This is a genomic window from Klebsiella sp. Lac1, assembly GCF_009825425.1.
Taxonomy (GTDB): Bacteria; Pseudomonadota; Gammaproteobacteria; order Enterobacterales; family Enterobacteriaceae; genus Klebsiella; species Klebsiella electrica.
On sequence record NZ_VJZJ01000004.1, the window covers coordinates 398,604 to 456,274 of the forward strand.

General features: G+C 55.7%; 52 protein-coding genes, 1 pseudogene and 1 other annotated feature (1 of these 54 only partly in view). Of the genes and pseudogenes, 21 read left to right on the forward strand and 32 right to left on the reverse strand.

Annotated elements, in window-relative coordinates; all coding sequences use genetic code 11:
- The 7 genes from uhpT to rbsK form a co-directional block, all read right to left on the reverse strand.
- A protein-coding gene (uhpT, locus tag FNY10_RS24335; protein ID WP_160704162.1) for a hexose-6-phosphate:phosphate antiporter crosses the window boundary here: on the reverse strand, positions 1-943 show its 5' portion. 449 nt of this gene lie to the left of the window's left edge; 943 of the gene's 1,392 nt are visible here — the first part of the coding sequence; its start codon is at positions 941-943; the stop codon falls past the left edge of the window.
- Positions 944-1,084: 141 nt separating this feature from the next.
- The gene (locus FNY10_RS24340) at positions 1,085-2,413 is read right to left on the reverse strand and encodes an MFS transporter (protein WP_160704463.1); all 1,329 of its coding nucleotides are present in this window, start codon (positions 2,411-2,413) and stop codon (positions 1,085-1,087) included.
- A gap of 9 nt (positions 2,414-2,422) precedes the next feature.
- Positions 2,423-3,904: a signal transduction histidine-protein kinase/phosphatase UhpB gene (gene uhpB / locus FNY10_RS24345; protein ID WP_160704461.1), complete on the reverse strand. Its 1,482-nt coding sequence runs from the start codon at positions 3,902-3,904 to the stop codon at positions 2,423-2,425.
- 17 nt (positions 3,905-3,921) lie between these two features.
- Positions 3,922-4,515 (reverse strand): transcriptional regulator UhpA, encoded by a 594-nt coding sequence (gene uhpA, locus FNY10_RS24350; RefSeq protein WP_141962957.1) that lies wholly within the window; start codon positions 4,513-4,515, stop codon positions 3,922-3,924.
- Between the two features lie 82 nt (positions 4,516-4,597).
- Positions 4,598-5,611: an aldose 1-epimerase family protein gene (locus FNY10_RS24355; protein WP_004869102.1), complete on the reverse strand. Its 1,014-nt coding sequence runs from the start codon at positions 5,609-5,611 to the stop codon at positions 4,598-4,600.
- Positions 5,612-5,622: 11 nt separating this feature from the next.
- Positions 5,623-6,939 carry an L-fucose:H+ symporter permease gene (gene fucP, locus FNY10_RS24360; protein WP_141962953.1) on the reverse strand — a complete coding sequence of 439 codons (1,317 nt, stop codon included), beginning with the start codon at positions 6,937-6,939 and terminating at the stop codon, positions 5,623-5,625.
- Between the two features lie 27 nt (positions 6,940-6,966).
- Entirely contained in the window at positions 6,967-7,887 is a 921-nt protein-coding gene (gene rbsK, locus FNY10_RS24365; protein WP_100684616.1) for a ribokinase, read from the reverse strand.
- Between the two features lie 335 nt (positions 7,888-8,222).
- Between rbsK and FNY10_RS24370 the strand changes: the two genes are divergently transcribed.
- Positions 8,223-9,014, forward strand: a complete 792-nt coding sequence (locus FNY10_RS24370; RefSeq protein ID WP_131050161.1) for a DeoR family transcriptional regulator — start codon at positions 8,223-8,225, stop codon at positions 9,012-9,014.
- 146 nt (positions 9,015-9,160) lie between these two features.
- Here the strand turns inward: FNY10_RS24370 and ilvN are convergent, their stop codons facing one another.
- From ilvN to ivbL, 3 genes are all read right to left on the reverse strand, one after another.
- Positions 9,161-9,451 (reverse strand): acetolactate synthase small subunit, encoded by a 291-nt coding sequence (gene ilvN, locus FNY10_RS24375; RefSeq protein WP_004869110.1) that lies wholly within the window; start codon positions 9,449-9,451, stop codon positions 9,161-9,163.
- Positions 9,452-9,454: 3 nt separating this feature from the next.
- On the reverse strand, positions 9,455-11,143 hold the full coding sequence (ilvB, locus tag FNY10_RS24380; RefSeq protein ID WP_160704160.1) for an acetolactate synthase large subunit: 1,689 nt from the start codon (positions 11,141-11,143) through the stop codon (positions 9,455-9,457).
- A gap of 101 nt (positions 11,144-11,244) precedes the next feature.
- Positions 11,245-11,340 carry an ilvB operon leader peptide IvbL gene (gene ivbL, locus FNY10_RS24385; protein ID WP_100684613.1) on the reverse strand — a complete coding sequence of 32 codons (96 nt, stop codon included), beginning with the start codon at positions 11,338-11,340 and terminating at the stop codon, positions 11,245-11,247.
- A 547-nt stretch (positions 11,341-11,887) separates the two neighbouring features.
- Between ivbL and tisB the strand changes: the two are divergent.
- The 4 genes and pseudogenes from tisB to emrD form a co-directional block, all read left to right on the forward strand.
- Positions 11,888-12,002, forward strand: a pseudogene (gene tisB, locus FNY10_RS24390) (type I toxin-antitoxin system toxin TisB); the annotation flags it as partial.
- A 90-nt stretch (positions 12,003-12,092) separates the two neighbouring features.
- Positions 12,093-12,539: a GNAT family N-acetyltransferase gene (locus tag FNY10_RS24395; RefSeq protein WP_160704158.1), complete on the forward strand. Its 447-nt coding sequence runs from the start codon at positions 12,093-12,095 to the stop codon at positions 12,537-12,539.
- Positions 12,540-12,608: 69 nt separating this feature from the next.
- Positions 12,609-13,442: a DMT family transporter gene (locus FNY10_RS24400; RefSeq protein WP_100684611.1), complete on the forward strand. Its 834-nt coding sequence runs from the start codon at positions 12,609-12,611 to the stop codon at positions 13,440-13,442.
- 175 nt (positions 13,443-13,617) lie between these two features.
- The gene (gene emrD / locus FNY10_RS24405; protein ID WP_160704156.1) at positions 13,618-14,802 is read left to right on the forward strand and encodes a multidrug efflux MFS transporter EmrD; all 1,185 of its coding nucleotides are present in this window, start codon (positions 13,618-13,620) and stop codon (positions 14,800-14,802) included.
- A gap of 86 nt (positions 14,803-14,888) precedes the next feature.
- Here the strand turns inward: emrD and dsdC are convergent, their stop codons facing one another.
- Positions 14,889-15,815, reverse strand: coding sequence for a DNA-binding transcriptional regulator DsdC (dsdC, locus tag FNY10_RS24410; protein ID WP_100684609.1), 927 nt, complete (start codon positions 15,813-15,815; stop codon positions 14,889-14,891).
- 225 nt (positions 15,816-16,040) lie between these two features.
- Between dsdC and dsdX the strand changes: the two genes are divergently transcribed.
- Positions 16,041-17,378 (forward strand): D-serine transporter DsdX, encoded by a 1,338-nt coding sequence (gene dsdX / locus FNY10_RS24415; protein ID WP_131050159.1) that lies wholly within the window; start codon positions 16,041-16,043, stop codon positions 17,376-17,378.
- A 17-nt stretch (positions 17,379-17,395) separates the two neighbouring features.
- Positions 17,396-18,724, forward strand: coding sequence for a D-serine ammonia-lyase (dsdA, locus tag FNY10_RS24420; protein ID WP_160704154.1), 1,329 nt, complete (start codon positions 17,396-17,398; stop codon positions 18,722-18,724).
- A 47-nt stretch (positions 18,725-18,771) separates the two neighbouring features.
- On the opposite strand, the gene FNY10_RS24425 is transcribed toward dsdA, so the two are convergent.
- The 4 genes from FNY10_RS24425 to FNY10_RS24440 form a co-directional block, all read right to left on the reverse strand.
- Positions 18,772-19,134, reverse strand: a complete 363-nt coding sequence (locus FNY10_RS24425) for a DUF202 domain-containing protein (protein WP_131050157.1) — start codon at positions 19,132-19,134, stop codon at positions 18,772-18,774.
- Entirely contained in the window at positions 19,124-19,471 is a 348-nt protein-coding gene (locus FNY10_RS24430; protein ID WP_131050156.1) for a YidH family protein, read from the reverse strand. The genes FNY10_RS24425 and FNY10_RS24430 overlap by 11 nt, the downstream gene beginning before the upstream one ends.
- A 108-nt stretch (positions 19,472-19,579) precedes the next feature.
- Positions 19,580-20,902, reverse strand: coding sequence for a 6-phospho-alpha-glucosidase (locus FNY10_RS24435; protein ID WP_131050155.1), 1,323 nt, complete (start codon positions 20,900-20,902; stop codon positions 19,580-19,582).
- Entirely contained in the window at positions 20,899-22,521 is a 1,623-nt protein-coding gene (locus tag FNY10_RS24440; protein WP_131050154.1) for an alpha-glucoside-specific PTS transporter subunit IIBC, read from the reverse strand. The genes FNY10_RS24435 and FNY10_RS24440 overlap by 4 nt, the downstream gene beginning before the upstream one ends.
- Positions 22,522-22,819: 298 nt before the next feature.
- Between FNY10_RS24440 and FNY10_RS24445 the strand changes: the two genes are divergently transcribed.
- Entirely contained in the window at positions 22,820-23,566 is a 747-nt protein-coding gene (locus tag FNY10_RS24445) for a GntR family transcriptional regulator (RefSeq protein WP_100684602.1), read from the forward strand.
- Here FNY10_RS24445 and FNY10_RS24450 read toward each other — a convergent pair.
- The 3 genes from FNY10_RS24450 to ibpA form a co-directional block, all read right to left on the reverse strand.
- A complete protein-coding gene (locus FNY10_RS24450) occupies positions 23,534-25,195 on the reverse strand; it encodes a putative transporter (RefSeq protein WP_160704152.1) in 1,662 nt (553 codons plus the stop codon). The two genes, FNY10_RS24445 and FNY10_RS24450, sit on opposite strands and share 33 nt — an antisense overlap.
- A gap of 177 nt (positions 25,196-25,372) precedes the next feature.
- On the reverse strand, positions 25,373-25,801 hold the full coding sequence (ibpB, locus tag FNY10_RS24455; protein WP_141962940.1) for a small heat shock chaperone IbpB: 429 nt from the start codon (positions 25,799-25,801) through the stop codon (positions 25,373-25,375).
- A gap of 113 nt (positions 25,802-25,914) precedes the next feature.
- On the reverse strand, positions 25,915-26,328 hold the full coding sequence (gene ibpA / locus FNY10_RS24460; protein WP_131050152.1) for a small heat shock chaperone IbpA: 414 nt from the start codon (positions 26,326-26,328) through the stop codon (positions 25,915-25,917).
- Positions 26,322-26,395, reverse strand: a sequence feature (ROSE (Repression Of Heat Shock gene Expression) occurs in the 5'-region of heat shock genes and acts as an RNA thermometer to modulate expression.). (Overlaps the previous gene by 7 nt.)
- 241 nt (positions 26,396-26,636) lie before the next feature.
- Here ibpA and FNY10_RS24465 point away from each other — a divergent pair.
- Positions 26,637-26,969, forward strand: a complete 333-nt coding sequence (locus tag FNY10_RS24465) for a YceK/YidQ family lipoprotein (RefSeq protein ID WP_131050170.1) — start codon at positions 26,637-26,639, stop codon at positions 26,967-26,969.
- A gap of 1 nt (position 26,970) precedes the next feature.
- Here the strand turns inward: FNY10_RS24465 and FNY10_RS24470 are convergent, their stop codons facing one another.
- The 6 genes from FNY10_RS24470 to dnaA all read right to left on the reverse strand — a co-directional run bounded on the left by FNY10_RS24470 (position 26,971) and on the right by dnaA (position 35,636).
- Entirely contained in the window at positions 26,971-28,197 is a 1,227-nt protein-coding gene (locus tag FNY10_RS24470) for a DUF3748 domain-containing protein (RefSeq protein ID WP_160704150.1), read from the reverse strand.
- A 240-nt stretch (positions 28,198-28,437) separates the two neighbouring features.
- Positions 28,438-29,250: a sugar-phosphatase gene (gene yidA / locus FNY10_RS24475; protein ID WP_160704148.1), complete on the reverse strand. Its 813-nt coding sequence runs from the start codon at positions 29,248-29,250 to the stop codon at positions 28,438-28,440.
- Positions 29,251-29,463: 213 nt separating this feature from the next.
- On the reverse strand, positions 29,464-31,878 hold the full coding sequence (gene gyrB / locus FNY10_RS24480; RefSeq protein ID WP_100684596.1) for a DNA topoisomerase (ATP-hydrolyzing) subunit B: 2,415 nt from the start codon (positions 31,876-31,878) through the stop codon (positions 29,464-29,466).
- A 28-nt stretch (positions 31,879-31,906) separates the two neighbouring features.
- Positions 31,907-32,980 carry a DNA replication/repair protein RecF gene (gene recF, locus FNY10_RS24485; protein ID WP_160704146.1) on the reverse strand — a complete coding sequence of 358 codons (1,074 nt, stop codon included), beginning with the start codon at positions 32,978-32,980 and terminating at the stop codon, positions 31,907-31,909.
- A gap of 144 nt (positions 32,981-33,124) precedes the next feature.
- A complete protein-coding gene (gene dnaN / locus FNY10_RS24490; RefSeq protein WP_100684593.1) occupies positions 33,125-34,225 on the reverse strand; it encodes a DNA polymerase III subunit beta in 1,101 nt (366 codons plus the stop codon).
- A 4-nt stretch (positions 34,226-34,229) separates the two neighbouring features.
- Positions 34,230-35,636: a chromosomal replication initiator protein DnaA gene (dnaA, locus tag FNY10_RS24495; RefSeq protein WP_100684592.1), complete on the reverse strand. Its 1,407-nt coding sequence runs from the start codon at positions 35,634-35,636 to the stop codon at positions 34,230-34,232.
- A 621-nt stretch (positions 35,637-36,257) separates the two neighbouring features.
- Here dnaA and rpmH point away from each other — a divergent pair.
- The 10 genes from rpmH to FNY10_RS24545 all read left to right on the forward strand — a co-directional run bounded on the left by rpmH (position 36,258) and on the right by FNY10_RS24545 (position 44,406).
- Positions 36,258-36,398, forward strand: a complete 141-nt coding sequence (gene rpmH, locus FNY10_RS24500; protein ID WP_004871828.1) for a 50S ribosomal protein L34 — start codon at positions 36,258-36,260, stop codon at positions 36,396-36,398.
- Between the two features lie 15 nt (positions 36,399-36,413).
- Positions 36,414-36,773 carry a ribonuclease P protein component gene (rnpA, locus tag FNY10_RS24505; RefSeq protein WP_049264554.1) on the forward strand — a complete coding sequence of 120 codons (360 nt, stop codon included), beginning with the start codon at positions 36,414-36,416 and terminating at the stop codon, positions 36,771-36,773.
- Positions 36,737-36,994, forward strand: coding sequence for a membrane protein insertion efficiency factor YidD (yidD, locus tag FNY10_RS24510; protein ID WP_100684591.1), 258 nt, complete (start codon positions 36,737-36,739; stop codon positions 36,992-36,994). Before rnpA ends, yidD begins: the two co-directional genes overlap by 37 nt.
- 2 nt (positions 36,995-36,996) lie before the next feature.
- On the forward strand, positions 36,997-38,643 hold the full coding sequence (gene yidC / locus FNY10_RS24515) for a membrane protein insertase YidC (protein WP_100684590.1): 1,647 nt from the start codon (positions 36,997-36,999) through the stop codon (positions 38,641-38,643).
- 83 nt (positions 38,644-38,726) lie between these two features.
- Positions 38,727-40,091 (forward strand): tRNA uridine-5-carboxymethylaminomethyl(34) synthesis GTPase MnmE, encoded by a 1,365-nt coding sequence (gene mnmE, locus FNY10_RS24520; RefSeq protein WP_160704144.1) that lies wholly within the window; start codon positions 38,727-38,729, stop codon positions 40,089-40,091.
- Between the two features lie 180 nt (positions 40,092-40,271).
- On the forward strand, positions 40,272-40,676 hold the full coding sequence (locus FNY10_RS24525) for a GNAT family N-acetyltransferase (protein WP_131050147.1): 405 nt from the start codon (positions 40,272-40,274) through the stop codon (positions 40,674-40,676).
- 118 nt (positions 40,677-40,794) lie between these two features.
- The gene (locus tag FNY10_RS24530; RefSeq protein ID WP_160704142.1) at positions 40,795-41,979 is read left to right on the forward strand and encodes an MFS transporter; all 1,185 of its coding nucleotides are present in this window, start codon (positions 40,795-40,797) and stop codon (positions 41,977-41,979) included.
- On the forward strand, positions 41,948-42,907 hold the full coding sequence (gene yidZ, locus FNY10_RS24535; RefSeq protein WP_131050145.1) for an HTH-type transcriptional regulator YidZ: 960 nt from the start codon (positions 41,948-41,950) through the stop codon (positions 42,905-42,907). The genes FNY10_RS24530 and yidZ overlap by 32 nt, the downstream gene beginning before the upstream one ends.
- A 157-nt stretch (positions 42,908-43,064) precedes the next feature.
- Complete coding sequence (locus tag FNY10_RS24540; protein WP_131050144.1) at positions 43,065-43,802, forward strand: 4'-phosphopantetheinyl transferase family protein; 738 nt, start codon at positions 43,065-43,067, stop codon at positions 43,800-43,802.
- Positions 43,803-43,839: 37 nt separating this feature from the next.
- On the forward strand, positions 43,840-44,406 hold the full coding sequence (locus tag FNY10_RS24545) for an NADPH-dependent FMN reductase (protein WP_131050143.1): 567 nt from the start codon (positions 43,840-43,842) through the stop codon (positions 44,404-44,406).
- Between the two features lie 51 nt (positions 44,407-44,457).
- Here the strand turns inward: FNY10_RS24545 and FNY10_RS24550 are convergent, their stop codons facing one another.
- A complete protein-coding gene (locus FNY10_RS24550) occupies positions 44,458-45,795 on the reverse strand; it encodes an NCS2 family permease (protein WP_100684584.1) in 1,338 nt (445 codons plus the stop codon).
- Positions 45,796-45,963: 168 nt separating this feature from the next.
- On the opposite strand from FNY10_RS24550, the gene yieH reads away from it, so the two are divergent.
- On the forward strand, positions 45,964-46,629 hold the full coding sequence (yieH, locus tag FNY10_RS24555) for a 6-phosphogluconate phosphatase (RefSeq protein WP_100684583.1): 666 nt from the start codon (positions 45,964-45,966) through the stop codon (positions 46,627-46,629).
- 76 nt (positions 46,630-46,705) lie between these two features.
- Here yieH and phoU read toward each other — a convergent pair whose 3' ends face one another.
- The 7 genes from phoU to glmU all read right to left on the reverse strand — a co-directional run bounded on the left by phoU (position 46,706) and on the right by glmU (position 55,092).
- Positions 46,706-47,431 carry a phosphate signaling complex protein PhoU gene (gene phoU, locus FNY10_RS24560; protein ID WP_131050141.1) on the reverse strand — a complete coding sequence of 242 codons (726 nt, stop codon included), beginning with the start codon at positions 47,429-47,431 and terminating at the stop codon, positions 46,706-46,708.
- A 51-nt stretch (positions 47,432-47,482) separates the two neighbouring features.
- The gene (gene pstB / locus FNY10_RS24565; protein WP_004869200.1) at positions 47,483-48,256 is read right to left on the reverse strand and encodes a phosphate ABC transporter ATP-binding protein PstB; all 774 of its coding nucleotides are present in this window, start codon (positions 48,254-48,256) and stop codon (positions 47,483-47,485) included.
- A gap of 45 nt (positions 48,257-48,301) precedes the next feature.
- Positions 48,302-49,192 (reverse strand): phosphate ABC transporter permease PstA, encoded by an 891-nt coding sequence (pstA, locus tag FNY10_RS24570; RefSeq protein ID WP_100684582.1) that lies wholly within the window; start codon positions 49,190-49,192, stop codon positions 48,302-48,304.
- Positions 49,192-50,151 carry a phosphate ABC transporter permease PstC gene (gene pstC, locus FNY10_RS24575; protein WP_100684581.1) on the reverse strand — a complete coding sequence of 320 codons (960 nt, stop codon included), beginning with the start codon at positions 50,149-50,151 and terminating at the stop codon, positions 49,192-49,194. The genes pstA and pstC overlap by 1 nt, the downstream gene beginning before the upstream one ends.
- 184 nt (positions 50,152-50,335) lie before the next feature.
- On the reverse strand, positions 50,336-51,376 hold the full coding sequence (pstS, locus tag FNY10_RS24580) for a phosphate ABC transporter substrate-binding protein PstS (protein WP_131050140.1): 1,041 nt from the start codon (positions 51,374-51,376) through the stop codon (positions 50,336-50,338).
- Positions 51,377-51,704: 328 nt separating this feature from the next.
- Positions 51,705-53,534, reverse strand: a complete 1,830-nt coding sequence (gene glmS / locus FNY10_RS24585) for a glutamine--fructose-6-phosphate transaminase (isomerizing) (RefSeq protein ID WP_100684579.1) — start codon at positions 53,532-53,534, stop codon at positions 51,705-51,707.
- A 187-nt stretch (positions 53,535-53,721) separates the two neighbouring features.
- Positions 53,722-55,092, reverse strand: a complete 1,371-nt coding sequence (glmU, locus tag FNY10_RS24590; RefSeq protein ID WP_160704140.1) for a bifunctional UDP-N-acetylglucosamine diphosphorylase/glucosamine-1-phosphate N-acetyltransferase GlmU — start codon at positions 55,090-55,092, stop codon at positions 53,722-53,724.
- 345 nt (positions 55,093-55,437) lie between these two features.
- Between glmU and FNY10_RS24595 the strand changes: the two genes are divergently transcribed.
- Complete coding sequence (locus tag FNY10_RS24595; protein WP_160704138.1) at positions 55,438-57,609, forward strand: right-handed parallel beta-helix repeat-containing protein; 2,172 nt, start codon at positions 55,438-55,440, stop codon at positions 57,607-57,609.
- Positions 57,610-57,671: the final 62 nt, after the last annotated feature.

Below are 57,671 nucleotides of genomic sequence, written 5' to 3' on the forward strand. Positions count from 1 at the left end.
ACAGCAGCGTTCCGACCAGCGCGCCTACTTCAAACAGGGTAAAGCCCTGAATCGCCACCTCTTTGGAGAGCTTCAGCTCCTGGAAGGCATAGACCGTCGACCACTGATCGATACCGATGCGCACCACATAGAGGAAGATGTTGGAGAAGCACAGCAGCCAGATGACTTTGTTTTTCAGCACATACTCGACGAAAATCTGCCATTTGGTCATGGCGTTCTCTTCGGTTTCTTTGTCTTCTTCGCTGATCTCTTCGCCGAACAGCTCTTCCGCGTTGCCGAGGCCGTAGGATTCCGGCGAGTCGCTACCAAAACGCAGACCGATAAAGCCGACAATCAGCGCAATAATCGACGGGAAGATGAACATGCCGATGACGTGGCCGTCGAACAAATAGTTCGCGCCGAACAGCGCCACGCCCGCCGCGCCCGCGCCGCCGAGGTTGTGAGAGATATTCCAGAAACCGAGGAAGGTGCCGCGCTTACGACGTGGCGTCCATTTGGTAATGGTTGAATAGCTACACGAACCGCCGGTGCTCTGGAAGAAACCGCTCAGCGCATAGAAGGCGATCATCAGGAACAGACTGGTTGAGCCGGCCCCCATACTGGCGCTGAAGCCGAGCATACAGATGGCGGAAAGAATCAGCATAAACGGCAGGAACTGCTTGGTGTTTTTACCGTCCGCATAGTAGGAGACCAGCGTTTTACCCACGCCGTAGGTGATCGAGAAGCCAAGGCCAATCATCCCCAGTTGGGTCATGCTCAACCCGTAGGTGGAGATCATGTCGTTCTGGGCGATGTTAAAGTTTTTGCGGATCAGATACATCGTCAGGTAGCCGATGAAGACCACCAGATAGGACTGCATGAACGGTTTGAACCACATTTTACGCCGCACGTCGAGCGGCAGATCCAGGGTCGGCTTGCGCACCTGGTTTAGAAAAGCCAGCATAGGACACTCCGGGCTAATTTTTATACCTGCGAATGGCAGGCATTGTAAAAAGCCGCGGCGCGGCTGGCCTGAGACAGCGTCCAGGTGGAACCGGGAAAATTTCTTAGTTTTGTCCCAATCAGAGTAAAAAGGAGAGACAGGTCACGCTTCGTGAGCGGTTCTCGGCGCCTGAGCGTTTAAAAACGGCAGCAGCAGCAGCGCGGAAATCCCGGCGGCAATAGCGATGACCACGAAAAAACCGCTCCAGTGCCAGATTTCCATGACCTGCGCCAGCGGCCAGCCGGAAAGCGACGCCCCGAGATAGGCAAACAGCCCGACAAATCCGGTTGCCGCCCCCGCCGCTTCTTTGTGGGAACACTCCGCTGCCGCCATACCAATCAGCATCTGAGGGCCAAACACAAAGAAACCGGTGGTAAAGAAGCAGGCGGTCTGCATCACATAGCTGGCGAAAGGCATCAGCCATAAACTGCCAACCGAGAGCAAAATACCGGCGGCGAAAATCAGGTTCATCGGCCCTCGGTTGCCGTTGAACAGCTTATCCGCCCCCCAGCCTGCCACCAGCGCGCCAATAAAACCGCCCAGCTCGAACATCGTCACCGCCGAATTGGCGGTCACCAGGTCGACGCCCAGCGTCTCCGACATATACAGGTTGCCCCAGTCGTTAATCGCCGCCCGCACCACGTAGACCAGCACGTAGCATAGCGACAGCAGCCAGATATAGGGGTTCAGCAGCACGTATTTGGTGAGGATCTCTTTGCGCGTCAGCCCTGCCCCTTCCTGCTGCTGGGCAATCTCCAGCTCGTCATGCCGCCAGTCGCCCACCGCGGGCAGCCCAACAACCTGCGGCCGGTCGCGCAGTCGCCAGCAGAGGAACAGCCCGGCGAGAATCGCCAGCGTCCCGGCAATCATCATCCCGGTTCGCCAGCCGTAGTGCAGCGCCGCCGCGCCGACCACCATCGGAATCAGCGCCCCGCCGACGTTATGCGCGGTATTCCACAGCGCCCACCAGCCGCCGCGCTCGGTACGCGAATACCAGGCCGTCAGCAGACGGGCGCACACCGGCGATCCCCAGCCCTGGAAAAAGGCGTTCAGCGCCCACAGCAGCGCAAACGCCCATAGCGAAGTGGAAAAGCCGAACAGAATATTCACTATCCCGGTAGCAATGAGTCCAAGGCCCATAAAATAGCGGGCGTTGGAGCGGTCGCTGACGATGCCGGAGAAAAACTTCGACAGCCCGTAGGTGATGTAAAACAGCGTCGCCAGCAGGCCAATATCGCTGCGGGTCAGGACGTTGCTGGCGAGAATTTCCGGCACCGCGGCGTTAAAGCTTTTGCGCGTGAAATAAAACAGGGCATAGCCCAGCCAGATGGTCAGCAGAATATGGCGCCGCCAGTAGCGGTAGCGTTCATCCAGCGCCTGCTTATCGGCGATCGGCGCCGCATCGGGCGGGGATTTCAGAAAGCTCAGCATCATCACTCCTCAAACATAACGGCGCGGCAGGCTGACGCAGACCCGGGTGCCGTGCGTACAGGAGATAGTGAGCGTGCCGCCCAGCGCCGTCACCCGTTCGCGCATACCGGTCAGGCCAAAGCCCTGCTGCCCGGTCCCCGGCGGCAGCCCGCAGCCATCATCCTCAAGTACCAGCATCAGCCGCTCATCCTGCTGCCAGCCTTGCAGTGTCACCGCGCTGGCGCTGGCATGCTTAACGATGTTATTCAGCCCTTCCTGGCAGACGCGAAACAGCGTCACGCGCTGGTTTTCGCTTAAGGCGGCCTCATCGATGCGCCAGTCGAGATGGCTGATCATCCCGCTCTCTTCCAGCTCCATTTCGCGCATCAGCGAACGTACCGCCTGTTCAAGGGGCAGGTCGTCGAGCTGACGCGGACGCAGGCGGCCCAGCAGGCGACGAACCGAGTCGTAAACTCCGAGCGAAAGCTGTTCAATAAGCTGGCCGCTCTGTTTCACGCCGCCGTTTTCCGGAGCCAGACGCTGCACAATCCCGGCCTGAGTGCGAATCGCGGTAATGGTCTGGCCGATGTCATCATGCAGTTCGCGCGCCACGTCCCGGCGCACGCTCTCTTCGGTTTCCAGTAGCCGCTCCGCCAGCCGCTGGTTGCGCGCCAGTTCATTTTGCAGCGACTGGTTCAGTTCACGCAGACGCTGAATCCCGGCGCCCAACAGCAGCCCGGTCAGGCTCTGCGCCAGCAGCGAGAGCAGCAAATCCACCGGATGATCGTGCCAGGTCTGGCTGGCGATTAACGCGATAGCGTTCATCAGCGCGGCGATCAGCGCCCCCTGCCAGCCATAATGCCAGGCGAGTGCGATGATCGGCAGCGCCAGGCAGAAAGGGGTAAAACGCGACAGTTCGGCGGGCAGTCCCAGCTGGAGCCAGAGGCTGACGCTAAACAGCAGCAGATACCAGATCAGATGCCGCCCTCGCCAGTTGATCGGCTGTGAAACCAGCGATGGCCCCAGCGGTCGCCAGACGGTACTGGTGAGATAGTGCCAGATAACCAGACAGGTCGGAGCCAGCGTCAGGCCGCCGGTTAACGTCAGCAACAGCGCGTTCAGTCCGTCGCTCCCTTCGCTCATCCACGGCAGCGATTGCAGCAGCGCGGCGGCAATCAGCGCGGCACCCTGCCGCAGCAATGTGAGCCAGTCGCGCTGGTGACGATAGCGCGAAATGAGCGCCACCGGCAGCAGCGCCAGCACGCTACCGATCATCAATATTATCGGATGCGCCAGCGCCACTTCCTGCGCCAGCCAGAAGATCAGCAGCCATTCAGCGCCCAGCAACACCGGCCAGTAGCCGCGCGGGCACTGAAGCATCAGACCCAGCCGCAGACCAAAGGGGAACAGCAGAACGGCAAGATCCGCCCGTTCGACCAGATGCAGGCTGATGCTCCACAGGCAGAACCACGCGGCGGAGAAAATGCAGAAGCAGCCGGCCACCGAAAGCAGCCGGGAGAGTAACGGTCTCATTGCCAGCTATCGAACATACGCCGCGCCAGCTCAACATCGTTGCTGACGCCCAGCTTTTCCAGCAAATTCGCGCGATGCACATGCACGGTTTTTGGCGACAATGCCAGCTCAGCGGCGATCTCTTTCACCGCCATCCCCTGCGCCAGCTTTTCCGCGACCTGCCGCTCGCGGCGGGTGAGCGGGTCCTGGCGGCCTGCCGCCAGCTTCATGGCGATATCCGGCGTCAGGTAACAGCCGCCGGCCGCCACCGTTCTGACCGCGGCGATCAGCTCATCCGGGCTACAGCGTTTGGAGAGAAAACCGCGGGCGCCAGCATTCAGCGCCTGTTCCACCAGCGCCGGGCTATCGTGGACGGAGAGCATGACGGTCGCCATGCCTTTCGGCAGTTGGCTGAGCAGCTCAAGCCCTGACATATCCGGCATCGAGATATCACAAATACAGACCTGTACACCGCGCCCAGGCAGTCCGCTCAACGCTTCACGGGCGGAACCGAATTCGGCAACCACCTGGAAATCGGCTTCCAGCCCCAGCAGCTGCGCAAATCCGGAGCGGACGATAAGATGATCGTCAATAAGGGCAATGGTGGTCATGGCGTGTCCTGGCGGGTTAAAAAACGCGCTTACCTTAACGATAAGCACGTTGTTGTTCAAGCCTTGCGCAGGATTATCCGCCTCAGGCGATACCGGTGGTCACCGTGAAGCTCCGGGTTTGCTGCGGCGCCAGCGAAATCAGACTGCCATTACGCTGAGCCGCGAGGAATCCCTCAGGCCGACAGGTGGCGGGCAGCGCGAAGGCGGCAACCTGCTGATCGCCGTTATAGAGGATCCAGCGGGTAACATAATTGAACTCAGTGCTGGAGAAGCGCGTAACAAACGTGGTGCCATCCGGCGCTATCATGCGAAATTCCGGGCTATCGGTGTAGCGATCCAGCTTATCGGCAAAAAAGACGATTTCCGGATCGTAATATTGCGGCTCACATAACGTGGTCAGCGAGGCCTCGCCTTGCAGGAGACGCTGATTGAACGCCAGCCACGATTCCGTCGGCTGTACATGGGCCGGTACCGACTCGCGCAGCGAGAGCGCTTCATCCGGGATATTCTGGCTGAAGGTCGCCTGGGCTACGTAGGCATAGTTCATATGGCACATGTACTGCAGCGGCATGGCGACAGAGGCGAGATTGGTCACCGTCATCTGGATATCAAACAGCGCGCTGGCTCGCCGTAAGGCCACCGTCGGCCGCGCCTCATAGTGATGACCAAAGCCCATCACGTATTCGTAGCGCCCCGCCACGCGCAGGCAGTCGGCCTCCAGTTCAAGCCAGGCTTCATCCATGGCCGCACAGGCCATTTCACCATGCAGCGGGTGGGTATCCTGCGGCGACGGGCAACCGTTCGCCAGCAGACCTGAGTGGAAAGCGAAGCAGCCGTAGGTAGCCACCACCTCCGCCGCCGGCTTCGGCTCGCTGAACATATTGCGCATGGTCAGATCGTGGCCGTCAAACTCCGCATCCCAGATCATTTGCCCCAGCCATGGCAAAATCACCAGATAGCCGCGCGCATTTTCCACCCGCAGCCCCTCTACGCCGCTGGCATAGCGAAAAGCCGTTACCGTGAAGTCATCATTCGCCAGCAGCGTGCGCGGTTGCTCGCTAAAGAGCTGGCGCCATAAAGGTAAGCGTGTCGTCATCAGCATTCTCCTCAGGATACCGTCGCTTCAGTCAGCGCACGGCGGACTTTGCATTCACGCCAGAAATAGATGCCGACGTAGATGAAGCACAGCATCGGCACCAGGAAAGAGACCTGCAGCGAGTGGAACATATCGGCCACAAAGCCCTGAATCGCAGGGACGACGGCAGCGCCAATAATCGCCATCACAATCACCGCACCGGCCATTTCGGTGTGTTCGTTATCCACCGTATCAAGCGTACCGGCATAGATAGTTGCCCAGCATGGTCCGAACAGCACGCTCACCAGCACCGCCACGTAGACCGCGCTAAAGCTCGGCGCCAGCGCCACGTACGCAAGGAACAGTGCGCCGATAACCGAGTAGAGAATCAGCACTTTTTCCGGCGTGAAGCGGGTCATTAAAATATTGGCGATAAACTTACCGATAAAGAAGCAGGCAAAGCTGTAGACCATAAACGTTGAGGCATCGCGCTCATTGATATCACCCAGCTCCAGCGCAAGGCGAATGGTGAACGACCAGACGGTGACCTGCATACCGACATACAAGAACTGAGCGACAATTCCGCGACGAAAACGTGCGTTGCTGGCCAGGTAGCGCAGCGTGTCGGCCGCCGACGGGCGTTTATGGTTCGCCGTCTGCGCAACTTTACAGGTCGGGAAGCGCGTCAGCAGGAACAGCACCATGACCACCACCAGTACCATGATCATGTACTTGTAAGGCTCAAGGGTGTTTTCCAGCATCAGAACTTTAAAATTATGAATCTGCTCGGCATTCATCCCGGCCATCTGTTTTTCCAGACTTTCGCCATCGGAAAAGACCAGATATTTGCCCAGCAAAATACCGGCTGCCGCGCCAATCGGATAAAAGGTCTGGCTGATGTTCAGGCGCAGCGTGGCATGGCTTTTCGGGCCGATCATCGAACTGTAGGTGTTCGCTGCCGTCTCGAGAAAGCTCAGGCCGATGGCGATCGCGAAAATCGCGGCCAGGAACATGGTGTAGGTTGCCATGTGCGATGCCGGGAAAAAGAGCGTGCAACCGACGATATACAGCGTCAGCCCCGTGAGAATAGCGACCTTATAGCTGGTGTTTTTAATCACTAACGACGCCGGAATCGCAATTAAAAAATAACCGCCATAAAATGCACTCTGGACCAGTGCGGAGGCAAAGTTACTTAATGCAAATACGCTTTTAAACTGCGTAATTAAAATATCATTTAAGGCCGCAGCACATCCCCATAACGGGAATAAGCATGATAACAAAATAAACTGGAACAGAGGGGTTTTGTTCAGATAGCCGTCAGGCATCTGAATGATGTTTTTATCGTTCATAGTGCTACCTTTTACAGTGCAGGGTGATTATTCGTTTAACGACAGATATTCATTAAACTGCTCAATACTGGGATAAGATGATTGCGTGCCTTTCCCGGTGACGCTAAAGGCGGCAAAGAGCACGGCTTTTTTCATGGCGGATTCAACATCTCCGCTCTGGACGTAATAATGAGCAAAACAACCGATAAAGGCATCGCCTGCGCCGCTGGTATCTACCGCGCTGACTTTAAAGGCCGGGACATGCACTTCCTGAGTGCGCGTCATCCACAGCGCGCCTTTCTCACCCATGGTCACAATAATATTGTTGAGGCCCTTTTCCACGAGGCTGCGGGCGGCGATACGAATATTATCGTAAGTATCTACAGGCAGGCCGGTTAATATCTCCAGCTCGGTCTCATTGGGGACAAAGAAATCACATTTGCAGGCATAAGACATATCTAATTCACGCAGAGCTGGCGCCGGATTTAATAACACTTCAATACCGTGCTTTTTACCAAATTCGATCGCGTGGTAAACCGTCTCCAGTTGCACCTCAAGCTGCAAAATAATCAGCTGGCATTTTTTTAAATCCTCGGCGGCACGATCGATATCTTCAGGAGAGAGGAATTTGTTGGCACCCTTAATAATAAGAATGCTGTTGCTGGAGTTAGCATTCACGAAGATCGGCGCTACGCCGCTGCTGGTGCAGGGGACTTTCTCAACATAGGTGGTATTGATGCCCCAGGACTCAAGATTGCGAATTGTGTTATCCGCAAAGATATCATCTCCCACCTTGGTCAACATCAGCACTTTCGAATTGAGCTTAGCGGCCGCCACGGCCTGGTTGGCCCCTTTCCCGCCGCAGCCAATTTTGAACGCCGGTGCCTCAAGGGTTTCCCCCTCTTTCGGCATCTGGTTGGTGTAGGTGATGAGGTCCACCATGTTGGAGCCAATAACCGCGATATCCATTTTACTACCTCTCAGAAACAATCACATAACAATGATATTATCGTAACATTATCATGTTACTTTAGTACCATTTGTGACCATGATCGCGATTGCAGTATCATTTAATGTTTATTTATCAACCAGAGAAATGTGAAGAATCGTGAGATGAAGAAAAACAAACATTGAAAATAACAACACAACAAACTGAAAATAAAGAATTTATTTTAACAAAAACGAGATCAATCAGGCTTTTAATTCTGCAGTGGCCGCAGTATAGTAATGTGAATGCATAATGTTTCAGCAGGGACAAAATGTTACCAAAAGAACATTTGCCACATGAATTACGGAGAGTGTGAATGGAGACCAAGCAAAAAGAACGTATACGTCGCCTGATGGAACTGCTGAAGAAAACCGACCGCATCCATCTTAAAGACGCCGCGCGTATGCTGGAGGTCTCTGTGATGACCATTCGCCGGGATCTCAGCCAGGAAAACGACGAACCGCTGCCGCTTACGCTGCTGGGCGGCTATGTGGTGATGGTCAACAAACCCTCATCGCCTTCCGTCACGCCAGCACTGGCGACAAAAGCAGCCCATCATCGCGACGATCTGCCGATTGCCATCCTCGCCGCCGGCCTGGTCAGCGAAAACGACCTGGTCTTTTTTGATAACGGCAGCGAAATGCCGCTGGTCATTAATATGATCCCCGATGACATTATCTTTACCGGTATTTGCTATTCACATCGGGTGTTTATGGCCTTAAATGAAAAGCCCAACGCCACCGCCATCTTATGCGGCGGCACCTATCGGGCGAAGAGCGATGCCTTCTACGATACCAGTAACCCTTCAGCGCTGGATTCGCTCAATCCGCGTAAAGTGTTTATCTCCGCCAGCGGCGTTCACGAACATTTTGGCGTCAGCTGGTTTAATCCCGACGACCTCGCCACCAAACGTCAAGCGATGGATCGCGGCCTGCGGAAAATCCTGCTCGCCCGCTACGCGCTGTTCGACGATGTTGCGCCTGCCAGTATTGCGCCGCTGCCAGCCTTTGATGTGCTGATAAGCGATCGCCCGTTACCGGCAGACTATGCCGCGCACTGCCGGAACGGGTCGGTAAAAGTCATCACCCCGGACTCTGAAAGCGAATAACTTAGCGCCATCCCGCCAGACGTAGATTGTTGGAGCCCGTCTGGACATGGGCAGCGCAAAAACCGCCACGTACACGCAGTACGTGAGGATTTGGAGCACTGCCCAGAGCCAGGATGGCAAATCAAATCGCCTGACGGGACAGGCTCTTACTCAAAGAAGACGGCAATTTTATTAAACATGGAAGGATCGGACTGGTTACGCGCCACCTTCTCCACGTCTTCCAGTTTTTCAATCTGGCTGATCATCTGCCCCAGCCGCTGGTCATCGTTCACCAGGAGCCAGATGCGGCTGTGGTTGCTGTTCTGAATCGGCAAGCAAAGAATGCCTTCGACGTTAAACGCGCGGCGGGCAAACAGGCCACAGACGTGGGTCATCACCCCCGGATGGTTGCGGACGGTGAGTTCCAGAATAACGTTGTCATGAGTCTGCTGTTGCATGGTTTATTCCCCCACCATTTCTGTATTTGCCGCTCCCGGCGGAACCATCGGATAGACTTTCTCTTCCGCATCAATGCGCACATGAATCAGCGCCGGACCGGGACGATCGATGATCGCCTGCAGCGCTGCCTGCGGATCGGCTTCGTGATTTAAATCGCAGGTTTGCAGGCCAAAGCCGGCGGCAATCTGCATAAAGTTAATCATTCCGGGATAGGTCGCGGCAAATACCCCCTGCTGATAAAACAGGCTCTGCTGCTGATAGACCAGCCCCAGCGCTTCGTTATTCATCAGGATGATTTTCACATCCAGCTGGTTTTCCGCCGCGGTGGCCATCTCCTGGATGTTCATCATCAGGCTGCCGTCGCCGGAAAAGCAGATGACTTTACGTTGTGGATTAGCCAACGCCGCTCCGACCGCTGCCGGCAGACCGAACCCCATGGTCCCCAGCCCGCCGGAAGTCAGCCATTGACGCGGGCGATTCAGCGGATAAGCCTGGGCGACCCACATCTGATGTTGACCGACGTCAGTGGTGACGATCGCCTCATCGTTAACGCAGGCGGCAACGGCGTTGATCAGGCCATAATGGGTGAGCGGGTCGCTCTCCTGCGGAATCGGGGAAGGGAACTCGCGCTGCAGATCCGCCACCAGCTGGCGCCACTCGTCGCGCGGCTGGGCGGCGACCTGCGGCGTCAGCTGCGCCAGAACATCGGCCACATCCCCTTGAATCGCCACGTGCGGCTGCTTAATTTTACCCAGCTCGGAACGGTCGATATCGACGTGAATAATTTTCGCATTCGGGCAGAACTGCTCGGTTTTGCCAATCGCCCGGTCATCAAAACGCGCGCCTAAAACAATCAGTAAATCCGCTTCCTGCAGAATAAAGTTGGTGCTACGCGCGCCGTGCATCCCCAGCATGCCCAGCGACAGCGGGTGCGCCTTCGGCAGCATCCCCAGCGCCATCAGGGTCATGGTGGTAGGCAGGTTCGCTTTTTCCGCCAGCGCACGCACCTGCTCAGGAGCATTAATCACCCCGCCGCCCAGATAAAGTACCGGGCGTTTAGCCGCATTGATCATCGCCGCCGCATCGTGGACGCTGGCGCGGTCAAATGTCGGCGGCGCGGTGCGCGTGCCCGGCTCCGGTAACACCTCCAGCTCGATGGTCGCCGCCTGCACATCCTTAGGAATATCTATCCACACCGGGCCCGGGCGGCCGGACTGAGCAATGCGGAAAGCGTCGCTCATCACCTGCGGCAGTTCGGCAATATCGCGGACCAGGTAGTTATGTTTAGTGATGGGGATAGAGATACCGTAGGTGTCGACTTCCTGGAACGCGTCGGTCCCGATCATGGATGCCGGAACCTGGCCGGTAATGCACACCAGCGGAATCGAGTCCAGACGCGCATCGGCGATGGCGGTGATCAGGTTGGTGGCACCCGGGCCGCTACAGGCCATACAGACCGCCGGTTTGCCCTCAGTACGCGCCATCCCCTGAGCGATAAAACCCGCCCCCTGCTCGTGACGCGCCAGAACGTGGCGAATCTGCGTGCTTTGGCTTAATGCGTCATAGATGGGAAGGATTGAGCCGCCCGGGATGCCCGCAACGGTGGTGATCCCCTGGCGTTCCAGTAAATGAATAACTAACTGCGCGCCGGTAAAGCGCATTTTTTCTGCTGTTGTGCCCGAACTTGCCATGCTCCAGTCCTTTTATTTTGAGCCGACTTACCGGGCGAGTGTCGAAAAAAAACCCCGCCCGGTTTGCGCCGGCGGGGTTTGGAATCGTGTTGTTCCGGACCCTACGGCGCGTTGCCGACGACGACCACCACAGACACGACGACCACCGCGGCAGGCGCGGTTTTTAGTAGGGTCGAAGTCAGAGTGGCAGCGTTCATTAGGGACCTGTTGTGTCGAAAATTTAACTGAATTTATACAAACACAGCTGCCGCGATTAAACAACGGATTTATTTTCATCCACGAGGATTTGTGTGAAGGATCACAATTTCTGAGCGGTCGAAAAAACAAAAAACCCCGCCGGAGCGAGGTTTTTCTCAGCATTTTACGGCTGGTAACCGCAAGTACACTGTATTACGTCAACGCTGAAAGTATACGCGCGCGCGGGCGTTCACGCAATTTTCACCCCGGTTTTTGCCAAAGTAGAGTATGGATGGCGAGCGCCATTTTGTCGAGAAAATACTGTTTATATATACAGTATTTGTTTATACTGAAAACGTACGCATTGTGTCATTCGGGGCCGCATGTATCACCGGCGCAATAAAGTCCTGGCTGAAACGGGTGGTGCCGTCAGCGCCTTAACCCCGAGAGAGCACACTGTGTTACGTCAACAAATACGCTAATGCCTGTCAGCCACGGCAACGTGTCCCGGCAGGCGGCGTATATCCTGGCTGGCAACAGGCGGCGGAAAGGTACGCCAGCCGGTCGTGCTCCTGTACCAGAGGAGACGCGTATGGGTGCCGTGGATATTGTTGTTCTTATCCTGAAACTCATGGTTGCCGTGTTGCAACTGCTTGATGCCGTCCTGAAACAGCTACGCTGATTCAGGTTCAAGTCGCACCTGGGAGGGGCGGGAAACCGCCCCTCTACAGGCGGTTCCCATTAACCTTGTGCTGACTTACTGGAGAAAATCATGCCACCGCTGTTGATTGCCGCCACCACGCCCGACGACCCCGGGTTTATTGCTTTGCGCAGTGAAAGTCTCGCCCAACATTTCAATATGCTGCGCCGCCTGGCGGAGAACTGGCAAAGCGGCAAAAACCACTTTAGCGCGCCTGGGGAAAAACTGCTGGGCGCCTTTGTCGCCGGGCAGCTGGTGGGGGTTTGCGGGCTGAATATTGACCCCTTCAGCCCGCAGCTGCGAGCCGGGCGCATCCGCCATTTATATATCAGCGACGCCTTCCGGCGGCAGAATATCGGCCAGCAACTGCTGGTGGCGGTCATCACCCACTCCGGCACCTGGTTTGATTTTCTCAACACGCACGCGCCGCCGTCGGCGTGGCCGTTTTATGAATCGCTTGGGTTTCGCCCGGTTTATGATGAGCCGCGGGTCACTCATCGCCTGTTCTGCTCGCTTTAAGCGCGGCTGGTCGGGTGAAAACCCCCGTGTTACAGTGCCAGGACCCGCTCACTCACCCGCACACCTGCCATGACGATAACCGTTTTCTGCGTTCTGCTGTTCGCCGCCCTGCTGCATGCCAGCTGGAATGCTATCGTCAAAGCAAGTGGAGATAAGCTGTACGCGGCGATTGGCGTGAGCGGCTCTGCCGCGCTTATCGCCCTCGCGGCCTTGCCTTTCGCACCGCAGCCCTCCCTGGCCAGCGTGCCATATCTGGCGCTTTCCAGCGCATTGCAGGTGGTATACACCGTTCTGGTCGCCAAAACCTACCAGGTCTCCGACATGAGCCAGACCTATCCATTGATGCGCGGCACCGCGCCGCTGCTGGTGGCGGTGATTAGCGTCGCGTTCCTCGGCGACACGCTGTCGCCGCTGGCATGGACGGGGATTGGCGTAATCTGTCTGGCGATCCTCGCCATGGCCTGCAACGGCCGGACTCGCTCCGGCTACGGCATCACCCTCGCACTGATCAACGCCTGTTTTATCGCCGGCTATACGTTGGTTGATGGTACCGGCGTGCGGTTGTCGGATACGGCGCTGGGCTACACGCTGTGGTCCTTTTTGATGAACGGCTGCTGCCTGCTGAGCTGGTCGATGGTCGCTCGTCGCCAGCAAGCCAGCCGCTACCTGCGTCAGCACTGGAAAAAAGGCGCGATCGGCGGCCTGAGTACCATGGGATCATACGGTCTGGCACTGTGGGCGATGACCCAGGCGCCGCTGGCGGTGGTGGCCGCGCTGCGAGAAACCTCGATTTTATTCGGCGCCGTCATCGCGTTCGTGCTGCTCAAAGAGAAGCTTATCGCCCTGCGAATCGTCGCCGCCTGCGGCATTGCGGCGGGGGCTATCCTGCTGCGTCTGTCCTGACGCAGAATGGCAACATTTGTTGCCGATTATTGTTTACAAAACCTGCCTGAAATTCCTCTCCAGTCATCGCCATATAGTTGTGCTGTCATTTTTATGTGGTAGATTCCTCCATCGTTTACGGGATGTGCCAGTCACATATTCTTTATTTATATCTACTCACGAAGTATTCATCGACATGAAACGGCATAAGAACTTCACTTTGTTGTTGATGCTGGTACTGCTGGTGGCCGTCGGCCAGATGGCGCAGACCATTTATATCCCGGCGATCGCCGATATGGCTATTTCGCTAAACGCCCGCGAAGGGGCCGTGCAGAGCGTCATGGCGGCTTATTTGCTGACCTATGGCGTCTCTCAGCTCTTTTATGGCCCGCTGTCCGACCGCACCGGAAGACGGCCGGTGATCCTCATCGGGATGTCTATCTTTATGCTGGCGACGCTGGTGGCTATCACCACCCACAGCCTGGCGGTGCTGATTATCGCCAGCGCCATCCAGGGCATGGGAACCGGCGTCGGCGGAGTCATGGCGCGCACGCTGCCGCGCGATCTGTATGAAGGCTCCCAACTCAGACATGCCAACAGCCTGTTAAATATGGGCATTTTGGTCAGCCCGCTGCTGGCGCCGCTGCTTGGCGGTATCCTCAATACGCTGTGGAGCTGGCGAGCATGCTACGCCTTCCTGCTGATTTTGTGCGCGGGCGTAACCTTTAGTATGGTGCGCTGGATGCCAGAAACCCGTCCGGCTGGCGCACCGCGCTCCCGGCTGGCGACCAGTTACAAAACGCTTTTCGGCAATACCGCGTTCAACTGCTATCTGCTGATGCTGATTGGCGGCCTCGCCGGAATCGCCGTATTCGAAGCCTGTTCCGGCGTGCTGATGGGCGCCGTGCTGGATCTAAGCAGCATGGCGGTGAGTATTCTGTTTATTCTGCCCATCCCGGCGGCTTTTTTCGGTGCCTGGTTTGCCGGACGCCCGCATAAACGCTTCTCAACCCTGATGTGGCAATCGGTGATTTGCTGCCTGCTGGCGGGCATCATGATGTGGATCCCAGGCCTGATGGGCGTGATAACCGTCTGGACGCTGCTGGTGCCCGCGGCACTGTTTTTCTTTGGCGCCGGCATGCTGTTCCCGCTGGCGACCAGCGGCGCGATGGAACCCTTCCCGTTCCTTGCCGGCACGGCAGGCGCGCTGGTGGGCGGCCTGCAAAACATCGGCTCCGGCGTCCTGGCCTGGCTCTCGGCGCTGATGCCGCAGACCGGTCAAAGCAGCCTCGGGTTATTGATGATGCTCATGGGCCTGCTGATTCTGCTGTGCTGGCTGCCGCTGGCTTCGCGTTTCAGCCGCCACCAGCAACCGGTTTAGCGCCCGGCGTCTTCCCCGGATGGCGGCATATCTGCCTTACCGGGCTACCGTCCGTAGCCCCGGTTAGCGTAGCGCAACCGGGGGTCTCAGCGCACCAGGCTTTGCAGCCAGTGAATAAACGCGTCGATTTTCGGCCACTGGCGCCCCGCTAACGTCGTCACATAGTAGTGCTGGTGGCATTTCAACGTCATCTCGCCAAAGGGCGCAATCAGTTCTCCGCTCGCCAGGCGCTTTTGTACCAGCCGTTTACGCCCCATCGCCACGCCAACATGGTTCATCGCGGCAATCACCGCCAAATCTGAACGATCGAAGCCAATGCCCGACGATTGCGGCAAATTAACCCCAAAGTGCTGCGCCCAGCTAAACCATTCGTCGGTGCCGGAATCATTGCTCCAGGCCTGGCGATCGTGCAGCAGGGTGCAATGCTGCAGATTATCGGGGTTTTGCTGGAGCTGATGCTGCCGGGCATAGTCCGCCGTGCAAACCGGTACGATCGCTTCATCCATCAGATAATGGTGGGTTAATTGTGATGAAGGCAGATCGTCGAAATAGAGCGCCAGATCGATGCCCGCCCGCTGCATATTCACATTATCGTTGCCGGTGAGGACGGTAAGCGATATCGACGGATAGCGGCGGGTAAAGTCGCCGAGCGCCGGTACCAGCCAGCACTGGGCTATCGACGGGCGTGAGTAGACGGTCAGCGTGCCTGACAGTTCCTGATTTTTGATATCCAGAATCTCCTGGTTCAGACTGTCCAGCGAAGATTTCAGCGCCCAGAACACCCGCCGCCCCTCATGGGTTAACTCCACTTTCCGATGAGAGCGCACAAAGAGCTGAATACCCAGCTCTTCCTCCAGCTGATTCATCCGGTGGCTCACTGCGCTGGGAGTCAGCGATAGCTCTTCCGCCGCCAGGGCGAAAGATTCATGGCGCGCAGCGACCTCAAAAGTATACAGCTTTGACAGTTGCCAGCCGTTGAGCAGCCGGTTACCTATCTCTTTAGCGACATCCATCGTTCGATTCCCCTGATTGTTTAGCGCTGATTGTAAGAAAAATGGTTACCCTGCATGGGTTTAAAGATGAAAAAAAGTGACTCATGGCGCAAATAAAAGACAATTTTAGACATTAATCACCACTTTGATTCAATCTAATTCACCTGAAGCGCTATTTATATCGTTTGTCAGCCGGTGCCGTTTTTCTGTTCAATGACCCCATCTAATTCACGGGTGAGGTGGGGTATGGAGTCTCAGATTTGGGTTGTGAGCACGTTATTAATCAGCATTGTGTTGATTGTTTTGACTATCGTAAAACTGAAATTTCACCCCTTTCTGGCGCTACTGTTAGCCAGTTTCTTCGTCGGCGCCATGATGGGGATGAGCCCGCTGGACATGGTCAACGCCATTGAAAATGGCATCGGGGGAACCCTCGGTTTCCTGGCGGCGGTGATCGGCCTCGGCACCATTCTTGGCAAAATGATGGAGATCTCAGGCGCCGCCGAACGTATCGGCCTGACGCTTCAGCGCTGCCGCTGGCTGTCGGTCGATGTGATCATGGTGCTGGTTGGCCTGATTTGCGGGATTACGCTGTTTGTCGAAGTCGGCGTCGTGCTGCTGATCCCGCTGGCCTTTTCCATCGCTAAAAAGACCCATACCTCCCTGCTGAAGCTGGCGATTCCGCTGTGCACCGCGTTAATGGCCGTGCACTGCGTCGTCCCGCCGCACCCGGCCGCGCTGTTCGTCGCCAATAAGCTGGGCGCCGATATCGGTAGCGTGATTGTCTACGGTTTGCTGGTTGGGTTGATGGCCTCGCTGGTTGGCGGCCCGCTGTTCCTGAAGCTGCTGGGCAACCGCCTGCCGTTCAAAGCGGTTCCTGTTGAGTTTGCCAATCTGGAAGTTCGTCAAGAAGAGACACTGCCGTCGCTCGGCGCTACGCTACTGACCATTTTGCTGCCGATCGCGCTGATGCTGGTAAAAACCGTTGCCGAGCTGAATATGGCTAAAACCGGCACGCTGTATATGTTGCTGGAGTTTATCGGCAACCCGATTACCGCCATGTTTATCGCCGTCTTCGTGGCCTACTACGTCCTCGGCATCCGGCAGAATATGGGGATGGCTACGCTGCTGAGCCATACCGAAAAGGGCTTTGGCTCCATTGCCAATATCCTGCTGATTATCGGCGCAGGCGGCGCGTTCAACGCGGTCCTGAAAACCAGCGGCCTGGCCGATTCACTGGCGGTGATTCTGTCCGGCATGCATATGCACCCGATTCTGCTGGCCTGGCTGGTGGCGCTGATTCTGCATGCGGCGGTCGGTTCTGCCACCGTCGCCATGATGGGGGCTACGGCCATCGTGGCGCCGATGCTGCCGCTCTACCCTGGCGTTAGCCCGGAGATCATCGCCATTGCCATTGGTTCCGGCGCAATTGGCTGCACGATCGTTACCGATTCCCTGTTCTGGCTGGTTAAACAATACTGCGGTGCGAGCCTGAGCGAGACGTTCAAATACTATACAACGGCTACATTTATCGCATCCTTACTTGCACTAGCCTGCACGTTCCTGCTTTCTTTCATCATCTGAGCGCAAAGAGACGTAATATGAAAAACGCTGACATGACCACTTTACTTGCCCGGTTCCCTCTGCTGAAGGATCTGGTTGCCCTGAAAGAAACCACCTGGTTTAACCCGGCAACCACTTCGCTGGCGGAAGGTTTACCCTACGTTGGCCTGACGGCTGACGATGTTCAGGAGGCCCGCGCCCGCCTTGAGCGTTTTGCGCCGTATCTGGCGCAGGCATTCCCGGAAACCGCCGCCACCGGGGGGATTATTGAATCCGGGCTGGTCGCTATCCCGGCAATGAAAGCACGGCTGGAGCAGGCTTTTATCCAGCCCATTTACGGCGATCTGCTGCTGAAAAAAGACAGTCATCTGCCGATTTCCGGCTCCATCAAGGCCCGCGGCGGTATTTACGAGGTGCTGACCCACGCCGAAAAGCTGGCGCTGGAAGCGGGGTTACTTGCCACCGAAGATGACTATGGCAAGCTGCTGACCCCGGAATTTAAGCAGTTCTTTAGCCAGTACAGCATCGCCGTCGGTTCCACCGGCAACCTGGGGATGTCGATTGGCATCATGAGCGCATGTATCGGTTTTAACGTCACCGTGCATATGTCTGCCGATGCCCGGGCATGGAAAAAAGCGAAGCTGCGCAGCCACGGCGTAACGGTGGTTGAATACGAACAGGATTACGGCGTCGCGGTCGAACAGGGGCGTAAAGCCGCCGAAGCGGACCTCAACTGCTTCTTTATCGATGATGAGAACTCACGCACGCTGTTCCTCGGCTACGCCGTCGCAGGCGAGCGCCTGAAAGCGCAGTTTGCCCACCAGGGACGCGTGGTCGATGCCGACCATCCGCTGTTTGTCTATCTGCCGTGCGGCGTCGGCGGCGGTCCTGGCGGGGTCGCGTTTGGTCTGAAGCTGGCTTTCGGCGACCATGTACACTGTTTCTTCGCTGAACCCACGCACTCTCCTTGCATGTTGCTCGGCGTCCATACCGGCCTGCATGATGAAATTTCGGTCCAGGATCTGGGTATTGATAATCTCACTGCCGCCGACGGCCTGGCCGTTGGTCGCGCTTCCGGGTTTGTCGGCAGGGCTATGGCGCGTCTGCTGGATGGTTTCTATACCCTCAGCGACCAGACGATGTACGACATGCTGGGCTGGCTGGCGCAAGCGGAAAATATCCGCCTGGAGCCGTCCGCGCTGGCCGGGATGGCCGGACCGCAGCGCGTTTGCGCCAGCGAGACATATCAGCAGATGCACGGCTTCACAACCCGCCAGATGGACAACGCCACGCATCTGGTCTGGGCGACCGGCGGCGGCATGGTGCCGGAAGAAGAGATGGCGCAGTACCTGGCGAAAGGGCGTTAATACCACGGGCTCAGGGGCGGGGGATACGCCGCTGGGCCCACTTTCCGTTATGTCACACTCTGCAGAAATAACGCTATCTGCCGCAGGTGCGTGGCCGCAAACATCAGCGACAGCGAAAGGACGGCGACGGCAATGAAAAACTTGTCACGTATCGCCTGCGGCTGAACAAAATCACTCTCGTCCACATCCATCAGCTTACGGCGCCGCGTGTAGCCCCAGAGCACAATAGCCACTATCGCCAGGACGCCAATCGATAGCCAGAACAGCGCCCCCGCGCGATGCCAGTTATGTTTAATCGCCAGCGCCATCAGTGCCGCATAGCCCAGCAACGTGCGAAACCAGGCCAGCGATGTCCGTTCCGGCTGCAATCCCGGATCGCTTTCCCGCCGCGCCCGGCGCTTATCCGCCATACAGAACCAGGCCTATCACCACCACCACCACCATCATCAGCAACAGACTGATCGCCAGCAGCGTTCTGGTGTAGGGCAGATCCTGCTTCAGGCGCATCGCTTTTTCGTTACTCAGCCAGCGCAGGTAGCCATAAATCGCCAGGCCGCCGGCAAACAAACACAGCAGCAGCGCCAGCACTTCGCGAATCAGCGGCGTGGCAAAATCCGGCGCCAGCTGATCTAAGCCGACCCCGGCGGCAAGAAAGCCTAATGCCGTGCGGATCCACGCCAGAAAAGTGCGTTCGTTGGCCAGCGAGAAGCGGTAATCCGGCGCTTCGCCGACGCGGGAAATTTTCATCAGGGTTCCTTGTTCGTAGCGCGGACAGGCTTCAGCATAGCGTAATTTGTGACGAACAGGGGAGCAGCGAAAGAACCGGCACCCGATGGATGCCGGCTAAGGTGAGGATTAATGCAGTTCCGGCCAGTACTCTTTGTTGGCCTCAATCAGGTCGTCGAGAATCGCTTTCGCGACGGATGCGCTGGGCACGGTTTTCGACAGCGTAATCGCCTGCCACAGCTTGTGATAAGAACGGTGTTCCCAGGCATCGACCACCAGTTTCTCCACCGCTACCTGCTGGCTCATCATCCCTTTCTGGAAGTTAGGAATATCGCCAACCGTCAGCGGTTCCGGCCCGTTGTGGCCCACCAGGCACGGAATTTCCACCATCGCATCGGCATCAAAATTATGGATAGCGCCATTATTCGGTACGATCAGCAGCATGCGCTCCTGGGTGTTGAAGGCAATGGCGGTCGCCAGATCCACGATGTATGAGGCGTGCTCATCAATTTCCAGATCGCCGGCGGAAGATTGACCCGCGGCAATAATTGCCCGACAGGCGCTAAAGACATTTTTCTCGCGGTGATCCATCACCTCGTTAGCGCGGGTACGCGCCGGGTTAGAGTGCTCGACGACGTAATCCGGGAACAGGTAATACTTCAGGTAGGTATTCGGCATGGTATCCGGATCCAGCGCCTGCACATCTTTCGCTTTGGCGAAGGTATCGTTCCAGCTGGCCTCGGTATGCGGATCGTTGGAAGGCGGCACATAACCATATTTCGCCACATGTTCGCGCAGTTTCGGCATCAGATCGTTGCCCTGCAGATCTTCAATCGACGTCCACCAGCCGAAGTGGTTCAGCCCGTAATAGCGCACCCGCATCTGTTTACGATCTTTGAGGCCGACAATTTGCGCCATGCGCCCTTCAATGCCGATCGGCATATCGCAGATATTGAGGATTTTCGCATTCGGACGCAGGCGACGCGTAGCTTCCGCGACGATGGCCGCCGGGTTGGAGTAGTTCAGCATCCAGGCGTTCGGCGAATATTTTTCCATATAGTCCACCAGCTCGAGCACGCCGCCGATAGAGCGCATGCCGTAGGCGATCCCGCCAGGCCCGCAGGTTTCCTGGCCCAGCACGCCGTGGCGCAGCGGGATTTTTTCATCTTTTTCGCGCATCGGATATTTGCCAACGCGGATATGCGCCATCACAAAATCCACATCGGTAAAGGCCGCCTGCGGGTCGGTGGTATAGCTGAACTCAATTTCCGGCGCCTGCTCTTTAAGAATCACTTTACACGCTTCGGCGATGATCTCCTGACGCGCGCCGTCGTTGTCATAAAATTTCAGTGCCCGCAGCGGGAAACGGTCCTGGTTTGCTAACAACATCAATACGATACCTGGTGTGAATGTACTGCCGCCGCCTGCGATAACAACTGAGAATTTTTTCATGATACTGCCTCCGTCATGGTGGTTTGTTCGGTCTGTAGAGAATTTTTCATCAGGGATTCCAGCTGGTCGCGAACCTGGGGAACATGCAGGCCGACGATGACCTGAATCCCGTTGCCGCGGCGCACCACCCCGTGAGCGCCCAGCGCTTTAAAGACGTCGTCGCTTTGTGTTTTCGCCATATCGATTAGCGTGATACGAAGTCGGGTGGCGCAGTTGTTGACGCATTCGATATTGCTTGCGCCGCCCAGCGCCTGCAGAAAGCCCGCGGCCTGACCCGAGTTGGATACCGCGGCGCCCGCCGCACTTGTCTTACCACGCGCGGCCTGGTAATCCGCCTTGCTGTAGAGTTTGATTTCACTCGCTTCGCGGCCCGGCGTCTTCAGATTGAAATGCACTATCAGGGCGCGGAAGATAACGAAGTAGATAGCGGTGAAGCACACCCCGATGCCTATCTGGATGAACATCATCGAGGCATGGTTGTGAAACATCGGGATCCAGTTTTGCGGCAGGAACTGGTCAAGCAGACCACCGCCGAAGTTGCCGACGACCCCGCACATATACATCACCGTCGCCATCGTCGCCGCCAGCACCGCATGGACGGCAAACAGCAGCGGCGAGATAAACAGGAAGGTGAATTCCAGCGGTTCGGTAATCCCCACCAGCATGGCGGTCAGCGTCGCCGGAATCAGCAATCCGGCCACTTTGACGCGGTTTTCCGGCGCGGCGGTGAAATAGAGCGCCAGCGCAATCCCGACCGAGCCAAAGACCTTGGAGTTGCCGTGCAGGGCGAAACCGCCTTCCGGGAACAGGGCTTTCAGCGGTTCGGTACTCTGGCTGAACTCCTGCAGATGCTGTGCCCAGTAGACCTGGAGACCGCCTTCCACCACCGCCGGGCCAAAAATAAACGGTCCGTAGACAAAGTGATGCAGGCCGGTGGGAATCAGAATGCGCTCAAGGAAAATATAGACCCAGACCCCTAACGCCCCGGCAGAGCGTAAAAAAGCCTGCAGCGATTCAATGCCCATCTGCACCTTTGGCCACCCCAGCAGCGTTAACCAGGCACAGGGGATCATCACCAGGAAGGCAACGATAACGACAAATGAAGAGCCCTGGAAAATACCGAGGAACACCGGCAGCGGTTTATCAAAATAGCGGTTATGCAGGGCGGTGACGATCCCGGAAATCACGATCGCGCCGATGATACTGGTATCCAGCGTTTTAATGCCGGCAATCATCGTCAGGCCGCTGCCGGCCGTGGGGTCGGCAGAAAAATCGACGCCGAAAAAATGGCCCCAGGTCATCCCCATGGCGTTGATGAAGTAGTTCCACGTCAGGAAACTCACCAGCACGGCAAGGCAAGCTCGCCCCTGCGCCTGCTTCGCGAGGCCAATCGGTAAGCCGACGGCGAAAATCAGCGGCATGTTACGAAATACCGTCCAGCCGCCTTCTTCAATAATGTGAACAATCTGAGCAAATAAGCTATCGGGTGCAGTGAGCGCTTCGCCGACAAACATCGGGTTGCGCAGCATAATGGCAATACCCACCACGATCCCGGCGAAAGGAAACAGTAAAACCGGGGTAAACATGGCGCCGCCAAAGCGTTGTATTTGACTGAGCATTTTAAAATCCTCATTTAACAACCAGTAGGGTAAGAGGCCTTATTTGTCATGAGTATCGGCCTACAGCGAGAATAGGAATTTACCCGCCCGACAACATGCGATGGCGTTGCGATCCGTGATCGCTTTCATGGTTTTAATTCCGCCAATGTTGTCTACTTTTTTAATTAAAAATAGACATCATGAATGACGCGGATTAAAACATCAGAATGAATAAATCATACCTTTATGTATTTAATCGTTTTATTTGCAATATACATCGTTAACCGTCCCGTTTAAAAAATGAAACAGAGGTCTACTGGTGATCTATAAATCTATCGCGGACAGATTGCGCCTGCGGCTGAATTCTTCCGATTTCAATATCGGTAGCCCGCTGCCGGGAGAGAAAAAGCTGGCAGAAGAGTTTGGCGTGGCGCGGATGACAATCCGCAAAGCTATCGAGCTGCTGATTAGCTGGGGGCTGGTGGTTCGCCGCCACGGATCCGGCACCTTTGTCGCCCGCAAAGATGTGCATCATGAGACCACTAACCTCACCGGTCTGGCGGAAGTGTTACGCAAGCAGGGTAAAGAGGTGGTGAGCGAGGTGCTGGTATTCGAAGTCATGCCGGCGCCGCCGGCCATCGCCAGCCAGCTACGGATACAGATCAATGAACGGATCTACTTCTCGCGCCGGGTGCGTTACGTGGACGGCAAACCCCTGATGCTGGAAGACAGCTATATGCCGGTCAAACTGTTCCGTAACCTGTCGCTGGCGCATATGGAAGGGTCAAAATTCGATTACATTGAGAAAGAGTGCGGGATAACCATTAGCGGTAACTATGAAAGCCTGACGCCGGTACTGGCGGACAAGCAGCTGGCCCGGTCGATGAATGTCCCGGAACAGACGCCGCTGCTGCGGATTACCTCGCTTTCCTACAGCGACAGCGGTGAGTTTCTGAACTATTCGGTGATGTTCCGCAACGCCAGTGAATACCAGGTGGACTACCATCTGCGGCGCGTCCACCTGGAGACGCCGTTAACTCATTCCCCAGAACAACACGGCCAGTAGCTGCGGCGTAATGATGCGCAAAAACATCACCAGCGGATAAACCGTGGCATACGAGAGCGCCGCGGCTCCGCTGGTGGCATGCAGGTTGTTGGCGAAAGCCAGCGCCGGAGGGTCGGTCATCGACCCGGCCAGCATGCCGCACAGGGTCAGGTAGTTCATCTTCATCAGCAGCCGCGCCAGAATGCCCGCCGTTAGCAGCGGAATCGCGGTAATAAAAATGCCGTAGGCAATCCAGCTCAGCCCGTCGCCTGCGGTCAGCGTGACGACAAAATCACCGCCGGACTTCAGCCCGACGACCGCCAGGAAGAGCACAATCCCCAGCTCACGGAGCGCAAGGTTGGCGCTCGGCGGCATAAACCAGTAGAGCTTGCCGATACTGCCGATTCGCCCGAGGATCAGCGCCATAATCAGCGGCCCACCGGCGAGCCCCAGCTTTAACGCCACCGGGAAACCGGGAACAAACAGCGGAATGGAGCCCAGTAAAACCCCGAGGCCAATGCCGATAAATACCGGCAGCATCTGTACCTGCTGCAATTTTTGCTGGGCGTTACCCAGTTCGGCGGCCACCGCATCAATGGCTTCCGGGCGGCCAACCAGGTTAAGAATATCGCCGAACTGCAGGCTGGCATGGCTGCTGGCCACCAGCTCAACCCCGGCGCGATTAAGCCGCGAGATAACCACGTCATAGCGCTGTTTAAAATGCAGGTCGCGGATCCGCTTACCCAGCACCTTCTCATTGGTGACCACCACCCGCTCAACTTTCAAATCCGTGCCGCGGGTTGAAAGCGAAGTAGCAACTTCCTTGCCGATAACCAGCTGCGCGTTGTGCAAATCCTCCGGACGCCCGACCAGGTGCAGGAGATCGCCGGTTTGAATTAAGGTCCCCGGTGCCGGCACCATCAGCAGATCGTCACGTTTGAGACGGGAGCAAATCAGCTTATCGCTGTTGAGCATCGGCACGTCCTGAATCGCCATATTGTTCAGGTTCGGGTTTTCAACCCGGACGTTAATCGTTTGCAGAACCGCGTGCCCGTTCCCGCTGCTCTCATCAAACTGCTGGGCCTCTTTTTCGACGCTAACGCGAAAGAACAGACGCATCAGCCACATGGTCAGCAAGATGCCGCAAATACCAAACGGATAGGCCATGGCATAGCTCATCCCCATCTGATCGACCACGTCAAACGGTACGCCGAGATCGCGCAGGATTTGCTGCCCGGCCCCCAGCGCCGGCGTATTCGTGACTGCGCCGGAGAAAATACCGAGCACCACCGGCAGCGGGATATCAAAGAGCTTATGCAGCACGGCGGTCACCAGCCCCCCAAGGATGACAATCAGGATGGCAAAGAGATTGAGCCGTAGCCCGGAGACGCGTAGGGAGGCGAAGAACCCTGGTCCCACCTGGATGCCGATGGTATAAACAAAGAGAATCAGGCCAAATTCCTGAATGAAATGCAGCATCGGGCTGCTAAGAGCGATACCCGCCTGGTCCACAAAGTGGCCAACAATAATGCCGCCAAACAGCACGCCGCCAATGCCAAACCCGACACCGCGAATTTTGACATTGCCGATCCACAATCCGACTACCGCCACCAGCGCCAGAACGCTGACGGTCAATGCTATATCACTCATCGTCTGTTCCCTGTGAATAACATTATCAACATCATGGATTATGGCTTAAGCCTCCGGGCCTGTATGCAGCCTGGCGCACAATAATCGGCGGGTCATCGGAATGACGTATCGACCATGAGACCAGGTTTTCAGGTAAAAAAAAGCCCCGAAAATCGGGGCCTTGTATGCGAAGTCAGCTTAGCTGTCGAGCGCAGGACGCTCGCTGATGGCGATACGCTGCGGGATAACCGCTTCCGGCTCGTTGCGGGTTAAATCAATGTGCAGCAACCCGTTATTGAATGTGGCACCGGAGACTTCCATATTTTCTGCCAGGGTAAAGCTCAGGCTAAAGGCCTGGCTGACTAACCCCTGGTGCAGCCATTTCGTTTCTTTGTCAGCCTGCTGCGGCGTACCCTTCACGCTCAGGCGCGTCCCTTCCAGCTGAATATCCAGATCTTCCTGACGGAAACCGGCCAGCGCAAGGGTAATGCGATAGTGGTTATCGTCGCTTTTTTCAATGTTATACGGCGGGAAGCTCTGGCTTTCGCTGGTGGTTTGCAGTGCATTGGCCAGTTTGTCAAAACCGATCCATTGACGCAGCAGTGGGGATAAATCGTCGTTACGCATAATGTATTTCTCCTTCTATGAAGCGAGTTGATCTCTGCAAATCCGGTGGATTCGCATCTGCTCCCTGACGGCAAGCAAGTTTGCAAGCGGGCCGCGTGGCGACCCGGATAAAATTAGTTAATTTCGATACGGCGCGGTTTGTCCGCTTGCGGAATCACGCGTTCCAGATCGATATACAGCAGGCCGTTGACCAGGTTTGCGCCGCGGATATGGATATTTTCCGCCAACTGGAATTTGCGCTCAAAGTTGCGTTCCGCAATGCCCTGATAGAGATAGGTACGTTCTTTCTGCTCGGCTGCATGGGCGCCTTTGACGACCAGCAAATTATCCTGCGCGGTGATCTCCAGTTCGCTCTCGGCAAAACCGGCCACGGCAATAGCGATGCGGTAATGGTTTTCATCTACCAGCTCGACGTTATACGGAGGGTAGCCGCCATTACTCTGGCTCTGATTGTTTTCTAACAGATTAAAAAGGCGGTCAAAACCAATTGCAGAACGATACAGCGGAGAAAGATCGAAATTACGCATAATAAAAAGCTCCTGAAGTCAGCGAGAATTTATGACCTTCCATCATGGACAGGTCGTTATTACCCGGAATACCCCGCAGGCGTATCCTCATCGGGTCACATTACTAAAATGTGGCTCATTCCGTCATTTTCAAGCGCGAAAAACCTTTTTTTTTGCAGTTTCCTGCCGATAGCTTAGACTGGGTGGAAAGCACAAAAAGCAAAATACGATGCCTGCCACAGTGCAGTGCAATAACGCCAGGCATTCATGGAATGGCTCGATATAACCGATATGAAGGTTATCTCAATGCCAGAAACGACGATGGAAAAATGATGAAAAGCGGTCTGTTAAAGCTAATCCTGTTCAGCGGGATGGTAAGTTTGGGCGGTTGCTCCAGCGTGATGTCACATACCGGCGGAAAGGAAGGAACCTATCCGGGAACTCGCGCCAGCGCGGAAATGCTGGGTAACAGTGATGCCAACTGGGGAACAAAATCCCTGGTCGCACTCGATATGCCCTTCACCGCGGTGATGGACACGCTGCTGCTGCCGTGGGATATGTTCCGTACCGACAGCTCGATAAAATCGCGCGTCGAGAAAAGTGAGAAAAGCTCGCTGGCGACCAACGCCGTGATTCCACCGGCGGCCATGCCAGCGCCCTGATTTAAACCCCGACGCCGGTTATCCACAGCTGGCGATAGCCATTCACATCTTGCATCCAGGCAAGGTGTTTCCCGTCCGGAGAAAACACCACAGCATCCGCCGAAGGCGGGTTTTCATGATCGGCAGTCAAAAATGTAATTTCACCGCTCCGGGCATGACAGATAGCCATGCGGTTATCCAGCACAAATCCCAGCCACTCCCCTGACGGGTGCCAGTTAAACGCCGATTGAATATCGTTAACATTGTGAGTCAGCTGCCGCAGATCGCGCCCCTGGGGGGAAATCAGCCATAGCTGCACCACACCCGCCTCGTCGCGCATCAGGAAGGCAATCTGCGTCGCCTGCGGGTTGGCCCGTACCCAGTGCCGCGGCGTATTGACCAGCCCCGGATAGCGTCGATGGTGAGTGAATGTTAAACGCCGCTGCATGACTCCGGCCGGCGGTGCTGGCATGGTGGTCTCCGTACCGGCCAGCGGCGTCTCGCCCTGTTGCTTCCAGCCCTGCTCGCTCTGCGGCAACACCACAATAAACAGCTCAGGGATTCTGGTGCCATTGCTCGACAGCGTATCGCCGATAAATGCCAGCGCATGGTTCCCCACCCAACCCTCTTCGTATGCGCGGTTTATCTCATCGCTGCCCGGCACCGGCGTCGGCGTTGTCCGGCTGACCAGAACGCTCCAGTGGCTGCCGCCATATTCACGCGGATGCTGCCCGTCCGGCGTGACCGGGCCATAAGGGGTCGCAACGCCGACGTTTCGCAGGTCAAGGGAGGCCGCGCGTTGGTGCAGGACATGATCGTTATAGGTAAAGCTGACGAACTGCCCGTTTGGGCTATAAACATGAACATGACTGCCGCCGCGCAGCGCGCCCGGCGTATACGGCGCGGTGATATCCATCGCATCAAGGTTGTGCGCCACACCCTGGTATGTCACCACGCCGCGACGATGGTGGAAATCATACTGCCAGTTTTCATCCGGGTGTTCCGGACCGTGTATAAAGACATATTTATCCATCGCAGGATGAACGGTCACCACGCCGACATGAGCCCCGTGTTGCGCAGCATAGAGAGTTTCGACGGCCCCGGTTTGCACATTGACCCGTTCAATCGTCTTCCCGGTAAAGGAGGCGCCCGACGGACGGACGTCAAAGGCCAGCCACTGGCTGTCCGCAGTCCAGGTTTGCGTATTGGTTAGCTGATGATGGCGGGGAGCAAAGGTGACTTGTTTCATAGAGATACCCTGATGCGCAACGTTCGCATCAGGGTATAGCATCGGACAGAATTAACCTACACGTTTAACATCACCCACCGGCAGGATACAGGACAGCGCGCCCGGCAATGCGACCGCGGCGATAAAGGGAAAACGGATGTGCGGATCGGCGTGCGATGAGGCAAAACACGGCCTGAGGGGTTCATGTTATGCATCATCAAGGCGGAGTCAGGCCCGAGAACACCGGGCCTGAAGAGCAGGTCAGGATAAAACGTACTTCTCAATCGCCCAGGCCACACCATCTTCAAGGTTCGATTTGGTAATAAAGTTAGCGGCTTCCTTCACCGTCGGAATCGCGTTATCCATCGCCACGCCAACGCCGGCAAACTCAATCATCGCAATGTCGTTTTCCTGATCGCCAATCGCCATGATCTCGTCCTGCCTGATATTCAGCGCATCGGCCAGGGACTTCACGCCGGTCCCTTTATTGACGCGTTTATCGAGGATTTCGAGGAAGTACGGCGCACTTTTCAGCACGGTGTACTTCTCTTTGACTTCCGCTGGAATACGGGCGATAGCCTGGTCAAGGATGACCGGCTCATCGATCATCATCACCTTCAGCAGCTGGATATTCGGGTCCATATTTTCGGCTTCGCAGAAAACCAGCGGAATCGTCGCCACGTAGGACTCATGCACCGTGTAGTAGCTCACATCGCGGTTAGCGGTATACAGCGTATTACGATCGAGAGCATGGAAGTGAGAGCCGACATCGCGGGAAAGCTGTTCGAGATAGCGGTAGTCATCATAGCTCAGCGCGGTTTGCGCCACGGTGCTGCCGTCGCTTGCTTTCTGCACTAATGCGCCGTTGTAGGTGATGCAGTAGTCTCCCGGCTGCTCCATGCGCAGCTCTTTCAGATAGCTGTGCACACCGGCATACGGACGGCCGGTGGTGAGCACGACGTTTACGCCGCGCGCGCGCGCCGCAGCAATCGCGGTTTTAACCGCAGGAGAGATGGTATGGTCCGGCAGCAGCAGCGTACCGTCCATATCAATTGCAATCAGTTTAATAGCCATGAGATCCCCAGGTAAGATGAGTCCTGGGCCATGCTAACGCGATTCCGCTCAAAAAACAGCAACAGAAGCAGGGGAAAACGAGGATAGGATCGCAATAAGGGATTCCTCTTTTAGACCCGAGGAATCCCCGCATAGTGACGCCAGACGCCCTGTCCGGGCAACATATTCCGCAGCCCCGGCCAGCATCGCGCCACCGGGGAGCAGCGGATGAGCTTAGATATCGATATTCGCCGCTTTCAGGGCGTTTTCTTCGATAAAGGCGCGGCGCGGTTCTACGGCATCGCCCATCAGGGTGGTGAACAGCTGATCGGCAGCAATCGCATCCTTCACCGTCACGCGCAGCATACGACGGCTATCCGGATCCATGGTGGTTTCCCACAGCTGATCCGGGTTCATCTCGCCCAGCCCTTTATAGCGCTGGATAGCGAGGCCACGACGGGACTCTTTCACCAGCCAGTCCAGCGCCTGCTCGAAGCTGGCTACCGGCTGACGGCGTTCGCCACGTTCGATAAACGCGTCATCTTCGATAAGCCCACGCAGTTTCTCGCCCAGCGTGCAAATACGACGATACTCGCCGCCGGTGACAAACTCGTGATCCAGCGGATAGTCGGTGTCCACGCCGTGGGTACGCACGCGGATAACCGGTTCGAACAGATGCAGCCCGGCATTTTCGTGAACATCGAATTTCCACAGGCTGCCGTGCTGCTCTTTCTCATTGAGATCGGTCACCAGCGCATTCACCCAGCGGGTTACGGTCTGCTCATCAGACAGATCGGCTTCGTTCAACGTAGGTTGGTAAACCAGCTCTTTCAGCAGCGCTTTCGGGAAGCGACGTTCCATGCGAACAATCATTTTCTGCGTCGCATTGAACTCAGCAACCAGTTTCTCTAACGATTCGCCCGCCAGGGCCGGAGCGCTGGCGTTGGTGTGCAGCGTTGCGCCATCCAGGGCTATCGAGATCTGGTATTGATCCATCGCTTCATCGTCTTTGATGTACTGTTCCTGCTTGCCTTTCTTCACTTTGTACAGCGGCGGCTGTGCAATGTAGACATGGCCACGTTCAACAATTTCCGGCATCTGACGGTAGAAGAAGGTCAACAGCAGGGTACGAATGTGCGAGCCGTCGACATCCGCATCGGTCATGATGATGATGCTGTGATAACGCAGTTTATCCGGGTTGTACTCGTCGCGCCCGATGCCGCAGCCAAGCGCGGTAATCAGCGTCGCCACTTCCTGAGAAGAGAGCATTTTATCGAAACGGGCTTTCTCGACGTTGAGGATTTTACCCTTCAGCGGCAGGATTGCCTGGTTCTTACGGTTACGGCCCTGTTTCGCAGAACCGCCCGCCGAGTCCCCTTCCACGAGGTACAGTTCGGAGAGCGCCGGGTCGCGTTCCTGGCAGTCTGCCAGTTTGCCCGGCAGGCCAGCCAGGTCCAGCGCGCCTTTACGGCGGGTCATTTCACGCGCGCGACGCGCGGCTTCACGCGCACGGGCCGCATCAATGATTTTACCGACCACGATTTTGGCGTCAGACGGGTTTTCCAGCAGATATTCATTCAGCAGTTCGTTCATCTGCTGCTCTACCGCCGATTTCACCTCAGAAGAGACCAGCTTGTCTTTGGTCTGTGAGGAGAACTTGGGATCCGGAACCTTCACGGAAACTACGGCAATCAGACCTTCACGCGCATCGTCACCGGTAGCGCTGACCTTCGCTTTTTTGCTGTAGCCTTCTTTATCCATGTAGGCGTTCAGGGTACGGGTCATCGCGGCACGGAAACCGGCCAGGTGCGTACCGCCGTCGCGCTGGGGAATGTTGTTGGTAAAGCAGTAGATGTTTTCCTGGAAACCATCGTTCCACTGCAGTGCGACTTCCACGCCAATACCGTCTTTTTCGGTGGAGAAGTAGAAGATATTCGGGTGGATCGGCGTTTTGTTCTTGTTGAGATACTCAACGAACGCCTTGATGCCGCCTTCGTAGTGGAAATGGTCTTCTTTGCCGTCACGCTTGTCGCGCAGGCGGATAGACACCCCGGAGTTGAGGAATGACAGCTCACGCAGGCGTTTTGCCAGGATTTCGTATTCGAATTCGATGACGTTAGTGAAGGTTTCATAGCTCGGCCAGAAACGCACCATGGTACCGGTTTTTTCGGTATCACCGGTTACGGCCAGCGGCGCCTGCGGTACGCCGTGGGCGTAGAGCTGGCGGTGAATCTTGTTGTCGCGCTGAATCACCAGCTCCAGTTTCTGTGACAGGGCGTTAACCACCGAGACGCCCACGCCGTGCAGACCACCGGAGACTTTATAGGAGTTATCATCAAATTTACCGCCTGCGTGCAGCACGGTCATGATGACTTCCGCTGCCGATACGCCCTCTTCCGGGTGAATGCCGGTCGGAATACCGCGGCCATCGTCCTGTACGGAGACGGAGTTATCGCTATGGATAGTGACAACGATGTCTTTACAGTAACCTGCGAGCGCTTCGTCGATAGCGTTATCCACAACCTCGAATACCATGTGGTGCAGACCGGTGCCGTCATCCGTGTCGCCGATATACATACCCGGGCGCTTACGCACCGCATCCAGCCCTTTCAGGACTTTGATACTGGAGGAGTCATAAGAATTCGACATCAACGTTTCTCGCTCATTTAAACTTAAGTTAATCCGTTATTTTACCCTTTTCCACGGTGAACATCTTCGAATTTTTGTCCGACATGTCCATTACGTGCTCAGCGCTGATTGCGCTGACGAAAACCTGCGACTGCGTGGCTTTTAAGCGGCTGGCAAGCAGCCCACGCCGCGCGTCATCAAGTTCCGAGGCAAAATCATCTATCAGATACAGACAGCGTCTCCCGCTTTCGCGGGTTAAAAACTCCCCCTGCGCCAGTCGTAGCGCGCACATCAGGAGTTTAAGCTGCCCGCGTGACAAAGTATCTTCGACCGGCGCGCCATCGGCACGAATGCGGAAATCCGCTTTGTGCGGGCCGTGGGCGGTGTAGGTCAGCATGCGGTCACGCTCGAAGTTTCTCTCCAGCACTTCGGAATAATCCGTTTCTTTCTCCCAGCCGCGCTGGAAGGAGAAGGTCAGAGAGAACTCAGGTAAAAACTGTTTACAGGTATCCGCCATGTCTTCGACGATAGCGGCGCTATATTCGGCACGCCAGCGGCTGATTTGTTCCGCCAGCGGAATCAGTTCCAGATCCCAGGGGCGTATCTGCGCATAGCGGCTGACCTGGCGCAGCGCGGCATTACGCTGCTTCAACAGGCGCTTCAGATTGCTCCAGGCGGTAAAGAATCCGGCTTCATTGTGAAAGCATCCCCAGTCGAGGAACGCTCTCCTGTATTTGGGGCCGCCGTTGAGTAATGTAAACCCCTCCGGTGTAATCAGCTGCATCGGCATCAGGTGCGCCAGCTCCGCCACTTTGTGGCCATCGGTGCCGTCAATACGCACCTTGCTGTCGCCCTGCTTATCTTTGGTCAGGCCGATGGCGGTCTCACGCTCTTCGCCCTGCAGACGCCCGTGCAGCACAAACGACTCCTGCTCGTGGCGAATCACCCGGCCAATTTGCAGGCTGCGAAACGCCCGACCGTGGCCGAGCGTATAAATGGCCTCCAGCACGCTGGTTTTGCCGCTGCCGTTAGCGCCAACCAGGAAATTAAAGCCGGGGGATAAAGCGAGATCCGCATTCTCAATGTTGCGGAAGTCTTTGATTAGCAGGCGCGTTAGTGACATATCCGGGGTTCTTCAGACCAGGGCGTAATCGGCGCAGCCAGCTTCAACGCGGACTGCGCACAGACCCTGGAGCGTACACGAAGTACGTGACAGGGGCGAGCACAGCCCAGGTTGAAAATGGCAAGTAAGATAGCCCGATATTCTTTACAAGCGCATAGGCATGACAACGTAGGCGGCCGATTGTGACGCCGCATCCTCAATCTGCACGCTCGACACCGAATCGGTCAGCAAAATACGCACATTTTCGCACTTCAGCGCATTAAGCACATCCAGCACGTAGCTGACGTTAAAGCCGATTTCCATCTCGCTGCCGGAGTAAGAAACGTCGAGAATCTCTTCCGCTTCTTCCTGTTCCGGATTATTGGCGGTGATTTTCAGCTGATTTTCGCTGACGTACAGACGCACGCCGCGGAATTTTTCGTTCGACAGAATCGCCGCGCGGGCAAAGGCCTGCTTGAGAATATCGCAGCCCGCATCCAGATGCTTATCCGGATTCTTCGGCAATACCCGGCGATAATCAGGAAAACGACCGTCAACCAGCTTCGATGTGAAGATAAAATCACCGACATGGGCGCGAATATTGTTGCTGCCAATCTGCACGCGCAGCGGCGTATCGCCGCCATCAAGCATGCGCATCAGCTCAATCACCCCTTTACGCGGCACGATCACCGAATGGTTCGGCAATGATTCACCCAGCGGCATTGAACAGACCGCCAGACGGTGGCCATCGGTAGCCACGGTACGCAGTTCGTCACCTTCGGTTTCAAACAGCATGCCGTTTAAGTAATAACGCACATCCTGATGGGCCATCGAAAACTGGGTGGCTTCAATCAGGCGCTTCATGGTCGCCTGCGGCAGGGTCAATTCGACTTCACTCTGCCAGTCATCAAGATTCGGGAAATCGGCAGCGGGCAGGGTCGACAGCGAAAAACGGCTGCGCCCGGAACGCACCAGCATCCGATCGCCTTCCAGCTGAACGGCAATCTCCGCGCCTTCGGGCAGGCCGCGGCAAATATCAAAGAATTTTCGCGCCGGAACGGTCGTTGCACCCGCCTCATGCGGATGAATCAGCGCAACGCGCGCCACCATTTCCATTTCGAGGTCCGTACCGGTCAGCGACAGCGCGCCATCCGAGACCTGAAGCAGCAGGTTACCGAGAATGGGCAGCGTCGGACGACCCCCTAAGGGACCGCTCACCTGTTGCAGCGGCTTTAATAAATGTTCACGTTCTACGGTAAATTTCATAGCGTCACGAGGATAATGTTCTGATTAAATTGGAAAAGTCTTCTTTAATATCGTGGCTTTCTTCACGCAACTGCTCAATTTTACGACAGGCGTGCAGCACGGTGGTATGGTCGCGACCGCCAAACGCATCGCCGATTTCCGGCAAACTGTGGTTGGTCAGCTCTTTCGCCAGCGCCATCGCCATCTGGCGTGGACGCGCCACCGAACGGGAGCGGCGTTTCGACAACAGGTCCGCTACCTTAATCTTGTAATACTCCGCCACCGTCTTCTGAATATTGTCGATGGTGACCAGTTTTTCCTGCAGCGCCAGCAGATCGCGCAGCGCTTCGCGCACGAAATCGATGGTGATCGCCCGGCCGGTAAAGTTGGCATTAGCGATAACGCGGTTCAGCGCCCCTTCCAGCTCACGTACGTTAGAGCGTAGACGCTTGGCGATAAAGAACGCCACTTCTCCCGGCAGACGAATGTCGTTTTCATCGGCTTTTTTCATCAGGATCGCCACGCGGGTTTCCAGCTCAGGCGGCTCGATCGCCACCGTCAGCCCCCAGCCAAAGCGGGATTTCAGACGATCCTCAACACCATTGATCTCTTTCGGATAGCGATCCGAGGTGAGAATGATCTGCTGATTACCTTCCAGCAGGGCATTAAAGGTGTGGAAAAACTCTTCCTGCGAGCGCTCTTTATTGGCAAAGAACTGAATATCATCGATCAGCAGGGCGTCGACGGAGCGGTAGTAGCGTTTAAACTCTTCAATGGCGTTGTTCTGTAAGGCTTTAACCATATCCTGAACAAAACGCTCCGAGTGCATATAGACCACTTTGGCGTTGGGTTTGCGCGCCACAATGCCGTTACCGACCGCGTGCAATAAGTGGGTTTTACCCAGACCGGTACCGCCATAAAGGAATAAAGGGTTATAGGCGCCGCCTGGATTATCGGCAACCTGACGCGCCGCCGCGCGAGCCAGCTGGTTAGATTTACCTTCAACGAAATTGTCGAAGGTGTGCTTAACGTTAACGTTAGAGCGGTAGGTCGGCTCCGCCGGCGCCGGGACGTTATCCCAGCCGGGACGCACGATCGTTGGCGCGACGCGCGCCGTCTGAACCTGCGCTGCCGGTGTGGCGGTCGCAACATGCGTATTTATCGCGCCGCGTTGCGCCTGCACTGCCGGGCGGGTCCCGACTTCAAATCGCAGCTGTGGGGCATCAGCACCGCAAAAATCATTGAGGAGTCCATTGATATTATTGAGGTATTTATCCCTTACCCAATCGAGCACAAAACGGTTTGGCGCATACAGTGCCAACGTGTTATCGCTCAATTCCGCCTGCAACGGGCGTATCCACATACTAAATTCTGTGGCTGGTAACTCATCCTGCAATCGGGCAAGACACTGCTGCCAAAGCGAAAGTGACACGGCGGACTCCACTCGAACATAAAATCGATATAAAGAAAAAAAGAAACAATCGTGATTGTTGGCACACGTCGACAAGACCCGGCATTGGCCGAAAAGCCCCTGCACAAAAGGGGTGACGCGCGAACCGCTATCTGCGGTATTTATCCGATGCGGATCGGTGGATCGCGATCGGGACCGGGGATCATAGCCTAAACTGAGAAAGATATCTTGTATTTCTCAACAGATTCTTCCCTGTTTATCCACAGGAAGGATCGAAGACGGGTAAGTGTAATCGATCCGCAGAGCGGTGAGGCACGATTTCGCCCACATATTGGAAAATTTAATGAGATCGGTTGGTTTAGGGCCTAAACGATCTAACAAAGATCCTTTGCGATCCTTGCGCTTTACCCGTCAGGCCGTATAATCCCCCACCCGGCGCGTAATGCCCGTTTTCCGTCGCCTGTCGCAGGTCATTTTTTGTGCGACAAGATGCGAGAAATAAGGAAAGAGAATTGACTCCGGAGTGTACAATTATTACAATCCGGCCTCTTTAATCACCATCGCTGCCGCGTAAGTCGTTCGAAGTTTGTTCGGGTCTACGCAAAAGTCAGTGAAATTATTCAAGTTTAGGTAGAAACCGCCATGAAACGCACTTTTCAACCGTCTGTACTGAAGCGCAACCGTTCTCACGGCTTCCGTGCACGTATGGCTACTAAAAATGGTCGTCAGGTTCTGGCACGTCGTCGTGCTAAAAGCCGTGCTCGTCTGACCGTTTCCAAGTAATAAAGCTAACCCTGCGTGGTTAAGCTCGCATTTCCCAGGGAGTTACGTTTGTTAACTCCCAGTCATTTCACTTTCGTCTTCCAGCAGCCACAACGGGCTGGCACGCCGCAAATCACCATCCTCGGCCGCCTGAATTCGCTGGGGCATCCCCGCATCGGTCTTACCGTCGCCAAGAAAAACGTCAAACGCGCACATGAACGCAATCGGATTAAACGTCTGACGCGTGAAAGTTTTCGTTTGCGTCAACATGAACTCCCGCCAATGGATTTCGTGGTGGTGGCAAAGAAAGGGGTTGCAGACCTCGATAACCGTGCTCTCTCGGAAGCGTTGGAAAAATTATGGCGCCGCCATTGTCGCCTGGCTCCCGGCTCCTGATAGGCCTTATTCGGGTCTATCAGCGCCTGATTAGTCCGCTACTCGGGCCGCATTGTCGTTTCACGCCAACCTGTTCAAGCTACGGAATTGAGGCATTGCGCAGATTTGGAGTGATAAAAGGCAGTTGGTTGACAATGAAACGCGTATTAAAATGCCACCCTTTACACCCTGGTGGTGACGATCCCGTCCCGCCTGGACCATTTGATACCAGAGAACACTAACGATGGATTCGCAACGCAATCTTCTTATCATCGCTTTGTTGTTCGTGTCTTTCATGATCTGGCAAGCCTGGGAGCAGGATAACAATCCTCAGGCTCAGCAACAGACCACGCAGACTACGACCACAGCAGCGGGTAGCGCCGCCGACCAGGGCGTACCGGCCAGTGGCCAGGGGAAACTGATTACGGTAAAAACCGATGTGCTTGAGCTGACCATCAACACCCGCGGTGGTGATGTGGAGCAAGCGCTGCTTCCGGCGTACCCGAAAGCACTGAAGTCGACTGAACCGTTCCAGTTACTGGAAACCACGCCACAGTTTATCTATCAGGCTCAAAGCGGCTTAACCGGTCGTGATGGCCCGGATAACCCGGCTAATGGAGCCCGCCCGCTGTATAACGTCGATAAAGATGCGTTTGTGCTGGCGGAAGGCCAGGACGAAATCGTCATTCCGCTGACGTATACCGATAAAGCTGGCAACGTCTTCACCAAAACCTTCACGCTGAAACGCGGTGATTATGCGGTGAACGTGGGTTATAGCGTGCACAACGCTGGCGAAAAACCGCTGGAGATTTCTACCTTCGGTCAGCTGAAACAGACGGCCAACCTGCCAACCGCCCGCGATACGCAAACCGGTGGTCTGTCTACGATGCACACCTTCCGTGGTGCCGCGTATTCAACGTCTGAGTCGAAATACGAAAAATATAAATTCGATACCATCATCGATAACGAAAACCTGAACGTCAGCACCAAAGACGGTTGGGTAGCGATGCTGCAGCAGTATTTCACCACCGCATGGGTGCCGAGTAACAACGGCATCAACAGCTTCTACACCGCCAACCTCGGCAACGGCGTTGTCGCCATCGGCTACAAATCGCAGCCGGTGCTGGTACAGCCGGGTCAAACCGACAAGCTGGAAAGCGTGCTGTGGGTCGGCCCGGCCATTCAGGACAAAATGGCTGCCGTCGCGCCGCACCTCGATCTGACCGTCGACTACGGCTGGCTGTGGTTCATCTCCCAACCGCTGTTTAAGCTGCTGAAATTCATCCACAGCTTCCTCGGTAACTGGGGCTTCTCGATTATCGTCATCACCTTCATCGTTCGTGGCATCATGTACCCGCTGACCAAAGCGCAGTACACCTCGATGGCGAAGATGCGCATGCTGCAGCCGAAGATTCAGGCAATGCGTGAGCGTCTGGGCGATGACAAACAGCGTCAAAGCCAGGAAATGATGGCCTTGTATAAAGCAGAAAAGGTCAACCCGCTGGGTGGCTGCTTCCCGCTGATTATTCAGATGCCGATCTTCCTTGCGCTGTATTACATGCTGAGCGCCTCGGTTGAACTGCGTCATGCGCCGTTTATCCTGTGGATCCACGACCTGTCAGCGCAAGACCCGTACTACATCCTGCCGATCATCATGGGCGCGACGATGTTCTTCATTCAGAAGATGTCGCCAACGACCGTGACCGACCCGATGCAGCAGAAGATCATGACCTTCATGCCGGTCATCTTTACGGTGTTCTTCCTGTGGTTCCCGTCAGGTCTGGTGGTTTACTATATCGTCAGCAACCTGGTGACCATTATTCAGCAGCAGCTGATTTACCGTGGTCTCGAGAAGCGTGGTCTGCATAGCCGCGAGAAGAAAAAGAGCTGATACTCTGCTTAAGCCGCAGTAGAATCAATGCCAGAGAAGGCGGTCAATAGACCGCCTTTTTTACATTTACATAGAGAGTCATCATGAGCCATAACGACACTATCGTCGCCCAGGCAACCCCACCGGGACGCGGTGGTGTGGGTATCCTGCGCATCTCCGGCCTCAAAGCACGCGATGTCGCGCAAGCTGTTCTCGGCAAGCTGCCAAAGCCGCGCTACGCCGATTATCTGCCTTTTAAAGATACCGATGACACGCCGCTGGATCAGGGTATTGCGCTATGGTTCCCCGGCCCGAACTCCTTTACCGGTGAAGACGTTCTGGAACTGCAGGGCCACGGCGGCCCGGTGATTCTGGATCTGCTACTGAAACGAATCCTGACGCTGCCAGGCGTGCGTATCGCCAGGCCTGGGGAGTTCTCTGAACGCGCGTTTCTTAACGATAAGCTCGATCTCGCCCAGGCAGAAGCGATTGCTGACCTGATTGACGCCAGTTCCGAGCAGGCGGCACGCTCGGCGCTGAATTCGCTGCAGGGTGCCTTCTCTGCCCGGGTGAATCATCTGGTGGAAGCGCTGACCCATCTGCGTATCTATGTCGAAGCCGCTATCGACTTCCCGGATGAGGAAATCGATTTTCTCTCCGACGGTAAAATCGAGGCCCAGCTCAACGGCGTGATCGCCGATCTTGATGCCGTACGCGCCGAGGCCCGCCAGGGCAGCCTGCTGCGCGAAGGCATGAAGGTGGTTATCGCCGGTCGCCCGAACGCCGGGAAATCGAGCCTGCTGAACGCGCTGGCCGGGCGCGAAGCCGCGATCGTGACCGATATTGCCGGCACCACCCGCGATGTGCTGCGCGAGCATATCCATATCGACGGCATGCCGCTGCATATTATCGATACCGCAGGACTCCGCGATGCCAATGATGAGGTAGAGCGCATTGGCATCGAACGCGCCTGGCAGGAGATCGAACAAGCCGATCGGGTCCTGTTCATGGTCGACGGCACCACCACCAGCGCCGTCGACCCGGCGGAAATCTGGCCAGACTTTATCGAGCGTTTACCGGCGAAACTGCCAATTACCGTGGTCCGAAACAAAGCTGACGTCACCGGTGAAACGTTGGGTATCAGTGAAGTGAATGGCCACTCACTGATTCGACTGTCGGCGCGTACCGGTGAGGGCGTAGAGGTTCTGCGCAACCATCTCAAGCAGAGCATGGGCTTCGATACCAACATGGAAGGCGGTTTCCTCGCCCGCCGTCGCCATCTGCAGGCGCTGTCAGAAGCCGCCTGTCATCTGCAGCAGGGCAAAACGCAGCTGCTTGGCGCCTGGGCTGGCGAACTGCTGGCCGAAGAGCTGCGGCTCGCGCAGCAGGCGCTGAGCGAAATCACCGGTGAATTTACCTCTGATGACCTGCTGGGGCGCATTTTCTCCAGCTTCTGTATCGGTAAGTAACGCTTCACCGGTACGCAAGAGTGAGCATCAACTAACCTGCATCAACTTAATGTTTATGCAGGTTTTTTTATTGCCCTGCCAGGGGCCTGATCTTTAATCTCGTGTCCCCTACGACTTAAGGTTGCTTCCGGCCACGCGGCATCATTAAATGCGATGAGAACTTCGCTACAGGATACCGCCATGACTTCTGATTACACCGTTATCGAGACCGTCCCGTCGGCAGAGGATTTTTGCCGTTTACGACTGATCGCCGGCATGTCGCCGCGCCCGCTGGAGGGGGTGAAAGCAGGGCTGCCGCGTAGCTGCTATGGCGTGCACATTGTCTGGCAAGGTGTTCCCGTGGGCATGGGGCGCATCGTTGGCGATGGCGCGGTGAATTTCGACATCGTCGATGTGGCGGTCGATCCTGCGCACCAGGGAAAAGGGCTGGGCAGAGCGATCATGGAAAAGATAGTCAGCTGGCTGGACGCTAACGCCTGCCAGGGCGCCTATGTCACGCTGGTCGCCGACGTCCCCGAACTGTATGCGAAGTTTGGTTTTACTTCCGTGCGCCCGGCCAGCGACGGCATGGCCAAAGTCTGGTAATCCCTCGCAGAACGCAGCGAGGGTTTTTCCTTTCAGGAAATCATTGTTGTCCAAATGGCAACTCGTACTGCCGCGCAATAGCCATTACCCTGTACGCCTCTATTCTTGCGGGGGTCCTATGGCACGCTTTCTTATCTGCAGTTTTGCGCTGGTTTTACTCTATCCATCCGGCATCGATATGTATCTGGTGGGTTTGCCGCGTATTGCGCAGGACCTCGGTGCCAGCGAAGCGCAGCTGCATATTGCGTTCTCGGTTTACCTGGCGGGCATGGCCGCCGCAATGCTGTTTGCCGGCAGAGCAGCCGATAAATCCGGGCGTAAACCGGTCGCCATATTCGGTTCGACGACGTTTATTCTGGCCTCGCTGCTCTGTGCGCAGGCGCAGAGCAGCGATCTCTTCCTGGCGGGGCGTTTTATCCAGGGCATCGGGGCCGGGAGCTGCTATGTCGTCGCTTTCGCCGTGCTGCGCGATACGCTCGACGATCGCCGTCGCGCCAGGGTGCTGTCGCTGTTAAATGGCATCACCTGCATTATCCCGGTCCTGGCACCCGTTCTGGGTCACCTGATTATGCTGAAATACCCGTGGCAGAGCCTGTTCTACACCATGACCGGCATGGGGGTGATGGTCGGCCTGCTCTCGGTCTTTATGCTGCGGGAAACGCGGCCGACGGCCCCTGCGCATACTCTCGCCGGGCAGAACCCTGCCATGGAGTCACTGCTGAACCGCTTTTTCCTCAGCCGCATCGTCATTACGACCCTCAGCGTAACGGCTATCCTCACCTACGTTAACGTCTCCCCGGTATTGATGATGGAAGAGATGGGGTTCGATCGCGGACACTATTCGATGGCGATGGCCTTAATGGCGTTGGTCAGCATGACGGTGTCGTTCTCAACGCCCTTTGCGCTCACCCTGTTTAAGCCGCGGACGTTGATGCTGACGTCCCAGGTTATGTTTTTTATTGCCGGGACTTTGCTCAGCCTTGCCACCAGCCAGACGGTAACCATGCTCGGTCTGGCGCTGATTTGCGCCGGCTTCTCGGTGGGTTTTGGCGTGGCCATGAGCCAGGCCCTGGGGCCATTTACTCTGCGGGCGGGGGTTGCCAGCTCGGTACTGGGCATTGCCCAGGTTTGCGGCTCGTCGCTGTGGATTTGGCTGGCCGCCATCATCGGGTTAAGTGCGATGAATATGCTGATCGGGATTCTCATTGCCTGTAGCATAGTGAGTCTTGTTCTGATTCTGGCCGCGGCCCCTGTCCGGGTTGCGCAACATAATGAAGAAACCCCTGTCGAGTCTCGATCTTAATTTATTACTCTGTCTGCAGCTTCTGACCCAGGAGCTCAGCGTGACCCGCACGGCGAAACGCATGAACGTTTCGCCGTCGGCGGTGAGTAAATCATTAGCTAAACTGCGCGCCTGGTTTGACGATCCGCTATTCGTCAAAACGCCGCTCGGGCTGTCGCCGACGCCATTGATGACCAGCATGGAGCAGGATCTGGCGGACTGGATGCAGATGGGTAACCAGATCCTCGACAAACCCCACCACATCATGCCAAGCGGCCTGAAATTCGAACTGGCGGCGGAAACGCCGCTGCTGATGATTCTGTTTAATTCGCTGTCGCAGCAAATCTACCAGCGCTATCCCCAGGCGCTGATCCGCTTGCGCAACTGGGACTACGACTCACTGGATGCGATTATTCGCGGTGAGGTCGATATCGGCTTTTGCGGACGTGAAACGCATCCGCGCTCACGGGAGCAGCTCAGCCAGCTGCCGTGGTATATCGATTTTGAAGTCCTGTTTACCGACCTGCCTCAGGTCTGGCTGCGCGCGGATCATCCGGCGCTCGATGAAGAGTGGAATCTGGCGACCTTTCTACGCTATCCCCATATCAATATCAGCTGGGAGCAGAGTGATACCTGGGCGCTGGACGATGTTCTTCACGATCTGGGGCATAAACGCACCGTTGCGTTAACCCTGCCGGGGTTTGAACAATCGCTGTTTATGGCCGCCCAGCCAGATCACACGATGCTGGCCACCGCGCCGCGTTACTGCCATCACTATAACCGACAGCACCATCTACCGCTGGTGTCGCGCCCGCTTCCGCTGGAGCCGCTATTGCTGGAGAAAACGCGGGTGCCCTTTACCCTGCTCTGGCACAAACGCAACAGCGACAACCCGAAGATAGTCTGGCTCAGAGAAACGTTTAAGCGACTCTATGCGGACCCCCTCTGACGCGATTTCTCCAGCCATCTCTGTCTGACTGCGCAAGAAATTGTAAAAATCGCGCAAATCACTTTTCAAGGGGGGATTTCCGCATTAAAACCTATCAATACCAGGTGATAATAGATCCTCACAACTTTTTCTCTGACCATTAATCACGGAGCGACGAATGGCAACGCATTTTGCAAGAGGGATACTCAGCACCAGGGAGCCGCTATCGACACGACTGTCCGCGGCCTGCCATCAATCCGCACAGCGCCTGCCAGAATACCGCCAGGCCCGCTATCGCGCATCACGTTCACTGCTCGCCGAACTGTTATTTATGCTGTATGGCATTAGCGAGCTCCCCGAAATCATCAGCGAAGAGAACGGCAGACCCGTTTTTCGCGATCCCCACCTGCCCCGATTTTCCATTTCCTATGCCGGAAACATTGTCGGCGTAAGCCTGACGACGGAAGGCGATTGCGGACTGGATATGGAACTTCAGCACGCCTCGCGCGGCATCCACCCGCTGCACGACGCCAACCGCGACGTATTCAGCAGCAATGAGAATTTATGGATTAACATCCAGAACGACCCTGACGAAGCCCGCGCCCAACTGGTAGCGCTGCGCCGGAGCGTGCTGAAGTTGACCTGTGAAGCCCCGGTCCATCTGCAGCTGCTCCCCGGAGCGGGTCGGCTACGGACCACCAACATACTGCCTGTAGAAGCCCTGTGCGATGCAGAAACGCTACTGGTCTGGTCGATCGCCGCTACGCCAGCCATCGGCCGGCTTAAAGTCTGGGAATACAATAGTCAGGAAGGCTGGCGTAGTCTGCCAGATGCACCGGTGCGCGCGAAGGAGTCCTCTGCCCGTCTGATGCGCTTTACCAGCCTGCCCATAGAAAAAGCACTCTCCCTCAACTGACCGGTCCGTCCGGCCACCATGATGCAAAGGAGCAATCATGTCTGATACGTTGAAAGTTGTTACGCTACTCGGAAGTCTGCGCAAGGGGTCTTTTAATGGCATGATCGCACGCACCCTGCCAGGCATTGCGCCGGCGGGCATGGAGATCGCAGCGCTGCCGTCGATTGGCGACATTCCGTTATATGACGCGGATATCCAGCAGGAAGACGGATTTCCGCAAAGCGTGCAGGATATTGCGCAACAGATTCGCGAAGCCGACGGCGTTGTTATCGTTACGCCCGAATATAACTATTCCGTTCCCGGCGGCCTGAAAAACGCGATTGACTGGTTGTCGCGCCTGCCAGAACAACCGCTGTCCGGGAAACCGGTGCTGATTCAAACCAGCTCGATGGGCGCGATTGGCGGCGCGCGCTGCCAGTATCACCTGCGTCAAATTCTGGTGTTCCTCGACGCGATGGTGATGAACAAACCTGAGTTTATGGGCGGTGTGATTCAGAACAAGGTCGATCCGCAGTCGGGAGAGGTGGTCGATCAGAGCACGCTCGATCATCTGAGCGGACAGCTGAGCGCCTTTGGCGAGTATATTCAGCGAGTGAAAGCGTAAAAAAAGCCCGGCAGCGCTGTGGACTGCCGGGCTTTTCATGATGCGCGACGCTTAGTGCGCGTCGATAAACACGATTTTCAGCACGAACAGCAGCGAGACGATAATCACGCACGGACTGAGATCGCGCAGGCGACCGGTACCTATCTTCATCACGCAGTAAGAGATAAAGCCTAACGCAATCCCTTCGGTAATCGAGAAGCTGAACGGCATCATCACGGCGGTCACAAAGGCCGGCACCGCTTCCGTCAGATCGTCCCACTTCACGCGCGACAGGCTGGATGTCATCAGCACACCCACATAGATCAGCGCACCAGCTGCGGCATACGCAGGCACCATGCCCGCCAGCGGCGACAGGAAGATAACCAGCAGGAACAGAATCCCCACCACCACCGCCGTCAGGCCGGTACGTCCGCCCACGGAAACACCGGAGGAAGATTCGATATAGGCGGTCACCGAAGAGGTGCCGATAAAGGAGCCTGCCACCGATGAGATGCTGTCGACAAACAGCGCCTGTTTCATGCGCGGGAATTTGCCTTTTTCATCGGCCAGACCGGCTTTATCGGTCACGCCGATCAAGGTTCCGGAGGAGTCGAACAGGTTGACCAGCATAAAGGAGAAGATGATCCCCGCCAGACCGAGGTTCAATGAACCGGCCAAATCCACATGGCCAATCACCGACGTAATGCTCGGCGGAGCGGAAACAATACCGGTGTAGTGAACATCGCCCAGCATCCAGCCCAGCAGCGTCGTGACGATGATGGAGACCAGCACCGCAGCATGAATATTACGCGAGGCGAGAATAGCGATAATAAAGAAGCCGAGAATCCCCAGCAGCACGCTATGGGAGGTCAGGTTGCCGATGCTCACCAGCGTGTCTTTGTTTGCGACGATCACGCCGGCATTTTTCAGCCCCATCATGCCGATAAACAGCCCGATGCCGCTGGTGATCCCCACGCGCAGGCTGACGGGAATATTGGCGATCATCCAGTAACGTACGCGGAAAATCGTCAGCAGCAGCAGACCGACGGCGCCCCAGAAGATAGCGCCCATTCCCACCTGCCACGGCAGCCCCATCGCCTGGACGACGACAAAGGCGAAGAAGGCGTTCAGCCCCATTGCCGGCGCCAGCGCAACCGGCAGGTTAGCAAACAGCCCCATCAGAATACTACCGAAGGCGGCGATCAGGCAGGTCGTCACAAAGACAGCGCTGGTATCCATACCCGCTACGCCAAGAATTTGTGGGTTAACGAAAACAATGTAGACCATTGTCAAAAAGGTGGTGAAACCTGCTATCGCTTCGGTACGTGCCGTCGTGCCGTGCTCACGTAGTTTGAATACGCGCTCCAGCAGACCCTGGCCAGAAGACTGGCTGGTTTGTTGTTGACTCATTATCGGTTTCCGAACAAAAGGAGGGAAAATTCGTCGCTATCCTATACCAAAATGCGACACCGGGGGCAGTTGTATGGTAATTTTTTTCATTGTATTTGCCTGTACGGCAACGATTGCGTCTTGTGAACAGGCAGGACGAAAACGTTAACTTGTTAAAATGGAAACGGCATGTCCCAAATAGAAGCCCTGTTTTTCGACTGCGACGGCACGCTGGTCGACAGCGAAGTGATCTGTTCGCGCGCCTATGTTCACATGTTCAAAGCATTCGGCATTACGCTGGATTTAGACGAGATCTTTAAGCGTTTCAAAGGCGTAAAGCTCTACGAGATCATCGATACCATCAACGAAGAGTACGGCGTCAATCTACAAAAACCAGAGCTCGAACCGCTCTACCGTGCCGAAGTCGCGCGCCTGTTCGATTCTGAACTGGAAGCGATTGCCGGAGCGGAAACGCTGCTGGATGCGGTCAGCGTGCCGATGTGCGTGGTCTCTAACGGCCCGGTCAGTAAAATGCAGCACTCGCTGGGAAGAACCGGCATGTTGCGCCATTTTCCCGACCGACTGTACAGCGGTTACGATATTCAGCGCTGGAAACCCGATCCGGCACTGATGTTCCATGCGGCAAAAGCGATGAACGTTAACGTCGAGAACTGCATTCTGGTGGATGATTCCAGCGCAGGCGCTCAGTCCGGGATTGAGGCGGGAATGGAAGTGTTTTACTTCTGCGCCGATCCGCACAACAAACCGATCGATCATCCCAAAGTGACGACCTTTACCGATTTAGCGCAGCTGCCCGCATTGTGGAAAGCGCGTGGCTGGAACATTACGCGATAATTGCCGGAGCCCTGGAGGCAGCTTACCGCGCCTCCGTAGCCCCGGTAAGCGTAGCGCAACCGGGGAGCCGTGGTGATTACTCTTTCGGGTCTTTACCCGCCAGCAGCTTATCCAGCTCGTCGCCGCCAACGTGACGGAAATCCTGGCCCTTCACGAAGTAGAAAATATATTCGCAAATATTCTGGCAACGATCGCCGATACGTTCGATAGAACGGGCGCAGAACAGCGCGGTCAGCACGCTTGGAATCGTACGTGAATCTTCCATCATATAGGTCATCAGTTGACGCACGATGCCCTCATATTCCTGATCCACCTTTTTATCTTCGCGATAGATACGCACGGCCTCGTCAAGATCCATGCGAGCGAAGGCATCCAGCACGTCATGCAGCATCTGCACGGTATGACGCCCCAGTGATTCCAGGCTGACCAGCAGCGGCTGGTGCTGCTGGGAGAACTTCTCCAGCGCGGTGCGGCAAATTTTATCCGCCACATCACCAATACGTTCCAGCTCGGCGATAGTCTTGATAATCGCCATGACTAAACGCAGGTCGCTGGCGGTTGGCTGACGCTTGGCGATGATGCGCACGCAGGCTTCATCAATAGCCACTTCCATCATGTTGACCTGCTTATCGCCATCAATCACGCGTTTTGCCAGAACGCTGTCCTGATTATGCATCGCCGTGATCGCATCAGACAGCTGCTGTTCCACCAGCCCACCCATGGTCAATACCTGGGTGCGGATATACTCCAGCTCTGCATTGAACTGGCCGGAAATGTGTTTGTTAAGATTTAGGTTGTCCATGGTGTCTCCTGAATGCCCAACGGGTTAGTTCCTGTGAAAGCAGAAGGGCAATCAACCGTAGCGGCCAGTAATATAATCTTCAGTTTGTTTCTTCGCGGGCTTAGTAAACAGATCGTCCGTGTTACTGAACTCAATCAGCTCGCCAAGATACATAAATGCCGTATGGTCTGAACAACGCGCAGCCTGCTGCATGTTGTGGGTAACGATAACGACGGTGTAATCCTGTTTCAGTTCGGTGATCAACTCTTCAATGCGTCCTGTGGAGATCGGGTCCAGCGCTGAACACGGCTCATCGAGTAACAGCACTTCCGGGCGAATCGCGATGCCGCGCGCGATGCACAGGCGCTGCTGCTGACCGCCGGAGAGAGAATATCCGCTCTGATGCAGTTTATCTTTGGTTTCGTTCCATAATGCGGCTTTGGTCAAGGCCCACTGCACGCGCTCGTCCATATCGGCACGCGACAGCTTTTCAAACAGACGAACGCCAAAGGCGATATTGTCATAAATCGACATCGGGAATGGCGTCGGCTTCTGGAATACCATGCCGACTTTGGCACGCAGCAGAGCGATATCCTGAGTATTGGTCAGGATGTTATCGCCATCCAGCAGGATTTCGCCTTCCGCGCGCTGCTCCGGGTAGAGCTCGAACATTTTGTTGAACGTGCGCAGCAGGGTCGATTTACCGCAGCCTGACGGGCCGATAAACGCCGTAACCTGGTTTTTGGTGATATCCAGGTTGATGTTTTTCAGGGCATGGAATTTTCCGTAGTAGAAGTTCAGATTACGAACTGAAAGTTTACCCGGGGTCGCATTCGCCATACTCATCAATCTCTTCCTCATTCGGCGCCGCATTTCGCCGCGCCGCAAAAATTAACCGTGTTTATTCTTCGCGAAAACCACGCGCGCCAGAATGTTCAGCAGCAATACGCACAGGGTGATAATCAGTACCCCGGCCCATGCCAGTTGCTGCCACTCCGCGAACGGACTCATGGCAAATTTGAAAATGGTCACCGGCAGATTGGCAATCGGCTGCATCATATCGGTGCTCCAGAACTGGTTGGAGAGCGCGGTGAACAGCAGCGGCGCCGTTTCCCCGGCGATACGTGCGATAGCCAACAGGATCCCCGTCATGATGCCGGAAACCGAGGCCTTCAGGGTGATCGCAGAAATCATTCTCCACTTCGGCGTGCCCAGCGCATAGGCCGCTTCACGCAGGCTGTCCGGCACCAGTTTCAGCATATTTTCGGTGGTACGAATCACGATAGGCACCTGCAGCAGCGCCAGGGCGATAACCCCAGCCCAGCCGGAAAAGTGCTGCATCTGCGCCACCACGATGGTGTAGACGAACAGGCCGACCACGATGGATGGCGCGGAAAGCAGGATATCGTTAATAAACCGAATCACTTCCGCCAGCACAGACTTACGCCCGTATTCCGCCAGATAAATGCCCGCCATAATACCCAGCGGCGTACCGAAAATCGTCGACCACAAGATCAACAGGCCGCTACCGGCGAGGGCATTCGCCAGACCACCGCCCGCGGTGTTCGGCGGCGGGGTCATTTCAGTGAACAACGCCAGCGACATTCCATCGAAGCCGCGCGTAATGGTGGCCATCAGGATCCACACCAGCCAGAACAGACCAAACGCCATCGTCGCCATGGAAAGCGTCAGGGCGATACGGTTCTTCAGCCGGCGTTTAGCCTGCATTTTACGGCGGGACTCCGCCAGCTCAGCGGTCGTTTGCAATTCGATCGTTGCCATTAGCGTGCCCCCTCATTCTTAGCGAGGCGCATAATCATCAATTTAGACGCTGCCAGAACAATAAAGGTGATAACGAACAGAATCAGCCCCAGCTCCATCAGCGCCGCCACGTGCAGGCCGGTTTCCGCTTCGGCAAACTCATTCGCCAGCGCGGAAGTAATACTGTTCCCCGGCATATACAGCGAAGCGCTATCCAGCTGGTAGGTGTTGCCGATAATAAAGGTTACCGCCATCGTTTCACCCAGCGCGCGCCCCAGACCGAGCATCACGCCGCCGATAACCCCGTTCCTGGTAAACGGCAGAACGATACGCCAGATGACCTCCCAGGTCGTACAGCCGATACCGTAGGCCGACTCTTTCATCATCACCGGCGTTTGTTCAAAGACATCGCGCATAACGGCGGCGATGTACGGAATAATCATGATGGCCAGAATGACGCCCGCCGCCAGAATCCCGATGCCAAATGCCGGACCGGCAAACAGCGCGCCCACAAACGGAATCGTCGATAAGATGTTGCCCACCGGTTCCTGGAAGTAGGTGGCAAAAAGCGGAGCAAAGATAAACAGGCCCCACATGCCGTAAACGATACTAGGGATAGCCGCCAGCAGTTCAATGGCGATGCCAAGAGGGCGTTTCAGCCAGGCAGGGGAGAGTTCCGTCAGGAACAGCGCGATACCAAAACTCACCGGAACGGCGATCAGTAGCGCAATAAATGAAGTGACCAGCGTCCCGTAGATAGGCACCAGCGCACCGAAAATCTCGTTGGGCGCATCCCACTCTTTGGTCCACAAAAAGGAAAAACCAAACTTCTGAATGCTTGGCCATGAAGAGATAATGAGGGAAACGATGATGCCGCCCAGCATCAATAGCACAATCAGCGCCGCCAGTTTAACCAGCACGCCGAAAATTATGTCACCCTTTTTCCCCGGAGGGTTAAATGCCGGCTTGGTTGCAGCCATAAGTTACTCTTTCTGTTTGGGCCTGGAAGCGCGCATTTTATCGAGCCTCCAGGCTAACGTAATGCTATACCCTAAATAATTCGAGTTGCAGCAAGCTTGTGAATCCCCAGGAGCATAGATTCACTATGTCACTGGGGTAAGCAAGTGCAGCCAAGGCAGCTGCGGCTCAAAGTATGGCGGGTATTTAGTACAGTGCTTTACCGCTGCTGTCTTTCACGTTGGTTTTCCATGCAGCGCGAACCTGCTGAACCACGCTTTCCGGCAGCGTTGCGTAATCCAGAGCGTTAGCTTCTTTACCGCCGTGTTTGTACGCCCAGTCGAAGAACTTCAGCACTTCAGCAGTCTGTTCTGGTTTGGTCGCAGCTTTGTGCACCAGGATAAAGGTGGTTGAGGTGATCGGCCATGCTTTCTCACCTTTCTGGTTAGTCAGATCCTGTGCGAAGGATTTGCTCCAGTCGATACCTTTAGCCGCGTTAGCGAAGTTATCTTCAGTCGGGCTGACCGGCTTGCCATCTGCGGAAAGCAGTTTGGTGTAGGCCAGGTTGTTCTGCTTAGCATAAGCGTATTCTACGTAGCCAATGGAGCCCGGCAGACGTTGAACGAAAGCGGCGATACCGTCGTTACCTTTACCGCCCAGACCGGTCGGCCAGTTTACGGTAGAACCCGCACCAACCTTAGATTTCCACTCTTCGTTCACTTTCGCCAGGTAGCTGGTGAACACGAAGGAAGTACCGGAACCATCGGCGCGACGAACCACGGCGATATTCTGAGACGGCAGCTTCATGCCCGGGTTGAGTTTAGCGATCGCTTCGTCATCCCATTTTTTAATTTTGCCGAGGTAGATATCCCCCAGGGTTTTACCGTCCAGAACCAGCTCACCCGACTTCACGCCAGGCAGGTTGATTGCCAGAACCACGCCGCCAATCACGGTCGGGAACTGGAACAGGCCTTCCTGAGCCAGTTTGTCATCGGCCAGAGGAGCATCAGAAGCACCGAAATCAACGGTGTTAGCAATAATTTGTTTTACACCACCGGAAGAGCCAATGCCCTGGTAGTTCACTTTATTGCCGGTTTCTTTCTGATAGGTATCAGCCCATTTGGCATACACCGGTGCAGGGAAAGTTGCGCCCGCGCCAGTCAGGCTTGCAGCTGCAAATGCAGAGAAAGCGCTCATCGATAAGGTCGCGGCGACAACTGTTGCGACGGTGGTACGCATAACGTTCATAATGTCTCCTGCTGGATTCGTAAATCGTTGTTTCGAGGCTATGGTGAGCAAAATAGGACAAAGAGGTGACAGTAAAATGTACGAATTATTACAGTTTTATGACACCCAAAAAGACAGCGGAGTGATGAAAATAAAAACAATATGAATCATAGCGTTACTTATTTAAGTGACCGCAGGATTGCAGAAAAATTTTCTTTTTATGACACTAAAAATCGTAGCCGAAGATGACGGTTTGTCATCAACCCTTTTCCGCCAGAGCGGTACAAAAGCGATCGCCAGAAGCAAAAAAGGGCCGCCGGATGGCAGCCCTTATACGATAGGTGTTGGCTTATTCTACGGTGACTGATTTTGCCAGGTTACGCGGCTGGTCAACGTCAGTGCCTTTAATCAGCGCAACGTGATAGGCCAGCAGCTGTAGCGGCACGGTGTAGAAGATCGGCGCAATCACCTCTTCAACATGTGGCATTTCAATAATGTGCATATTGTCGCTGCTGTTGAAACCCGCCTCGCCATCGGCAAAGACATACAGCTGGCCGCCGCGCGCGCGAACTTCTTCAATGTTGGATTTCAGCTTCTCCAGCAATTCGTTATTCGGTGCCACGACGATCACCGGCATTTCGGCGTCAATCAGGGCCAGAGGGCCGTGCTTCAGCTCACCGGCCGCGTAGGCTTCCGCGTGGATATAAGAGATCTCTTTCAGCTTCAGCGCCCCTTCCAGCGCGATCGGATACTGATCGCCACGGCCAAGGAACAGCGCATGGTGCTTATCGGAGAAGTTCTCAGCCAACGCTTCAATACGCTTATCCTGCGACAGCATCTGCTCAATACGGCTCGGCAACGCCTGCAGCCCATGCACGATATCATGCTCAACGGCGGCATCCAGACCTTTAAGACGCGCCAGTTTTGCCACCAGCAGCAGCAATACGGTCAGCTGAGTGGTAAAGGCTTTGGTCGAGGCTACGCCGATCTCAGTGCCCGCTTTGGTCATCAGCGACAAATCGGACTCGCGGACCAGAGAAGAACTCGCCACGTTACAAATAGCCAGCGATCCCAGATAGCCCAGCTCTTTTGACAGACGCAGCGCGGCCAGCGTATCCGCGGTCTCACCGGACTGGGAAAGCGTGATCATCAGGCTGTTGCGACGCACCGCCGATTTGCGATAGCGGAATTCAGAGGCGATTTCAACATCGCACGGTACGCCCGCCAACGCTTCAAACCAGTAACGAGAAACCATGCCGGAGTTATACGAGGTACCGCAGGCCACGATCTGGATGTGTTCAACCTGAGACAGCATTTCGTTAGCATGCGCGCCCAACTCGCTGAGATCCACTTCACCATGGTTGATACGCCCGGTGAGGGTGTTTTTGATAGCATTCGGCTGTTCGTAAATCTCTTTTTGCATATAGTGGCGATAAATACCTTTATCGCCCGCATCATATTGCTGGTTGGATTCGATATCCGGACGTTTTACTTCCGCGCCAGACTTATCAAAAATCACCACGGAGCGGCGGGTCACTTCGGCAATATCGCCCTCTTCGAGGAAGATAAAGCGGCGGGTCACCGGCAGCAGCGCCAGCTGATCGGAAGCAATGAAGTTTTCCCCCATTCCCAGACCGATAACCAGCGGGCTACCAGAACGCGCAGCCAGCAGAGTTCCCGGATCGCGGGCATCCATAATCACCGTGCCATAAGCACCGCGCAGCTGTGGAATAGTCCGCAGAACGGCGTCACGCAGCGTGCCGCCTTGCTTCTGCTCCCAGTTCACCAGGTGAGCAATCACCTCGGTGTCGGTCTCAGAGGCAAAGACATAGCCGCGGGACTGCAGGAGTTCACGCAGCGGCTCGTGGTTTTCGATGATACCGTTATGGACCACCACAATGTGTTCAGAAACATGCGGATGCGCGTTACCTTCAGACGGCTCACCGTGCGTTGCCCAGCGGGTATGGGCAATGCCCGTACCACCGTGTAACGGGTGCTCTTCTACCGCCTGAGCCAGCATCTGGACTTTACCGAGACGACGAACGCGGGACATATGCCCGGCGTTATCAACCACTGCCAGACCGGCAGAGTCATATCCACGGTATTCCAGACGACGTAAACCTTCGAGAAGGATTTCAGCAATATCACGCTGCGCGACTGCGCCAACAATTCCACACATAGTTAAATTTCCTGATAATGGCGTTATGCCATGCGTTGTCGCTGACCTGTATTTGCCCGCATTACGGGCGCCCCGAGCCTTGTAGAGAGTGGGGTTATTTTTATGGTCCTGCCTGCGGACGGGGACCTGTATTGATCCTCTCATCCTGGTTCGCCGGGCGGTTTCCCCCCCGGCGACAATCCAAAAATTACTTCTTCTTCACCGGACGCTGCCAGCCCTGTTTATGGACCTGCGGCACACGGCTTAAAACCAGTTCGTTGTCGGCAATATCGCGCGTGACCGTCGTACCGGCGGCAATCGTGGCGCCTTTACCCACGGTCACCGGCGCCACCAGCTGGGTGTCGGAACCGACAAACACATCGTCGCCGATGATGGTTTTAAATTTATTCGCCCCATCGTAGTTACAGGTAATGGTACCGGCGCCGATATTCACATTGTCGCCGATTTCCGCGTCGCCGAGATACGAGAGATGCCCGGCTTTCGAACCTTTACCCAGCCGCGCTTTTTTCATTTCTACGAAGTTGCCGACATGCGCGCCTTCCAGCAGTTCAGCACCTGGACGCAGGCGCGCGAACGGCCCGATGGTGCAGGCGGCCTGCAAATGAGCATCTTCCACCACCGAATACGGGCTTATCTCACAGTCATCGCCAATGGTGCTATTTTTGATCACGCAGCCGGCGCCTATCTTCACGCGCTCGCCCAGTACCACGTTTCCTTCGAGGATAACGTTAGTATCAATCTCTACATCGCGCCCATGTTTCAGGGTACCGCGGAGATCGAAACGCGCCGGATCGCGCAGCATCACGCCCGCCAGCAGCAGTTTTTCCGCCTGCTCGGCTTGATAAATGCGCTCCAGACGCGACAGCTGCAGGCGGTTGTTTACCCCTTCAACTTCGCTTAAGCGCTGCGGATGAACGGCAACGATTTCACGCCCTTCCTGATACGCCATGGCGATAATATCAGTGATGTAGTATTCGCCCTGCACATTGTTGTTCGTTAGCTTCGCCAGCCAGCGTTTTAAATCCGCCCCACCCGCGATCAAAATACCGGTGTTAATTTCCTGAATCTGACGCTGCGCATCGCTGGCATCTTTATGCTCAACGATGCCGGTAACCTGACCGTTTTCACGGGTAATGCGACCATATCCGCTCGGATCGTCCAGCTTTACCGTCAGCAGGCCAATGCCGCCCTGCGGCTTTGCCGCGCGCAGGCGTTGTAGCGTATCAACGGAAATCAGCGGAACATCGCCGTACAGCATCATGATGTCTTCATCATCATGGAAGAACGGCGCCGCCTGTTGCATGGCATGACCGGTACCGAGCTGTTCAGCTTGTAAGACCCAGTTAAGATTATCTTCATGCAGCGTCTGGCGCAGCAGATCGCCACCGTGCCCGTACACCAGATGTACGGCCGAAGCACCGAGATCTTTAGTTGCATCAATAACATGCTGCACCATTGGTTTCCCGGCCAGGGAGTGCAGCACCTTAGGAAGATCGGAATACATGCGGGTCCCTTTGCCTGCGGCAAGGATAACCACGCTCATCGCACTGTTTGACATACGCATCCTGACAACGATTAGAACGAAAAGTAAAAGCCTTTCACGTTGAAATATCTACATATTTTTCATCATGAAACGAGACGAGGATAAACCGCCCTGGCTCAACGCTATACACCATTTTATGGCGCTATTTTTCACCACTGCAAATCAGTTTATCTCCTGAAAAACCACATACGGGAGATAAATCCCTGCTATCCCACTGCTTTTCCTGTTTTTTTGACACCTGAATAAAGCAAATCAATAAAATAAAACATAGTTTCAATATTCATTAATTGTGACGCATCAAATAGAAACACCATTTCATTATTACGATAATGCTGCTCAATATTTACCCAGGAGAAAAAAATGAATAAAAAAATACCTTTGGCATTAGCCCTTTGCAGCACAATTATCGCATTACCGCTGCAGGCTGACGAGCAGCATGTCTGGCGAAGCATCGCTTTTGGTCAATCAACTGACGTGAATTTTTCCTCCAACGTGCTGCCGGAAAAGATCGGCGTTAACGACGTAACGATAGCAGGAAAAAAACTGGCTCCGCAGGATACTGCCAACCTCCAGGCCCCCGTCACGCTTGAGAGTCGGGGTGGAAAAATCGCCAACTCCCATGACGGTCTGACCTTCTTTTATACCGAACTTCCGGCCCGGCAGAATTTCATCCTGCAAGCCACGGTGACGGTGGAGCAATTTGGTCCGGAAAATAGCGCCCTTCCGGCAGCACAGGAGGGCGCAGGGCTGTTGGTTCGCGATGTTCTCGGCCAGCCGCGGCAGCAACCTTTGGTGGTTGGCTACGAAGAGTTTCCGGCGGCATCCAATATGGTCATGAACGCGATTATGACTCAGGATAAAAAAGATCGCTCGCACGTCAAACTCCAGGCTATCACCCGGGAAGGGATCACTCGCCCCTGGGGAAACCCAGGCTCGACTATCAACCGGCTGAGCTATAAAGAGAATATCGATCTTAAGCAGACACCGGACTTCCAGCTCAGACTCGAACGTACCAATGAGGGATTTGTGACATCATGGGCCCCGGTCGGCAGTGATAAGTGGGTCAGCCAAACAGTGCCTCATGCCGATCTGATAACCCAACAGGATAAAGACAGCTACTACGTTGGCTTTTTTGCCTCACGTAACGCCAGAATCACCGTCAGCCATGCATCTCTGGTGACATCCCCGGCGAATACCGTTGCTTCACAGCCCTATGTTGCCAAAACCTGGCCGGTCGTGATGCAAATCGCCTCGGGCGCAAAAAGCCAGAGCGCAGATTACGTATTGCAGGCGCGGGCCAGCGCCGATGGCGATTTCACGGTTCGTCAGGACGAGGTGACGCTTGGGATAAATAAAAAGGTCAAGGCCGGTGAGATGTTTACTCAAGCCGCGACGCTCAAAGAGAAAAGCACCTTCGAGATTGTTTTTACTCCCGCCAGCAGCCAAAAACCCATCACACAAAGCCTGACGGTTGAACGCAGCTCCCGCGTTGAAGGGAATACGCTGCATGTCTCTCCTGAAGGTCAGGCTGACGCCAAAGGGACGCTTGATTCTCCGCTCGACCTCTCCACCGCGCTCGATTTGTTGCCTCCGGGCGGAAAGATTATCTTAGCCGCCGGGGATTATCCGCAAACGGTGATTCCGCTGCCGGCCAGCGGGCTCAGAGAAAAGGTAAAAACGCTGCTGGCCGACGACAAGGCGGTTATTCATGGCCTGCTGCTGGATGCGAACTACTGGCATATCAAGGGTATCTCAATAACAGACAACAGCCTGCGCATCCAGGGCAGCCATAACCTGATCGAGAACGTCACCGCCTACAAAAACGAGGATACCGGGATCCAGATCTCCTCCCCGGACAAAACTGGTCGCCCGCTGTGGGCCAGCTACAACCGGGTCGTGAACTCAGAATCCTACGGCAATGAGGATCCCGGTAAGATTAACGCCGATGGCTTCGCTGTAAAAATGCGGGTAGGGGAAGGTAATCGCCTGCAAGGCTGCTACTCACACGACAATATCGATGACGGATTCGACCTGTTTAACAAAATCGAAGACGGCGCCAACGGTGTTGTGGTGATCGAGAATTCAATTGCCCGCAATAACACCAGTAACGGTTTTAAACTCGGTGGGGAAGGGCAGCCGGTTGCCCACGAAATACGTCACAGCATTGCCATCGGCAACCATCTTGACGGGTTCACGGATAATTTCAATCCCGGCAAGCTGGTGGTGGCCAATAACGTCGCGGTAGATAACCTGCGCTTTAACTATCTCTTCCGCCCCAGCCCTTACGGTAAGCCAGAGACTCAAGGGGTCTTCAGCAACAATCTGTCACTGCGCAGCCAGCCGGGAAAATATGATGATGCCGTGGTCGGCAATATAGCAGACAACAACTACTTTATTCGCGAGGGGAAAAGCGTTAACGCTGAGGGGAAAACCATACAGAGCGCCGATTACCAGTCCCTGACGCTGCCGGATCCGCTGCTGCGTCATGCCGATGGCAGTTTTGCCAGCGGAGATTTTCTCAACCGTAGATAGCAATATCCGGCTGAGAAAAACACAAAGGCCGCCCCCGGGCGACCTTTTTCGTTCTGCTTCAC

What these genes read in the sequence shown, in the direction of transcription:
- dsdA (WP_160704154.1), top strand. Translation starts at nt 17,396, where the DNA reads ATGAAAAACGCTGACATGACCACTTTACTTGCCCGGTTCCCTCTGCTG.
- recF (WP_160704146.1), bottom strand. Translation starts at nt 32,980, where the DNA reads ATGTCACTAACGCGCCTGCTAATCAAAGACTTCCGCAACATTGAGAAT.
- FNY10_RS24545 (WP_131050143.1), top strand. Translation starts at nt 43,840, where the DNA reads ATGTCTGATACGTTGAAAGTTGTTACGCTACTCGGAAGTCTGCGCAAG.
- yidZ (WP_131050145.1), top strand. Translation starts at nt 41,948, where the DNA reads ATGAAGAAACCCCTGTCGAGTCTCGATCTTAATTTATTACTCTGTCTG.
- dnaN (WP_100684593.1), bottom strand. Translation starts at nt 34,225, where the DNA reads ATGAAATTTACCGTAGAACGTGAACATTTATTAAAGCCGCTGCAACAG.
- FNY10_RS24465 (WP_131050170.1), top strand. Translation starts at nt 26,637, where the DNA reads ATGATGAAAAGCGGTCTGTTAAAGCTAATCCTGTTCAGCGGGATGGTA.
- FNY10_RS24525 (WP_131050147.1), top strand. Translation starts at nt 40,272, where the DNA reads ATGACTTCTGATTACACCGTTATCGAGACCGTCCCGTCGGCAGAGGAT.
- dsdX (WP_131050159.1), top strand. Translation starts at nt 16,041, where the DNA reads ATGGAGTCTCAGATTTGGGTTGTGAGCACGTTATTAATCAGCATTGTG.
- FNY10_RS24540 (WP_131050144.1), top strand. Translation starts at nt 43,065, where the DNA reads ATGGCAACGCATTTTGCAAGAGGGATACTCAGCACCAGGGAGCCGCTA.
- FNY10_RS24355 (WP_004869102.1), bottom strand. Translation starts at nt 5,611, where the DNA reads ATGACGACACGCTTACCTTTATGGCGCCAGCTCTTTAGCGAGCAACCG.
- FNY10_RS24450 (WP_160704152.1), bottom strand. Translation starts at nt 25,195, where the DNA reads ATGAGTGATATAGCATTGACCGTCAGCGTTCTGGCGCTGGTGGCGGTA.
- yidA (WP_160704148.1), bottom strand. Translation starts at nt 29,250, where the DNA reads ATGGCTATTAAACTGATTGCAATTGATATGGACGGTACGCTGCTGCTG.
- FNY10_RS24425 (WP_131050157.1), bottom strand. Translation starts at nt 19,134, where the DNA reads ATGGCGGATAAGCGCCGGGCGCGGCGGGAAAGCGATCCGGGATTGCAG.
- uhpA (WP_141962957.1), bottom strand. Translation starts at nt 4,515, where the DNA reads ATGACCACCATTGCCCTTATTGACGATCATCTTATCGTCCGCTCCGGA.
- FNY10_RS24435 (WP_131050155.1), bottom strand. Translation starts at nt 20,902, where the DNA reads ATGAAAAAATTCTCAGTTGTTATCGCAGGCGGCGGCAGTACATTCACA.
- dsdC (WP_100684609.1), bottom strand. Translation starts at nt 15,815, where the DNA reads ATGGATGTCGCTAAAGAGATAGGTAACCGGCTGCTCAACGGCTGGCAA.
- FNY10_RS24530 (WP_160704142.1), top strand. Translation starts at nt 40,795, where the DNA reads ATGGCACGCTTTCTTATCTGCAGTTTTGCGCTGGTTTTACTCTATCCA.
- FNY10_RS24370 (WP_131050161.1), top strand. Translation starts at nt 8,223, where the DNA reads ATGGAGACCAAGCAAAAAGAACGTATACGTCGCCTGATGGAACTGCTG.
- FNY10_RS24595 (WP_160704138.1), top strand. Translation starts at nt 55,438, where the DNA reads ATGAATAAAAAAATACCTTTGGCATTAGCCCTTTGCAGCACAATTATC.
- FNY10_RS24440 (WP_131050154.1), bottom strand. Translation starts at nt 22,521, where the DNA reads ATGCTCAGTCAAATACAACGCTTTGGCGGCGCCATGTTTACCCCGGTT.
- yidD (WP_100684591.1), top strand. Translation starts at nt 36,737, where the DNA reads ATGGCGCCGCCATTGTCGCCTGGCTCCCGGCTCCTGATAGGCCTTATT.
- FNY10_RS24550 (WP_100684584.1), bottom strand. Translation starts at nt 45,795, where the DNA reads ATGAGTCAACAACAAACCAGCCAGTCTTCTGGCCAGGGTCTGCTGGAG.
- glmS (WP_100684579.1), bottom strand. Translation starts at nt 53,534, where the DNA reads ATGTGTGGAATTGTTGGCGCAGTCGCGCAGCGTGATATTGCTGAAATC.
- ibpB (WP_141962940.1), bottom strand. Translation starts at nt 25,801, where the DNA reads ATGCGTAACGACGATTTATCCCCACTGCTGCGTCAATGGATCGGTTTT.
- fucP (WP_141962953.1), bottom strand. Translation starts at nt 6,939, where the DNA reads ATGAACGATAAAAACATCATTCAGATGCCTGACGGCTATCTGAACAAA.
- FNY10_RS24340 (WP_160704463.1), bottom strand. Translation starts at nt 2,413, where the DNA reads ATGCTGAGCTTTCTGAAATCCCCGCCCGATGCGGCGCCGATCGCCGAT.
- FNY10_RS24430 (WP_131050156.1), bottom strand. Translation starts at nt 19,471, where the DNA reads ATGAAAATTTCCCGCGTCGGCGAAGCGCCGGATTACCGCTTCTCGCTG.
- ilvN (WP_004869110.1), bottom strand. Translation starts at nt 9,451, where the DNA reads ATGCAACAGCAGACTCATGACAACGTTATTCTGGAACTCACCGTCCGC.
- phoU (WP_131050141.1), bottom strand. Translation starts at nt 47,431, where the DNA reads ATGGACAACCTAAATCTTAACAAACACATTTCCGGCCAGTTCAATGCA.
- pstA (WP_100684582.1), bottom strand. Translation starts at nt 49,192, where the DNA reads ATGGCAACGATCGAATTGCAAACGACCGCTGAGCTGGCGGAGTCCCGC.
- FNY10_RS24470 (WP_160704150.1), bottom strand. Translation starts at nt 28,197, where the DNA reads ATGAAACAAGTCACCTTTGCTCCCCGCCATCATCAGCTAACCAATACG.
- ilvB (WP_160704160.1), bottom strand. Translation starts at nt 11,143, where the DNA reads ATGGCAAGTTCGGGCACAACAGCAGAAAAAATGCGCTTTACCGGCGCG.
- ivbL (WP_100684613.1), bottom strand. Translation starts at nt 11,340, where the DNA reads ATGAACGCTGCCACTCTGACTTCGACCCTACTAAAAACCGCGCCTGCC.
- pstC (WP_100684581.1), bottom strand. Translation starts at nt 50,151, where the DNA reads ATGGCTGCAACCAAGCCGGCATTTAACCCTCCGGGGAAAAAGGGTGAC.
- emrD (WP_160704156.1), top strand. Translation starts at nt 13,618, where the DNA reads ATGAAACGGCATAAGAACTTCACTTTGTTGTTGATGCTGGTACTGCTG.
- ibpA (WP_131050152.1), bottom strand. Translation starts at nt 26,328, where the DNA reads ATGCGTAATTTCGATCTTTCTCCGCTGTATCGTTCTGCAATTGGTTTT.
- FNY10_RS24395 (WP_160704158.1), top strand. Translation starts at nt 12,093, where the DNA reads ATGCCACCGCTGTTGATTGCCGCCACCACGCCCGACGACCCCGGGTTT.
- pstS (WP_131050140.1), bottom strand. Translation starts at nt 51,376, where the DNA reads ATGAACGTTATGCGTACCACCGTCGCAACAGTTGTCGCCGCGACCTTA.
- FNY10_RS24400 (WP_100684611.1), top strand. Translation starts at nt 12,609, where the DNA reads ATGACGATAACCGTTTTCTGCGTTCTGCTGTTCGCCGCCCTGCTGCAT.
- rbsK (WP_100684616.1), bottom strand. Translation starts at nt 7,887, where the DNA reads ATGGATATCGCGGTTATTGGCTCCAACATGGTGGACCTCATCACCTAC.
- pstB (WP_004869200.1), bottom strand. Translation starts at nt 48,256, where the DNA reads ATGAGTATGGCGAATGCGACCCCGGGTAAACTTTCAGTTCGTAATCTG.
- yieH (WP_100684583.1), top strand. Translation starts at nt 45,964, where the DNA reads ATGTCCCAAATAGAAGCCCTGTTTTTCGACTGCGACGGCACGCTGGTC.
- mnmE (WP_160704144.1), top strand. Translation starts at nt 38,727, where the DNA reads ATGAGCCATAACGACACTATCGTCGCCCAGGCAACCCCACCGGGACGC.
- rpmH (WP_004871828.1), top strand. Translation starts at nt 36,258, where the DNA reads ATGAAACGCACTTTTCAACCGTCTGTACTGAAGCGCAACCGTTCTCAC.
- glmU (WP_160704140.1), bottom strand. Translation starts at nt 55,092, where the DNA reads ATGTCAAACAGTGCGATGAGCGTGGTTATCCTTGCCGCAGGCAAAGGG.
- gyrB (WP_100684596.1), bottom strand. Translation starts at nt 31,878, where the DNA reads ATGTCGAATTCTTATGACTCCTCCAGTATCAAAGTCCTGAAAGGGCTG.
- yidC (WP_100684590.1), top strand. Translation starts at nt 36,997, where the DNA reads ATGGATTCGCAACGCAATCTTCTTATCATCGCTTTGTTGTTCGTGTCT.